At 66.9% G+C, this 55,729-nt stretch carries 58 protein-coding genes (1 of these 58 cut by a window edge); 25 read left to right on the top strand and 33 right to left on the bottom strand.

Features of this window, described 5'->3' with window-relative positions:
* The 5 genes from MKW15_RS09390 to MKW15_RS09410 form a co-directional block, all read right to left on the bottom strand.
* The coding region (locus MKW15_RS09390) for a hypothetical protein (RefSeq protein WP_240857344.1) at positions 1-345 on the bottom strand (345 nt) is incomplete at its 3' end.
* 132 nt (positions 346-477) lie between these two features.
* The gene (locus MKW15_RS09395; protein WP_240857345.1) at positions 478-1,311 is read right to left on the bottom strand and encodes an HAD family hydrolase; all 834 of its coding nucleotides are present in this window, start codon (positions 1,309-1,311) and stop codon (positions 478-480) included.
* Positions 1,311-2,117, bottom strand: coding sequence for a lysophospholipid acyltransferase family protein (locus MKW15_RS09400; protein WP_240857346.1), 807 nt, complete (start codon positions 2,115-2,117; stop codon positions 1,311-1,313). Before MKW15_RS09400 ends, MKW15_RS09395 begins: the two co-directional genes overlap by 1 nt.
* Positions 2,118-2,126: 9 nt before the next feature.
* On the bottom strand, positions 2,127-2,894 hold the full coding sequence (locus MKW15_RS09405) for a lysophospholipid acyltransferase family protein (protein WP_240857347.1): 768 nt from the start codon (positions 2,892-2,894) through the stop codon (positions 2,127-2,129).
* A 133-nt stretch (positions 2,895-3,027) separates the two neighbouring features.
* On the bottom strand, positions 3,028-3,627 hold the full coding sequence (locus MKW15_RS09410) for a TetR/AcrR family transcriptional regulator (protein WP_240857348.1): 600 nt from the start codon (positions 3,625-3,627) through the stop codon (positions 3,028-3,030).
* Positions 3,628-3,690: 63 nt separating this feature from the next.
* Here MKW15_RS09410 and MKW15_RS09415 point away from each other — a divergent pair, with 63 nt between their 5' ends.
* The 5 genes from MKW15_RS09415 (at position 3,691) to MKW15_RS09435 (ending at position 8,940) form a co-directional block, all read left to right on the top strand.
* On the top strand, positions 3,691-4,434 hold the full coding sequence (locus tag MKW15_RS09415; protein WP_240857349.1) for a nuclear transport factor 2 family protein: 744 nt from the start codon (positions 3,691-3,693) through the stop codon (positions 4,432-4,434).
* Positions 4,435-4,455: 21 nt separating this feature from the next.
* Positions 4,456-5,010, top strand: coding sequence for an AAA family ATPase (locus MKW15_RS09420; protein ID WP_240857350.1), 555 nt, complete (start codon positions 4,456-4,458; stop codon positions 5,008-5,010).
* A gap of 122 nt (positions 5,011-5,132) precedes the next feature.
* Positions 5,133-6,764 (top strand): Rieske 2Fe-2S domain-containing protein, encoded by a 1,632-nt coding sequence (locus tag MKW15_RS09425; protein ID WP_240857351.1) that lies wholly within the window; start codon positions 5,133-5,135, stop codon positions 6,762-6,764.
* Between the two features lie 10 nt (positions 6,765-6,774).
* Positions 6,775-7,392 carry a TetR/AcrR family transcriptional regulator gene (locus MKW15_RS09430; RefSeq protein ID WP_240857352.1) on the top strand — a complete coding sequence of 206 codons (618 nt, stop codon included), beginning with the start codon at positions 6,775-6,777 and terminating at the stop codon, positions 7,390-7,392.
* A gap of 120 nt (positions 7,393-7,512) precedes the next feature.
* Complete coding sequence (locus tag MKW15_RS09435; RefSeq protein WP_240857353.1) at positions 7,513-8,940, top strand: lipase family protein; 1,428 nt, start codon at positions 7,513-7,515, stop codon at positions 8,938-8,940.
* Positions 8,941-9,323: 383 nt separating this feature from the next.
* Here the strand turns inward: MKW15_RS09435 and MKW15_RS09440 are convergent, their stop codons facing one another.
* Positions 9,324-10,559, bottom strand: a complete 1,236-nt coding sequence (locus MKW15_RS09440; protein WP_374246807.1) for a lipase family protein — start codon at positions 10,557-10,559, stop codon at positions 9,324-9,326.
* 121 nt (positions 10,560-10,680) lie between these two features.
* Complete coding sequence (locus MKW15_RS09445; protein WP_240857354.1) at positions 10,681-11,565, bottom strand: hypothetical protein; 885 nt, start codon at positions 11,563-11,565, stop codon at positions 10,681-10,683.
* Positions 11,566-11,577: 12 nt separating this feature from the next.
* Here MKW15_RS09445 and MKW15_RS09450 point away from each other — a divergent pair, with 12 nt between their 5' ends.
* On the top strand, positions 11,578-12,063 hold the full coding sequence (locus tag MKW15_RS09450; RefSeq protein WP_240857355.1) for a DUF1801 domain-containing protein: 486 nt from the start codon (positions 11,578-11,580) through the stop codon (positions 12,061-12,063).
* On the opposite strand, the gene MKW15_RS09455 is transcribed toward MKW15_RS09450, so the two are convergent.
* The 3 genes from MKW15_RS09455 to MKW15_RS09465 form a co-directional block, all read right to left on the bottom strand.
* A complete protein-coding gene (locus MKW15_RS09455) occupies positions 12,047-13,006 on the bottom strand; it encodes an EamA/RhaT family transporter (protein WP_240857356.1) in 960 nt (319 codons plus the stop codon). The genes MKW15_RS09450 and MKW15_RS09455 overlap by 17 nt on opposite strands.
* 189 nt (positions 13,007-13,195) lie before the next feature.
* On the bottom strand, positions 13,196-14,464 hold the full coding sequence (gene serS / locus MKW15_RS09460; protein ID WP_240857357.1) for a serine--tRNA ligase: 1,269 nt from the start codon (positions 14,462-14,464) through the stop codon (positions 13,196-13,198).
* Positions 14,465-14,475: 11 nt separating this feature from the next.
* On the bottom strand, positions 14,476-14,901 hold the full coding sequence (locus MKW15_RS09465) for an ankyrin repeat domain-containing protein (RefSeq protein ID WP_240857358.1): 426 nt from the start codon (positions 14,899-14,901) through the stop codon (positions 14,476-14,478).
* Between the two features lie 49 nt (positions 14,902-14,950).
* Here MKW15_RS09465 and MKW15_RS09470 point away from each other — a divergent pair, with 49 nt between their 5' ends.
* Positions 14,951-16,312 carry a septum formation family protein gene (locus MKW15_RS09470; protein ID WP_240857359.1) on the top strand — a complete coding sequence of 454 codons (1,362 nt, stop codon included), beginning with the start codon at positions 14,951-14,953 and terminating at the stop codon, positions 16,310-16,312.
* Between the two features lie 4 nt (positions 16,313-16,316).
* On the top strand, positions 16,317-16,667 hold the full coding sequence (locus MKW15_RS09475; protein ID WP_240857360.1) for a metallopeptidase family protein: 351 nt from the start codon (positions 16,317-16,319) through the stop codon (positions 16,665-16,667).
* A gap of 479 nt (positions 16,668-17,146) precedes the next feature.
* Here MKW15_RS09475 and MKW15_RS09480 read toward each other — a convergent pair whose 3' ends face one another.
* Positions 17,147-17,806 (bottom strand): histidine phosphatase family protein, encoded by a 660-nt coding sequence (locus MKW15_RS09480; protein ID WP_240857361.1) that lies wholly within the window; start codon positions 17,804-17,806, stop codon positions 17,147-17,149.
* The gene (gene pheA / locus MKW15_RS09485; RefSeq protein ID WP_240857362.1) at positions 17,806-18,783 is read right to left on the bottom strand and encodes a prephenate dehydratase; all 978 of its coding nucleotides are present in this window, start codon (positions 18,781-18,783) and stop codon (positions 17,806-17,808) included. Before pheA ends, MKW15_RS09480 begins: the two co-directional genes overlap by 1 nt.
* A gap of 165 nt (positions 18,784-18,948) precedes the next feature.
* Here pheA and MKW15_RS09490 point away from each other — a divergent pair, with 165 nt between their 5' ends.
* The 4 genes from MKW15_RS09490 to MKW15_RS09505 all read left to right on the top strand — a co-directional run bounded on the left by MKW15_RS09490 (position 18,949) and on the right by MKW15_RS09505 (position 22,683).
* Positions 18,949-19,734 carry a DUF2470 domain-containing protein gene (locus MKW15_RS09490; RefSeq protein ID WP_240857363.1) on the top strand — a complete coding sequence of 262 codons (786 nt, stop codon included), beginning with the start codon at positions 18,949-18,951 and terminating at the stop codon, positions 19,732-19,734.
* A gap of 42 nt (positions 19,735-19,776) precedes the next feature.
* On the top strand, positions 19,777-20,583 hold the full coding sequence (locus tag MKW15_RS09495) for a CPBP family intramembrane glutamic endopeptidase (protein WP_240857364.1): 807 nt from the start codon (positions 19,777-19,779) through the stop codon (positions 20,581-20,583).
* A gap of 113 nt (positions 20,584-20,696) precedes the next feature.
* Positions 20,697-22,052, top strand: a complete 1,356-nt coding sequence (locus tag MKW15_RS09500; RefSeq protein ID WP_308221032.1) for an LCP family protein — start codon at positions 20,697-20,699, stop codon at positions 22,050-22,052.
* Between the two features lie 91 nt (positions 22,053-22,143).
* A complete protein-coding gene (locus MKW15_RS09505) occupies positions 22,144-22,683 on the top strand; it encodes a ferritin (RefSeq protein ID WP_240857365.1) in 540 nt (179 codons plus the stop codon).
* A gap of 9 nt (positions 22,684-22,692) precedes the next feature.
* Here the strand turns inward: MKW15_RS09505 and MKW15_RS09510 are convergent, their stop codons facing one another.
* The 5 genes from MKW15_RS09510 to MKW15_RS09530 form a co-directional block, all read right to left on the bottom strand.
* Positions 22,693-23,673: a DUF5926 family protein gene (locus MKW15_RS09510; RefSeq protein ID WP_240857366.1), complete on the bottom strand. Its 981-nt coding sequence runs from the start codon at positions 23,671-23,673 to the stop codon at positions 22,693-22,695.
* A 15-nt stretch (positions 23,674-23,688) separates the two neighbouring features.
* Entirely contained in the window at positions 23,689-24,498 is an 810-nt protein-coding gene (locus tag MKW15_RS09515; protein ID WP_240857367.1) for a glycerophosphodiester phosphodiesterase family protein, read from the bottom strand.
* A complete protein-coding gene (locus MKW15_RS09520; protein ID WP_240857368.1) occupies positions 24,495-25,277 on the bottom strand; it encodes a DUF4328 domain-containing protein in 783 nt (260 codons plus the stop codon). Before MKW15_RS09520 ends, MKW15_RS09515 begins: the two co-directional genes overlap by 4 nt.
* 344 nt (positions 25,278-25,621) lie before the next feature.
* The gene (locus MKW15_RS09525; protein WP_240857467.1) at positions 25,622-25,969 is read right to left on the bottom strand and encodes a rhodanese-like domain-containing protein; all 348 of its coding nucleotides are present in this window, start codon (positions 25,967-25,969) and stop codon (positions 25,622-25,624) included.
* Positions 25,970-26,288: 319 nt separating this feature from the next.
* Positions 26,289-27,182, bottom strand: coding sequence for a S49 family peptidase (locus MKW15_RS09530; RefSeq protein ID WP_240857369.1), 894 nt, complete (start codon positions 27,180-27,182; stop codon positions 26,289-26,291).
* A 60-nt stretch (positions 27,183-27,242) separates the two neighbouring features.
* Here MKW15_RS09530 and MKW15_RS09535 point away from each other — a divergent pair, with 60 nt between their 5' ends.
* Positions 27,243-28,004, top strand: a complete 762-nt coding sequence (locus tag MKW15_RS09535; protein WP_240857370.1) for a VOC family protein — start codon at positions 27,243-27,245, stop codon at positions 28,002-28,004.
* Here the strand turns inward: MKW15_RS09535 and MKW15_RS09540 are convergent.
* Positions 28,001-29,065, bottom strand: a complete 1,065-nt coding sequence (locus tag MKW15_RS09540; RefSeq protein WP_240857371.1) for a winged helix DNA-binding domain-containing protein — start codon at positions 29,063-29,065, stop codon at positions 28,001-28,003. The genes MKW15_RS09535 and MKW15_RS09540 overlap by 4 nt on opposite strands.
* Before the next feature lie 6 nt (positions 29,066-29,071).
* Positions 29,072-29,770: a peptide-methionine (S)-S-oxide reductase MsrA gene (gene msrA / locus MKW15_RS09545; RefSeq protein WP_240857372.1), complete on the bottom strand. Its 699-nt coding sequence runs from the start codon at positions 29,768-29,770 to the stop codon at positions 29,072-29,074.
* 131 nt (positions 29,771-29,901) lie between these two features.
* On the opposite strand from msrA, the gene MKW15_RS09550 reads away from it, so the two are divergent.
* Positions 29,902-30,057 carry a hypothetical protein gene (locus MKW15_RS09550; RefSeq protein WP_240857373.1) on the top strand — a complete coding sequence of 52 codons (156 nt, stop codon included), beginning with the start codon at positions 29,902-29,904 and terminating at the stop codon, positions 30,055-30,057.
* 224 nt (positions 30,058-30,281) lie between these two features.
* A complete protein-coding gene (locus MKW15_RS09555; protein ID WP_240857374.1) occupies positions 30,282-30,911 on the top strand; it encodes a superoxide dismutase in 630 nt (209 codons plus the stop codon).
* Positions 30,912-30,950: 39 nt separating this feature from the next.
* Here the strand turns inward: MKW15_RS09555 and MKW15_RS09560 are convergent, their stop codons facing one another.
* The 3 genes from MKW15_RS09560 to MKW15_RS09570 all read right to left on the bottom strand — a co-directional run bounded on the left by MKW15_RS09560 (position 30,951) and on the right by MKW15_RS09570 (position 35,099).
* Complete coding sequence (locus tag MKW15_RS09560) at positions 30,951-32,162, bottom strand: low temperature requirement protein A (protein WP_240857375.1); 1,212 nt, start codon at positions 32,160-32,162, stop codon at positions 30,951-30,953.
* 123 nt (positions 32,163-32,285) lie between these two features.
* Positions 32,286-33,038 carry an energy-coupling factor transporter transmembrane component T family protein gene (locus tag MKW15_RS09565; protein WP_240857376.1) on the bottom strand — a complete coding sequence of 251 codons (753 nt, stop codon included), beginning with the start codon at positions 33,036-33,038 and terminating at the stop codon, positions 32,286-32,288.
* Positions 33,039-33,080: 42 nt separating this feature from the next.
* A complete protein-coding gene (locus tag MKW15_RS09570; protein ID WP_240857468.1) occupies positions 33,081-35,099 on the bottom strand; it encodes an ABC transporter ATP-binding protein in 2,019 nt (672 codons plus the stop codon).
* Positions 35,100-35,363: 264 nt separating this feature from the next.
* On the opposite strand from MKW15_RS09570, the gene MKW15_RS09575 reads away from it, so the two are divergent.
* The 3 genes from MKW15_RS09575 (at position 35,364) to MKW15_RS09585 (ending at position 37,569) form a co-directional block, all read left to right on the top strand.
* Complete coding sequence (locus MKW15_RS09575; protein ID WP_240857377.1) at positions 35,364-35,885, top strand: peptidase; 522 nt, start codon at positions 35,364-35,366, stop codon at positions 35,883-35,885.
* A 118-nt stretch (positions 35,886-36,003) separates the two neighbouring features.
* Complete coding sequence (locus MKW15_RS09580) at positions 36,004-36,708, top strand: TMEM165/GDT1 family protein (RefSeq protein ID WP_240857378.1); 705 nt, start codon at positions 36,004-36,006, stop codon at positions 36,706-36,708.
* A gap of 99 nt (positions 36,709-36,807) precedes the next feature.
* Positions 36,808-37,569: an SDR family NAD(P)-dependent oxidoreductase gene (locus MKW15_RS09585; RefSeq protein ID WP_240857379.1), complete on the top strand. Its 762-nt coding sequence runs from the start codon at positions 36,808-36,810 to the stop codon at positions 37,567-37,569.
* 120 nt (positions 37,570-37,689) lie between these two features.
* Here MKW15_RS09585 and MKW15_RS09590 read toward each other — a convergent pair whose 3' ends face one another.
* The 3 genes from MKW15_RS09590 to MKW15_RS09600 are packed head-to-tail and all read right to left on the bottom strand — an operon-like array spanning position 37,690 to position 39,916.
* Positions 37,690-38,808, bottom strand: coding sequence for an MAB_1171c family putative transporter (locus MKW15_RS09590; protein WP_240857380.1), 1,119 nt, complete (start codon positions 38,806-38,808; stop codon positions 37,690-37,692).
* Positions 38,799-39,311 carry a hypothetical protein gene (locus MKW15_RS09595; protein ID WP_240857381.1) on the bottom strand — a complete coding sequence of 171 codons (513 nt, stop codon included), beginning with the start codon at positions 39,309-39,311 and terminating at the stop codon, positions 38,799-38,801. The genes MKW15_RS09590 and MKW15_RS09595 overlap by 10 nt, the downstream gene beginning before the upstream one ends.
* Positions 39,312-39,337: 26 nt before the next feature.
* Positions 39,338-39,916 (bottom strand): XRE family transcriptional regulator, encoded by a 579-nt coding sequence (locus tag MKW15_RS09600; RefSeq protein WP_374246818.1) that lies wholly within the window; start codon positions 39,914-39,916, stop codon positions 39,338-39,340.
* Positions 39,917-40,184: 268 nt separating this feature from the next.
* Between MKW15_RS09600 and MKW15_RS09605 the strand changes: the two genes are divergently transcribed.
* On the top strand, positions 40,185-41,162 hold the full coding sequence (locus MKW15_RS09605; protein WP_240857382.1) for a hypothetical protein: 978 nt from the start codon (positions 40,185-40,187) through the stop codon (positions 41,160-41,162).
* Here the strand turns inward: MKW15_RS09605 and MKW15_RS09610 are convergent.
* A complete protein-coding gene (locus tag MKW15_RS09610; RefSeq protein ID WP_240857383.1) occupies positions 41,094-42,821 on the bottom strand; it encodes a TM0106 family RecB-like putative nuclease in 1,728 nt (575 codons plus the stop codon). The genes MKW15_RS09605 and MKW15_RS09610 overlap by 69 nt on opposite strands.
* Positions 42,822-42,909: 88 nt before the next feature.
* Here MKW15_RS09610 and MKW15_RS09615 point away from each other — a divergent pair, with 88 nt between their 5' ends.
* Positions 42,910-43,602 carry a DUF6474 family protein gene (locus MKW15_RS09615; RefSeq protein ID WP_240857384.1) on the top strand — a complete coding sequence of 231 codons (693 nt, stop codon included), beginning with the start codon at positions 42,910-42,912 and terminating at the stop codon, positions 43,600-43,602.
* A gap of 57 nt (positions 43,603-43,659) precedes the next feature.
* Positions 43,660-44,223, top strand: a complete 564-nt coding sequence (locus MKW15_RS09620; protein WP_240857385.1) for a histone H1-like repetitive region-containing protein — start codon at positions 43,660-43,662, stop codon at positions 44,221-44,223.
* Here MKW15_RS09620 and MKW15_RS09625 read toward each other — a convergent pair.
* Complete coding sequence (locus tag MKW15_RS09625; protein WP_240857386.1) at positions 44,155-45,075, bottom strand: alpha/beta fold hydrolase; 921 nt, start codon at positions 45,073-45,075, stop codon at positions 44,155-44,157. The genes MKW15_RS09620 and MKW15_RS09625 overlap by 69 nt on opposite strands.
* A complete protein-coding gene (locus MKW15_RS09630; RefSeq protein ID WP_240857387.1) occupies positions 45,072-46,007 on the bottom strand; it encodes a helix-turn-helix domain-containing protein in 936 nt (311 codons plus the stop codon). Before MKW15_RS09630 ends, MKW15_RS09625 begins: the two co-directional genes overlap by 4 nt.
* 77 nt (positions 46,008-46,084) lie before the next feature.
* On the opposite strand from MKW15_RS09630, the gene MKW15_RS09635 reads away from it, so the two are divergent.
* The gene (locus MKW15_RS09635; RefSeq protein WP_240857388.1) at positions 46,085-46,522 is read left to right on the top strand and encodes a DUF3224 domain-containing protein; all 438 of its coding nucleotides are present in this window, start codon (positions 46,085-46,087) and stop codon (positions 46,520-46,522) included.
* Between the two features lie 350 nt (positions 46,523-46,872).
* Here the strand turns inward: MKW15_RS09635 and MKW15_RS09640 are convergent, their stop codons facing one another.
* The gene (locus MKW15_RS09640; RefSeq protein ID WP_240857389.1) at positions 46,873-48,885 is read right to left on the bottom strand and encodes an ArnT family glycosyltransferase; all 2,013 of its coding nucleotides are present in this window, start codon (positions 48,883-48,885) and stop codon (positions 46,873-46,875) included.
* A 263-nt stretch (positions 48,886-49,148) separates the two neighbouring features.
* Here MKW15_RS09640 and MKW15_RS09645 point away from each other — a divergent pair, with 263 nt between their 5' ends.
* The 3 genes from MKW15_RS09645 to MKW15_RS09655 are packed head-to-tail and all read left to right on the top strand — an operon-like array spanning position 49,149 to position 50,626.
* Entirely contained in the window at positions 49,149-49,691 is a 543-nt protein-coding gene (locus MKW15_RS09645; protein ID WP_240857390.1) for a hypothetical protein, read from the top strand.
* On the top strand, positions 49,688-50,137 hold the full coding sequence (locus MKW15_RS09650) for a GGDEF domain-containing protein (RefSeq protein WP_240857391.1): 450 nt from the start codon (positions 49,688-49,690) through the stop codon (positions 50,135-50,137). Before MKW15_RS09645 ends, MKW15_RS09650 begins: the two co-directional genes overlap by 4 nt.
* A 3-nt stretch (positions 50,138-50,140) precedes the next feature.
* Positions 50,141-50,626, top strand: a complete 486-nt coding sequence (locus tag MKW15_RS09655) for a hypothetical protein (protein WP_240857392.1) — start codon at positions 50,141-50,143, stop codon at positions 50,624-50,626.
* Between the two features lie 555 nt (positions 50,627-51,181).
* Here the strand turns inward: MKW15_RS09655 and MKW15_RS09660 are convergent.
* The 4 genes in view from MKW15_RS09660 to MKW15_RS09675 are tightly spaced (at most 52 nt apart) and all read right to left on the bottom strand, a layout consistent with a single transcriptional unit that may run on beyond the window.
* Positions 51,182-51,985, bottom strand: a complete 804-nt coding sequence (locus tag MKW15_RS09660) for a cyclase family protein (RefSeq protein WP_240857393.1) — start codon at positions 51,983-51,985, stop codon at positions 51,182-51,184.
* A 5-nt stretch (positions 51,986-51,990) separates the two neighbouring features.
* Positions 51,991-53,190, bottom strand: coding sequence for a PQQ-dependent sugar dehydrogenase (locus MKW15_RS09665; RefSeq protein ID WP_374246823.1), 1,200 nt, complete (start codon positions 53,188-53,190; stop codon positions 51,991-51,993).
* A 52-nt stretch (positions 53,191-53,242) separates the two neighbouring features.
* Entirely contained in the window at positions 53,243-54,439 is a 1,197-nt protein-coding gene (locus MKW15_RS09670) for a CapA family protein (RefSeq protein WP_276614802.1), read from the bottom strand.
* 38 nt (positions 54,440-54,477) lie between these two features.
* Positions 54,478-55,729 carry the 3' portion of a succinic semialdehyde dehydrogenase gene (locus tag MKW15_RS09675; protein WP_240857395.1) on the bottom strand. Its footprint extends 302 nt past the window's final position, so 1,252 of the gene's 1,554 nt are visible here — the last part of the coding sequence; its start codon lies off the right edge, out of view — the gene reads right to left on this strand; it ends in the stop codon at positions 54,478-54,480.

The following is a 55,729-nucleotide window of genomic DNA, read 5'->3' on the forward strand; positions in this document are numbered from 1 at the left end:
CGCTTTTCCCAGCACCTCCTGGGCAGCTTCAGCCTGAGCGACTTTCTTCTTCAACCGTTCATTCTCGGTCCGCAGCCGCGCCAACTCGGCACGATCTCGGCTATCCACCCGCTTCGCCTTCCCTTTCTTCGTTGCCTCGGCCACCATCGCCGCCTCAAAATCGCCGCGTGCCCGCGCGCCCAACCAGTCGCGTACCGTGCGGTCGGACACCCCACGCTCACGCAACATCCGCGCCTTCGACCCGTACTCGACACAGCGGTCCCAGTCCTGCAAAAACTGCACCTTGAACGCCAGCGTGTAACAGTTCCGCCCGCCCGGCGTCGTCCATGACTGCGGTTCACTCATCACTACTCCATCCCCCGCACTCACCACCAGCACCTGTCTCACAACCATGCTGACAGCGGGCGAGTTTCGCGGGGACGACACCAAGAGTAGGGGAGGAGTTTCTTCCCCTAGTTTCTTGCGGCCGTTCGAACCTCAGCCGAACCACCGCTCCAACACAACCGCCACGCCGTCCTCGTTGTTGCCGATGGTCACCTCGTCGGCGGCGGCGAGGGCGGCGTGATGTCCGTGTCCCATCGCCACCCCGTGGTGGGCCCACGAGAGCATCTCCACGTCATTCGGCATGTCGCCGAACGCAATCACCGCATCCGACGGTAGATCGGCTTGTGCGGCAAGGCGTTCCAGACCCGACGCCTTGTGGGTTCCCGGCACCGACAGTTCGACGAGCCCGTTGTCGGTGGAGAAGGTTATCTGCGCGAGATCGCCGACGTACCCCGAAAGGCGCTGCGCCATCTCGCCACTTGCCATGCCGGGCGATCGGACGAGCAGTTTGACGGCGGGCTCGGCATAGATGTCGTCGTCGCCGACCTCGACGTGGTCGGGATTGAGCCACGCGTGCTGGTAACCCGCACTGGCCACGAAGGGCGCGGTCGCGGCGTCGTGCGCGGACTCGCCTGCGCGCTCCGCAGCGATTCCGCATCCCGGAATCCGTTGCTTGGCAATCTCTCCCAGCTTCACCAAGACTGGTGGCGGCAGCGTCGCCGACCAGATCACCCGATCGTGCAGCACGTCGTAGAGGATAGCGCCGTTGGCGCACACCGCGTATCGGACCTGTGCCTGCGTGCCGTCGAACTGGTCGGTGATCTCGGCGATCCACCGCGGCGGGCGACCAGTCGCCAGCACGAATTCGGCACCGGCGCCGCGCGCTGCCCCGAGAACGTCGAGAGTGCGTGCGGATACCCGGTTTTCGTCGTCGATGAGGGTGCCATCGACATCGCTCGCGATCAGCGTCGGCGGTCCGAATGCCATCAGGACGTCCCGCGCCGCGACTTCTCGGCGGCCTTACGAGCGCGTGCCTCCGCCTTGCGCTCTGCTTCTTCGGCTTCGATGGTCGCCGCCTCCTCGATCGTCGGTGCCGAACCGCCGAGCCGTTCCGGCACCCAGAATTCGCCCGCGGGATGGGTGCCGTAGCCGTCCTGCACCTCGAGCAACATCGTCTTCATCACCTCACGCAGCCGGGCGGTCTCGGCAGACGGGTCGGCGGCCGAATCGACAGCGATCGGAAGGCCGTAGCGCACGGCGACCGGCAGCTTGCTGCGCCCCATGTTCCGTTTACCGCCCTTGGTCCACTGGCGGTGCGCACCCCACACGATGGCCGGCACGATCGGCACCCGCGCCTCGGCCGCCATCCTGGCCGCGCCCGTCTTGAAACCCTTCAGCTCGAAACTCCGGCTGATGGTCGCCTCCGGATACACGACGACGATCTCCCCCGATCGCAACGAGTCCACGGCCGCGCGATAGGCCTCGGCTCCCTCCGACCGGTCCACCGGCACCGTCTTCGTGTGGTTGACGAGGAAGCGCATGATCGCCACGTCCATCACCTCGGACTTGATCATGAACCGCGCCCGACGTCCGGCCCGGTAGAGGCCGATCGCGGCGGGCAGGAAGTCGACGTAGCCGGTGTGGTTGACGGCGAGGACGGCGCCACCGGTCTCCGGGATGTTCTGGATACCGGTGAACCGAAGGTCGAGACCCTGCGCGCGGACGAGCCCGTTGGCGATCAGTTCGAGAGTCCGGAAGACCGGTTCGCGACTCTGCGGACGGCTCTGACTCATGCGACCAGCCTATCCGTCCTCACCTTGCTCGCGGGCTGCCCGCTTGGCCGCACGCGCGGCCTGCTCCTCGGCATCCATCCGGTTCGCCTCCTCCAACGTCGGAGCAGACCCGCCGAGTCGCGCCGGGACCCAGAATTCGCCCTTGGGGTGCTCGCCGTAAGCGTCCTGCAGCTCCAGCAGTTTCTCGCTCATCACCTTGTGCAGCTTCGCGGTCAGGGCGTCGGCGTCGCCGGTCGGTTCCAGCGGTTCGGCCACCCCGACCATGATCTTGTAGTTCGAGCGGCCCAGCTTCTTGGGATGACCCTTGGTCCACACTCGCTGCGCACCCCAGATGACGGTCGGGATGATCGGTGCGTTGGCCTCGAGCGCCATGCGGGCGGCGCCGGACTTGAATCCTTTGATCTCAAAGCTGCGGCTGATCGTCGCCTCTGGGTACACCCCCACCAGTTCCCCTTGCTTGAGGTACTCCACGGCTGTGCGGTAGCTCTCGCCCCCCTGCTCACGGTCGACGGGAATGTGCTTGAGCGACCGCATGATCGGGCCGCCGTACTTGTTGTCGAAGACCTCTTTCTTCGCCATGAACCGCACGTACCGATGGCCCTGCAGATAGGCGGGAATGCCGGCGTAGGTGAAGTCGAGGTAGCCGGTGTGATTGAAGGCGACGACGCCGGCACCGGTCTTGGGAACGTTCTCGACGCCCGAGATCGTGAACTTGAGGCCCTCGGCCAGCCACAGCAGTCGCGCGGCGGTGATCACAGTGCCATAGACGGGTTCCATGGGTTTGAGCTTACTGTGGCGCAATCTATCGACTGACGGAGCAATGCAGGTCTGCATGGATGACACCGGTGAGGTTCATCGACTGGATTATCCCGGCGAAGGCCTTCAGCGGTGTCATCCGTGCGAGCCGGTTCTACTGCTCCCCCGCGATGGCAAAGATGAGCTCCACCGCCGCGTCGACGAGCTGGTCCGGTTCCACGTCGAGCCGTCCGTCGGAGTAGTCGAGGTAGAGCGCAACGAGTGCCCCCGAGAGCGCGGTCGAGACGATCGCGAGGTCGCGGCCCGCACCGATTCGACCACCGGCCATCGCGACCGCCGCGCCGACGAACTGCGGGGTGGCCGCGGCACGGTGATCGCGCAGCGTGTCGTCGGCGAGCGGTTCGCGCAGCAGGATGCGCGCACGACGCGGGTCCCGCTCGAAGAAGTCGCGGATGGCGTCGACGAACGCCCGCACATCTCCCCGCGGGTCACCCACCACCTGAACCGTCGTCAGTCGTCCGAGGAGCTCCGCGGAGACCTCGTCGTACACCGCGGTCAGCAACTCCTCGCGCGAGGCGAAGCTCTCGTAGAAGTAGCGCGGACTGAGCTTGGCCTCGCGGATCACCGCACGCATCGTCACCGCTGCGGCGCCGCCCTCGCCCAGCAGTGCGCGGCCGGCGTCCAGCAACACCGCCCGACGGTCCGTCGAGCGATCCGCCAGCGTCTGACCTCGCCACAGCTTTCCCGAACTCACCCACTCATCCTTGCATCATCGGGCATATTGACATCACCCGATTCAAGATGAATCATGTGATTCATGTTCACCGAAGAAGCCTTCCAGGAAGCGCTCGCCCGGCCGCGGCTCGCCAAGCCGGCACCGGAATACCTGAAGTCGAACCGGGGTGTCCCGATCCGAGCCATCTCCGAACCGGAGTTGCAGGAACAGACCCGCGAATGGTTCGACATGTTCGCCAAGAAGCTCGACTTCCTCGAACGCCAGGGCAACGACGTTGCCTGGCTGATGACCTGGGCCAAGAAGTACTGGTGGAGCTTCCTGGTCCGCGACATGAGCATCAACGACGAGCTCTACGCAGCCGACCTCCGCTACACCGACGTGACCACGTTCGGCCGCACCATCGCCGGCATCGACGACTTCGTGACCTACAACTTCGCCTTCTTCGACGCGATCCCCGACTGGCGCTACGACCCCCTGCCCGACCAGGTGTACGTCGATATCACGCCAGAAGGCAAGGTACGCATCATGATCCGCTACATCGGCAGCGGCCACTTCTCCGGTGCACTGCGTCTCTACCCGTACGACGGTTCGGCGCCGACGCTGTATGGCGACGGCAGGTTCATCCAGTGCACGGCCGTCGACCGCTACCACTTCAACACCGACCGCCTGATGGAAGAGGGCGAAACCCTCTACGACTTCATCGACGCCACCCAGCGCGCCGGCATCCTCCCGCGCGACGACAGCCGCGTGCTGCGCGCCGCCTTCGCCGCGTCGAAGATCCCCGTGTCGGTCCAGCGGCTGACGCAGCGGTTCACGTCGCGCTGAGCACCCCGGCATACTGTCGCGGTGGATGATCCGCCGCGCCGTATCCACATCGTCGGGGTGTCGGGAACGGGCAAGTCGACCCTGGCGCGCCAGGTTGCCGCAATCCTCGACGTTCCGCGTCTCGAGCTCGACGAGGTCTTCTGGGACGCGAACTGGACCTACCGCGACCTCCACGAGGCCCGCGCGATCATCCGCACCTTCCTTGACGAGAACCGCTCCGGCTGGGTGGTCGAAGGCGGGTGGACCAATCGACTCGGTGGCCTCCTCGACACCGACCGTCCAGACGGCCCGGACCTTGTGGTGTGGCCCGACCACCGCCGACGCACGGTGATGTGTCGCATCGTCACCCGCACGCTCCGACGAGCGATCTGCCGCGAAGAGCTCTGGCATGGCAACCGCGAAGAACCACGTTCCTGGCTTCGCCGCGATCCCGACGACAACATCATCCGCTGGGCCTGGGTGATGTATCCGGAGACCCGAAATCGGATGCAGGCACGCATCGACGCCGGTGAACCGGTTCTGCGACTGGACGGTCAGCGGGCCGTCGACGGCTGGCTCGGGTCGCTGAAGGCGTGACCGCAGTCACCGAAGATGCGCAGGGCACAACGGCCCACGACAGGCACGGCGGCGACTCGTTAGATTGGTATGTCGAATGCCCGCACGCGCCAGCCCGCGCAGCCCAGGAAAGGTCGCCACACGTGCAGATCACCAGCATCGGACATGCCGGCTTCCACATTCAGACCGCGGCCGGCTCGATCCTCTGCGACCCGTGGGTCAACCCCACCTATTTCGCCTCCTGGATCCCGTTCCCGGACAATTCCGAGCTGGATTGGAAGACGCTCGGCCAGTGCGACTACCTCTACGTCTCGCATCTGCACCGCGACCACTTCGACGAGCGCAACCTGCGGGAGAACGTCAACAAGGACGCCACCGTCCTGCTGCCCGACTACCCCGTGCCGGACCTCAAGCGTGAACTCGAGAGGCTCGGCTTCCACACCTTTGTGGAGACCACCGACTCGGTGAAGACCACGGTGACGAACGACAAGGGCTCGCTCGACGTCATGATCATCGCGCTGCGGGCCCCCGCCGACGGCCCGATCGGCGACTCCGGCCTCATCGTCTCCGACGGCGAGACCGTGTGCTTCAACATGAACGACGCCCGGCCCATCGACCTCGACGTCATCGACGAGGCGTTCGGTGGCGTCGACGTCCACCTGCTGCAGTATTCGGGAGCCATCTGGTACCCGATGGTCTACGACATCCCGCGCAAGTCGAAGGCGAACTTCGCGTCGCAGAAGCGTCAGCGCGGCATGGATCGCGCCCGCTCCTACATCGAGCAGGTCGGCGCGACGTGGGTGGTCCCGTCGGCCGGTCCGCCGATGTTCCTCGACGAGGAGTTGTTCGGGCTCAACGACTTTGGCTCCGGCATCGACGACCCGGAGAATGCTCGGCCGGCCGACGTCACGTCGATCTTCCCCGACCAAGAGACGTTCCTGGAGCAGATGCGCATCCACGGCACAGACGACGGCGAGCGTCATCGTGGCCTGATGATGGTGTCGGGGTCGGTCGCCGACTTCACCGGATCGACGCTCAACGAGGTCAGCCATCCCTACGCTCCGCACGACGTGTTCGGCGAGAACAAGCAGGCCTACCTCGAGCGGATGAAGGAGAAGTTCGCCCCGATCATCGCCGCCGACAAGGCAACCTGGGCCCCGGCCGAGGGCGAGCCGCTGATCGGGCAGCTCCGCGAGTTGTTCGAGCCGATCATGGCGCAATCGGACCTCATCTGCGACGGCATCGGCTATCCCGTCGGTCTCGTGATGACGCCGCACAGTTCGTCGAAGGAGACCACCGACGAGACCGAGATCGTCGTCATCGACTTCCCCAACCGCATCGTGCGCGAGCCGAAGGAGGGAGAAGGCAAGTACCGCTACGGATTCCGCATCGCCACCGAGCTGGTGCGGACCGTCCTTCGCGACAACGAGCCCGACTGGGTCAACACGATCTTCCTCTCCACCCGCTTCACCACGTGGCGGATCGGCGGGTACAACGAGTTCCTCTACACCTTCTTCAAATGCCTCACCGACGAGCGAATTGCCTACGCCGACGGCTGGTTTGCCGAGGCACACGACGATTCGGCGTCGATCACCAAGGACGGCTGGGAGATGCAGCGTCGCTGCCCGCACCTCAAGGCCGACCTCGGCAAGTTCGGTGTCATCGAGGGCGACAAGCTGACCTGCAATCTGCACGGCTGGCAATGGGACCTGCCCACCGGTCGGTGCCTGACCTCCAAGGGGCACGACCTTCGGGCGCAGCGACTCGGGACCTGATGAGCTCATCATGACCGCCGCAGAACGAACCTACGGCGGGCGCGCTGTGAGCGACCGGCTGGCCGATCGCCGCCGTCGGTTCCTCGACGCGGCGCTCGATGAGTTCTCGACGAAGGGCTACGCGGCGTCGTCGGTGACCTCGCTGTGTAAGGCCGCCGGACTGTCGCGACGGCAGTTCTATGAGCTCTTCGCCGATCGTGAGGACCTCCTCATCGCGATCTACGACGAGATCCAGGGAGGCGCCCGTCTCGCGGTCTCGGAGGCGTTGTCCGACAATCCTTCTCGCGATCTCCGTGACCTGGCCACCACAGCGATGCGCGCCTACATGTCCTCGGTGGGCACCGATCCGCGGCGCGCGGAAGTCTCGTTCGTCCAGGTGGTCGGCGTGAGCAGTCGCGTCGAGCAGCACCGCATCGACGGACGCGAGGAGTGGGTCGATTTCTTCGTCGCAACGATGGCCGACGTCGCCGCGCGCCCACCCTCGGATCGACAGCGCCACCTCGCCATCGGCTTCGTCGGCGCCCTCACCGGACTCGTCCACCGATGGAGTTCGTCCGACGACCCGGCGCCACTCGGCGACATCGTGGACGTACTCGCCGACATCCTGCTCGCCTTCACCACCCTCTGACTCGAGAGTCGAGGCCCGCTGGCCCTCCTCATCGCCACCCTTGTGGCGCAGACCACATCTGTGTATCTTCACTAGGAATGTGAGACGCAGGTGTCTCACAACTGGACAAGGGGTGGTTGTATGTGTCGGGGGTCGACGACGTTGCGCGCTCAGGCAATTGGTCTCATCATCGGATTGCTTGTCACGACCTTCGTCGGAAGTTCCGTTCTGGCCACGGGGCACGCGTCGGCAGTGCCGGTGCAGCCTGCACTGCCCTTTCCGGTCCCGCCGGCGATCCCCGAGTTCGACCGCGCCTTCTATCTCCCGCCGCAGCGGGTGGTCGAGTCGAAGAAGCCCGGTGAGTTGATCGCGGCCCGGCGCGTCAATCTTGCTGCGTTCTCGGCGATTCCGATCAACGTGGACGCATGGCAGATCTCCTACCGCTCGACGAACACCCGCGGGGAAGCGATCCCGGCGGTGGCGACACTACTCAAACCGCGCGGTCCGCAGCGTCCGGGTCCGTCGAAGCTGGTGTCTTGGCAGTCTGCCGAGGACTCGACCGCCATGTACTGCGCCCCTTCGTATGTGATGCAGTTGGCATCGATTCCCGGGCAGATTTCCGGCTCGGTCGACTCGCAGTACGAAGTCTTGCAGATCACGTCGTTGGTCGGTGCAGGGTATTCCGTGGTGATTCCCGACCATCAGGGACCACAGTCCGCCTTCGCTGCCGGCCCTCTCGCGGGCCGCATCACGCTCGACGGAATCCGCGGTGCCCGAAACTTCCGACCACTGGGACTGAAAGATGATCTGCGCGTGGGCATGATGGGTTACTCCGGTGGGTCGATCGCGACCGGGTGGGCGGCTGAGCTCGCGGCGTCATACGCGCCAGAACTGCCCATCGTCGGAGCCGCCGAAGGCGGTGTCCCCGCCGACATCGGGGCGCTGGTCAACCTGGCGAACGGCAATGCGGCGTCGGGCCTGATCATGGCCGGCATCATCGGAGTGAGTCGCGAGTACCCGGAACTCGATCGCTTCCTGCAGCGCCATGTGAACCCTCTCGGCCGGGCGCTGCTGACGGTGAAGAGTCCACTCTGCCTGACCTATCAGGCAGCACTCGCCCCGTTCGTCAACATCAAGGGTCTGATCAACCTGCCGGGCGATCCACTGAGCTATCCCACTCCACGAAAAGTGCTGGGCCAGATGAGAATGGGCAAGTCCGTACCCACGTTTCCGATGTTCATCTACCAGTCGAACCCCGATTGGATCGCGCCTGTCGGACCGGTCAACACCCTTGTGCGCACCTACTGCGCCGATCCGGGCGCACGCGTGCAGTACACCCGCGACCATTTCAGCGAGCACATCACCCTGGCGGTCGAAGGATTTGCCCCCGGTGTGGTGTGGATGGCTGACCGCTTGGCCCGCAAGCCAGTTCGACGCGGCTGCACCACCAGCGACCAGGGATCGATGGCGTTGAACCCCGCAACCTGGCGGGCGTTCGTCAACCTGGTCGGCAACAACCTCGCCATTCTCATCGGAGAACAACTCGGGCGGGTTCCGCGCCACCCCTGAGCCTGATCAATGGAGGGCATCGACCGCACAAGCGTTGCCTTCGAGTCAGCGACCCACCCGCCGCCTGCGGCGGCGATCGTGGAGGCGGGAAGAGGGCCGTGGAGCGCGACGCGGCGACGATGATCCACGAAAAATAGGGGAAGAAACTCGTCCCCTACCCCTGGAGTCCTCCCCGCGAACTTTCTCGCGGACGACTCAACAAGCAGGGGCAGAAAGTAGGGGAAAAACCTTCCCCTACTTTCAGTGGTCCGGCGCCTCGCTGACGTGGCCCGTTCGCCTGCCCTTCGAGGCATCCCTCGCCTGGCGCCTCGGGTACCTCAGAGAGCGGTGGGGTGGTGGACGCTTATGCGCAGGCCAGAGCACTAGTCACAGAACTCTTCGGATCAGCGGCCGCAACCACCCGCCGGCGCCCCGGCGAACCGCTGGTTGAGGAATCGCTGGGCGTCCACGCTCCACGGGAACAACGCGTCGCTGTGCTTGAGGCCGCGGTATTCCTGAAACGTCGTCGGGAGGCCGCGTCGGCAGTAGGTCGACGCAAGGGCTCGGACGTCCCCGGTGATCATGATCCCGTCACCGGTGGCGTCGGATTTGCCGACGCCCAAGAACATCGGAGCACGCGGAGTGCCGCGCGAACCCATGATGTTCTGTTCCGCGGCCGCGCGCATTCCTGGCACGTTGAGCAGGCTGCCGACCTGCGGGCGCAGCAACGACTCGTCGGTCAGGCCCGGATACTTGCTCGCGAAGTTGATGATGCACTCCCCGCGCACTTGGCTGAGCACCCGAACGCCCTTGGGTGACAGGTACTTCGAGATACCGAGACGGTAGGTCTCGTTGTAGACGGTCATCAGCGCCGGTATGACGCCCGCCCATTTCTGGCTGCCGTCGACATAGGCGAGATTGTGGATCGGGTTGACCACCACCCCACCCGCGGCGGCACCGACAATGTTGAGCTCCGGGGCATAACGTGGCGCGATCTCGGCTCCCCAGCCGGTGGGGACGGAACCGCCCGAATAGCCGTACAGCCCAATCGGAGTGCGGACGGGAGCGCGCAGATACCGCAGCGCCGCGCGCACGCTGTCGAGGGCCGCGTGCCCCGACTCCAGACCCATCGTCCAGCGCAGATTCCGGCCCTCGTAGTCGGGCACCACCACGGTGTACCCGGCGGCGAGCATCCCGGAGATCACCACGGCGTCGAGCGGCGAGTTCGACGTCGCACCACCACGCAGGGAGTACGACGGATCGCATTCGGAGCCGAGTGCGTCGTAGAAGGCGTGATAGGAGATCACCCGGCGCGGTGTACCCGGTCGCGCGCCGGGCGGCGAGATGATGGTGGTCACCGTCGCCGACGGCTTCCCGAACTGGTCGTTGGTGCGATACAGCAACTGCGTTGCCGTGGCCGGCAGCTGGCGCCCACTCAGGCCCAGCTGCACGACGCGGGTCTTCAGGATGGCGCCGGGCGCGCGTCCGGCGATCGGGCCATCCGGCGTGTAGAACGGGTCGGCGGACGGCGGGACCGGTGGCGCTGCACTCGCTGGCGAGGCGACAAGACCGCTGCCGACGAGAAGCGCCACGAAGACCGCGAGAACCGCACTGCGGAGAACCACTCTGGGGAGAACCACTCTGGGGAGAACCACACTGGGGAAAACCACACTGCGGCAACTACGCCGCGAACCATGAGCCATGGGAAAGATCATTGCGCATCGCCGACGACCGCGTCCGACGAACCTGCCACGCCCGGCCTCACCCGGCCGATTCGACCACCTCGACCACCGGCGACATCGCCACCACCACCGCGCCGATGACCGCGGCGATGAACGCCACGAGCGCCACCGGACCCCAGCCCGCTCGGGTGGTGTCACCGAGCAGCACGATGCCGATCACCCCCGGCACCACCGTCTCACCGACGACGAGTGACGCCGACGCGGCACTCACCGACCCGGTCTGCAGCGCGACCGTGAACATGTAGAAGCCGGCCGGTCCACACAGGACGACCGCGTAGGCGGCCGGGTCGGTCAGGATCGTCGCGAGATTGAATGGATCGACACCGTCTACGATCCGGATCGCCACCGCCATCAGCCCGAACAGCACGCCCCCGGTCAAGCCGGCGAGAACCGCGACGCGAGACGTCATCAGGCGCAACCCGAGCAGCGCGAGCGCAATCAGGCCGAGCGCAACCGCCGGCAACGCCCAGTGCAGCCACCACTCGTTGTTCCGGCCTTCGTCGCCCGCGGCGAACCCGAGCGCCACGAGGGATACCACAACGACACCGATCGCCGTCCAATCCCGGCGGCTCAGCCGCGCACCGAGCAGGATGGTGGCCAGTACCACGGTGACCACGAGGTTCGCGCTCACGATCGGCTGCGCCAGGAACAGCGGGATCAGCCTGGCCGCCACCAGGTTTCCGACGAATCCCAGTCCGTCGAGAGCCAGTCCTGCGAGGAAGGACAACGTGAGCATCGCGGTGATCGTCGAACGCAACGACGGGGCGGCACCACCGCCATGACCTGCCCCGTCGCTGCGCTCGCCCCTATCGTCAGCAACGCTCTGCGCGCCCCTGGCCTGCAACACCGACGCGGTCCCGTAGGCGAGTGCCGCCACGATGGCCGCGACGATCCCGATCACCATGCGCCGATCACCATGGGAGTCAGTATTCACGCCACGCGGTCGTCGGGTGCGGGAGAATCGGGAATTGTGGAACCCTCCGATGCCGACGTCGACCAGTTCATCGCCGACCTGACGCCCGCGTCGCGCCGCGACAATGCGACCAAGCTCTGTTCGCTGCTTCGCGTGATCACCGGCGCGCAGCCACGGATGTGGGGGACGATCATCGGCTTTGGCAGCTGCCACTACACGTACCCGACCGGTACGCAAGGAGATTCACCGATCATCGGCTTCGCGCCCCGTAAGGGCCAGACCACCGTGTACCTGCTCGACGGGGTGGACTCGCACGCAGAGGCGCTGTCGGCGCTCGGGCCGCACTCCACCGGAAAGGGATGCCTCTACCTGAAGAACGTCGACCTCGTTAACCGAACGGTGCTCACCGGAATCATCACCGAGTCCATCCGAAAGGTCACCGACGACGACGTTCCCGGAGTGAGGCTGACCGTCACCGACCCGCTGTGATGTCCTTGCCTGTGATGTCGGTGTCCCGCGGCGCGTGCCCGTAGCCGGTCGGCATGTTGGTCACGTCGGCCCGCTCGACCGCGGTGACCGCACTCGACGACGCCAGCACAACCCCACCGACCACGGCCGCGACGAACGCGACGATCGCCACCGGTCCCCAGCCGGCCCGCGTCGTGTCGCCGAGGAAGATGATGCCGACCGCGCCCGGCACCACCGTCTGCCCGACCACCAGTGCTGCCGCGGCTCCGTTCACTGACCCGGTCTGCAGCGCGACGGTGAACAGATAGAACCCGCCGATTCCGCTGATGATCAGGGCGTAGAGGGCGGGATCGGTGAAGAGCGCCGACACCGACAGTGGATCGACGCCGTCGAGAATCCGTGACGACACCGCCATCACGCCGAACACCACGCCGGCGATCAACCCGGTCGCCGACGCGATGTGGCTGTGCAGAAGTCGCATGCACAGCAACCCGAGCCCGATCAGCAGCGGCCCGCTCACCAGCACCACCCAGTGCATCCACCGCTCGTTGTCGGTGCCCTCGCTGCCGGCGGCCACCGCGAGCAGCACCAGCGCCACGACCACCACCGCGCCCGCGATCCAGTCGCGGAGGATCAGCACGATCTTCAGGACCACCATCGCGAGGAATGCCGTCGCGACCAGGCGGGACGAGATGATGGTCTGTGACAGGAACAGTGGAATCATCCGCGCCGACGCCAGCGTCGCGACGAACCCGATGATGTCGAAGATGAACCCGATCAGGAATGGCAGGGTGAGCATCGTCGCGACCGTCGACCGCAACGACGGGTGCGCCTTCGCCGATTGGCGTCGTTCCTCACGGATGGCGGCGCGCTGCGACACCTGCTCGGCGCCGAGTGCCTGAAGCACTGCGGCAGCCGCGAAGGCGAATGCGCCGACGACGGCGACGACGATTCCTTCGGTCATCTACTGGCCGGGGCTTCCATGTTCGGCGATCACATCAAAACCGTACCGACCTCGCCGCTCCCGCGTACGCGCTCGTCGGTGTTGCGTGATGACCTTCTCAGCATCGTCGGGCCGGCGCAGGCGCGAAGCCCCGCTCACCTCCGATGGCCGAGTCTCACCACGACCCTTGAGGCTCGCTTCGCTCGCGCCTCAGGGAGCGGTAGGGGCGGTCAGCACGTCGGTGCCCACGAACTTCGCGAGTTCCTCCGGTAGCCGCACCGAACCGTCGGGCTGCTGGTGGTTCTCCAGGATCGCGACGAGCCAGCGCGTGGTCGCGAGCGTGCCGTTGAGGGTGGCCGCGATCTGCGGTTTGCCCGACTCGTCGCGGTAGCGCACCGAGAGGCGTCGGGCCTGGAAGGTGGTGCAGTTGGAGGTCGACGTCAGCTCGCGGTAGGTGTTCTGCGTCGGAACCCATGCCTCGCAATCGAATTTGCGCGCGGCCGACGACCCGAGATCGCCGCCCGCGACGTCGATGACGCGGTAGGGCACGTCGATCGCGGCGAGCATGTCCTTCTCCCAGCCCAGGAGTCGCTGATGTTCGGCCTCGGCGTCCTCGGGTTTGCAGTAGACGAAGCCCTCGACCTTGTCGAACTGGTGGACGCGGATGATGCCGCGCGTGTCCTTGCCGTAGCTGCCCGCCTCACGACGGAAACAGCTCGACCACCCCGCGTAGCGCTTGGGTCCATCGGACAGGTCGATGATCTCGTTCATGTGATACCCGGCGAGCGGCACCTCCGAGGTGCCGACCAGGTAGAGGTCGTCGTCCTTGTCGAGGTGATAGACCTCGTCGGCGTGGGCGCCCAGGAAGCCGGTGCCCTCCATGACCTCCGGTCGCACCAGCACGGGCGGGATCATCAGCGAGAAGCCGTTCGCCACCGCCTTCTGAGCCGCCATGTTCAGCAGGCCGAGTTGCAGCAGCGCACCCTGGCCGGTGAGGAAGTAGAAACGCGAGCCCGACACCTTGGCGCCGCGCTCCATGTCGATCAGTCCCAGCGACTCACCGAGTTCGAGATGATCCTTGGGGCTCTCGATGGGTCGGGGTTCGCCGACATGCTCGAGGACCACATAGTCGTCCTCACCACCGGCGGGCGCGCCGTCGCCGACGATGTTGGAGATGGCTCGATGTGCCGCCGCCGCTTTCTCGTCGGCCGCGGTCTGCCGGGCGACGGCGGCCTTCACCTGTTCGGCCAGCGTCTTGCCCTTGGCCAGCAAGGCCGCTTTCTCCTCGCCCTGCGCCTTGCCGACCTGTTTGCCGAGGGTCTTCTGCTCGGAGCGCAGAGCGTCTGCCTCGACGATCGCCGCCCGACGGGTGCCGTCGGCGTCCAGCAGGGCGTCCACCAGGCCTGGGTCCTCGCCACGAGTTCGCTGCGACGCCCGCACGAGGTCTGGGTTCTCACGCAGAATCTTCAGGTCGATCACGACTTCAAACCCTACTGGAGTGGCCGGTCACCGCCATCGGGGTGCCACAGCGAGGAATAGTCGTCGCGGCCGAACATCACGGCGGCGTCCGCCGCCGACGGGTGTCCGCCAAAGGGGTCGGCCCCGGCGGCGACCAGGGCGCGCACCACGTCGTCGTGCCCCTTGAACACGGCACCGGCCAGCGGTGTCTGCCCCTTGTCGTTGCCCAACCCGACGTCGGCGCCACGTGCGATCAGCGCCGCGACCGTGTCGACGTGCCCGTGATAGGCGGCCAGCATCACCAGTGTGTCGCCGGACTGATTTCGCAGGTCGACGGGTACGCCGGCATCCAGATAGGCACTCAGCGCGTCGGTGTCACCGGCGCGCGCCATGTCGAAAAGCCGCCCGGCCAGTTCCGCGACGTCGGGGTCGATGTCGTTGTCTTCGGCACTCACCATGGCGAGTGTAGGTGTGGCAACACCGGGCCAACAGGCATGATGGAGTGCGATGAACGACGACGACGAGCGTCGCGACACCGATGACGCACCATCACAGCGGCTCCCAGACGAGCCGACCGAGTCGACTGCCGACGAGCCGGCGAGCGTTGATTCCGAGAATGCGACCGAGCAACTCGGCGACCTCCACACCGACCCACCCGCCGACGATCTGTCTTCCGACGAGCAGACCACCGCGTACGACCTCGGGGACACCACACAGCACAGCGTCGAACCTGGGTACGCCGAACCCGAGTACACGGACCAGCCCGCGGCAACGCCGCCTCCACATGTGTCCGGCTGGCGAGGCGCAGTGGCGCGCAATCCGGTGCGGGTGGTGTTGTCGGCGATCATCATCGGTGCCGTGGTCGCTGCCGTCGTCGCGGTCGCCGCAGGTCTCTTCGACGACAGCGGCAGCGTCGGCCAGAGCGACATCGGCGAAAGTGAACGCATCGAGGACAACGCGTTCGCGAAGTCGGTTCCCGGGGACTGCCTGGATTGGCCGCCCGGAAACCCGGGTCAGCCGGCAAAGGTGGACTGCGCGCAGAAGCACCGCTTCGAGGTGGCCGGGGCGCTCGACACCTCGGTGTTCCCGGGCGCCGAGTTCGGCGAGGACGGTCCGTGGCCGGGCGACGCCCGGTTCGCCACCATCCGCGACGAGCAGTGCCCGGTGATCGTCAACGAGTACATGGCCGGTCGTCTCGATCCGCACGGAAAATTCTCCGTCGGCATGATGTACCCGTCGCAGTACGAATGGGAGCGGGGAGCACGGGCGCTGCGCTGCGGCCTGCAGCAATCCGGACCCGACGGCCAGCCCATGCAGTACTCCGGGCGGGTCGCCGACCAGGATCAGTCGCTGGTGTGGCCGGAGGGCACCTGCATCGGGATCGACCGCGCCACCCGCAAGCCAACCGGCTATCCGGTGAACTGCGCTGAGCCGCACGCATTCCAGACCACCGGCATCGTCGACTTGTCGGTCCGGTTCGGCGACCGCCTGTCGGGCAAACCGTGGCCCAACATCCGCACCCAGAACGACTACCTCGCCAACATCTGTCCCGTCCAGGCCGAACGGTTTGTCGGTGGCAAGGCCAAGTTCGAGGCCACCACCCTCAACGTGAACTCGTCGGTGATCCAGGAGGCGAGCTGGCTGGCCGGTAGCCGCAAGGTGGTCTGCTTCCTGGCGCTCCCCGACAAACGCGGCGGCTTTGCCACCCTCGTCGGCGACGCCAAGGGCGGCGGAGAACTATTGCTCATCAACGGCAAGCGGCCGGTCGCACCACCGCAAGCGCCTCCTGGCCGCGCACTCCCGACCCCGGTTCCGCTGCCGCCGGGCGTGCAGCCGAATCCGCAAGAAGTTCCGGCACCGGCGGGCTGATCGGGTGGCCGTACACATGTCCGACGACGACTTCGACGGGCTGGTCTCCGACGCGCTCGACACCATCCCGTCGGAGCTGACCGACGCCATCGACAACGTGGTGATCCTGGTCGAACCGCATCACCCGGAAGCACCCGACATCCTCGGGCTCTACCAGGGCGTCGCCCTGACCAGCCGTGACCACGACTACGGCGGCTTCCTCCCGGACACCATCACGATCTACCGGGAACCGATCCTCGCGATGTGCAACACGCGCCATCAGGTGGTGCACGAGGTCGCGGTGACGGTCATCCACGAGATCGCCCACCACTTCGGCATCGACGACGAGTGGCTGCACGCCAACGGGTGGGGCTGATCCGGCGGGTTCGGTGATCGGCTCACTGGCCACACCTCCCCGTCAAACGACGACAGGGTTGCATTTATCAGCTCACCGGGGCGGTCGCCGAACTCTTCGGATCAGCGATCTACCCCGCCGACGTCGTCGTCGATCGTGGAGGCGGGAAGGGTTGGAGGTCGGGGCCACTGGCCAGGATCGGGCCCCTGACGGTGGTCCTCCGGGCATGTGTCCCGGAAGCGAACACTGACGGGCCCGATCTCAGTCACCGTCGTCGGTCGTCGCGTTCCGCCGAACGCGACGCCAGGAACGCGCGCCCACAAAAGTAGGGGAAGAAACTTCTTCCCCTACCCTTGGAGTCCTCCCCCAGAAAATTCTCGCGGATGACTACGAACCTCGGGGAAGAAGTTCGTCCCCTAGATTTTGCGGGCCGCACGTTGACGCATTTCCCCAGGTCAGCGGCGTTGACACCGAACTTCGAGTCAGTCGACCGGAGAGACTCAGCCCATCGGCTCGTCGACCAGTGGTTCGTCGACGCGCCCGAACGGCGCCTGCTCGGCACCCCAGCGATGGACGACCCAGAGTCCGTCGACATATTCGAGTTCGATGCTGCCGGTGTTGCGTAGGTGGGTTGCCGCCGCGAACCGGGAGTCGATGCCGGACAGTCGGGCGGCGACCAGCCGGATCGCCGCACCGTGACTCACCACGTAGACGTCTTGCTGCTGCGGCCCGGTCAGGAATCGTCCGGCGAGATCCTCGACGACGGGCAGGTACCGGTCGTAGACCATGGCCAGCGACTCACCGCCGGGGATGCGCGCGTCCAGATCTCCGTGGTGCCAACGGTCCATCACGTCGCGGAACACGTCGTGCGCGTCGGCGTCCGTCCGGTCTTCGAGGTCGCCGGCCTGAACCTCGTGCAGGCCCTCGACGACCTCGGTGTCGACCTCCCACACCGAGCCGATCAGTCCGGCGGTCTGCTCCGCGCGGCGGGCCACCGAACTCACCAGCACGGCATTCTCGGTCCGCGCGTTCTCGAGCGCGAAGCGAACCCCTTGGCGCACACCGAAATCGGTGAGAGCCGCGCCGGGCAGCGCGGTGTCGAGGCGACGCATCACGTTCGACGTGGTCTCGCCGTGACGCACGAGATGAAGACGAGCCATCAGGACCCGTCTCCGGCGTTGTCACCACGACGCATGGCGTCGAGCCAGGCGCGGGAACCCGAGTGGTCGGGCGGTGGTGACCCGGCGCCGCGATCGGCAGGCCACGAGCCCAGGAACACCACGCGGTCACAGCGTCGTTGCAGGGCGGCGAGCGCCTCGGCAACAGCGTCGTCGTCGATGTGCCCGACGGCGTCGAGGAAGAATCGGTAGTGTCCCGCCAACGTCCTGCCGTAGTCCAGATCGCGTTGCGGTCGCGATTCGATACGCGTCAAATCGACTCCGCGCGAAGCAAATTCGTTCATCGCGGCCATCAGGCTGCCCGGCTCGTTGGGCAGGTCGAGAATGACCGCGGTGCGGTCGGCGCCGGTGCGGGCCGGGGGTGGCGCGGGATGCCCGACGATCACGAATCTGGTGGCTGCGCCCTGCGCGTCGGCGATGCCGTCGGCCAGGACGGTCAGGTCCGACAGCGCCGCCGCCAGACCGGTCGTGACCGCGGCATCGGCTTTGCCCGCGGCCACGTCCTGAGCGGCCGCGGCATTCGACACCGACGTCACGAACTCCGCCCCGGGATAGAGCCCTGCCACCGAACTGCGCACCTGAGCGGCCGCCACCGGGTAGGCGGCGACCGTCCGCACCTCTTCCGGTGCGAGCGCGGTGCGAGCGGCGATCGTGAAGGCGATGTCGAGCGTCGTCTCACCGAAGACCTGAACCCGACCCTTGTCGCCGGCGCCGGGCGGGATGAGTGCGTCGGCGGTCGCCGAGACATTTCCTTCCAGCGTGCTCTCGATCGGGACACATCCATAGTCGGCGGCACCGCTGCGCACCATCTCGATGGTGGCGCCCGGACTGGCAGCGGCAACCCGCTCGATACCGCCACCTAGCCTCAGCGATTCGGCGATGCGCGGGGTCGCAAGGGCCTGATCGAGCGCCATCTCGGTGAAGGTGCCGGCAGGGCCGAAGTACGCGAACACGGACACTCCACGACAGTAGTCGACACCTGCGACCGCTCGCCGCGAGGAGAAGATGAACTCCTTCGGGTGCTTTTGTTCATCCTGGCGTTGACTCCACTCACAGTCTCGAATTAGGTTAGGGTTACCTTGCAAGCCCGGCACGGGCGTTTCCGATCCGAGAGAGACACCGACATGACCCGAACCGTCACCGACCGTCCGACGGATGCCGAGATGATCCAGACGGCATGTCGTCGGGTCAGCGACGCGATCCTCGCCGTCGAGGGTGCCGAATCGACCGGGACCGACACCGGTGCCATCGACCCCATCGCGGTCAACGTGGTGCATCTCTTCGAGTCGCAGGCGTTTGTGCTGGTACCGACCGGTGGCGACGCGATGGCGGCGGTGGTCGACGCTCCCGACGGGGTCGCGGCGATGCTGGAGATCACCGATTGCGCACCGATCGACCTGCGCGAACGGGTGCGGTCGCTGATCTGGCTGAAGGGCGTCCTGCACCCGGTTCCGGCCGACCTCGAGCGTGACCTCGCGATCGAGATCGCTGCCGAGCATCCCGACGGCGGCCTGCTCGACATCGGGCACGGCAGTTCGATGCTGCGGCTGCAGATCGACTCCGCGGTGATCGCGAGCGGTTCCGGCGCGGCATCGGTGAGCGCTGCCGAGCTGGCCGACGCCACCCCCGACCCGTTCTGGGAGTACGAGAACGGGTGGATCGCCCACCTCGACGCCGACCACGCCGACATCATCGACCAACTGGTCCGACGCCTCCCGCGGCACCTCCGCAAGGGGCGCATCCGCCCGCTGGGTCTCGACCGCTTCGGCATCCGCTTCCGCATCGAGACCGTCGACGGCGACTCCGACGTGCGGCTCCCCTTCCCCCGACCGGTCACCGACGTCTACGAACTCTCGCACGCACTGCGTTCGCTGGCGGGTTGCCCGTTCATGAACAGCCTCCCCGACTGACCGGCACCCCTGCGGGGACCGCCGCACCGTAATCTGGCCGCCATGGCCCTCTCGCCGCGTGCCCTGTGGAACCCGTCGGGTTCGCACGGCATCGAGGTGATCACCGACCCCACCCAGCGTCGGGCGCTGTGGATCGAACTGGCCATCGTCGGGGTCCTGAGTTTCGGCTTCTCCGCGATCTACGCCGTCCTGTCGCTCATCGAGAGTCAGATGGCCGGCGGTATCGGCGGCACCACGGTTGCCCTCAACCCGAGCCGCTCGGAGTTCGACGTCATCGACGCGATCCGGCAGGTGATGAGCGGGCTTCGACTGTTCGCGATCGCCGCGCTGGGCGTCTACCTGCTGTGGCGCAGCGGCGTCGGGTTCGCCCAGGCCGGTCTGCGTCGTGTCTCGCCCCGCCGCGACGTGCCGCCCGGTCTGGCGTTGGCCGCGGTGATCGGCCTGCCCGGGCTGGCCCTGGTGGCCGTCGCCCGCGCGCTGGGCGTCAACGCTCACCTGGTGCCCGCGACGGCGGACACGTGGTGGCAGTGGCCGGTGCTGATCCTGGTCGCGGTCGGTAATGCCGCGGCCGAGGAGATCATCGTGGTGGCCTACTTCATCACCCGGCTGCGCCAGCTCGGTGTCGGCGAGAATCGCGCGCTCGCCGCGAGTGCGGTGTTGCGCGGTACCTACCACCTGTATCAGGGGCTCGGCGCCGGCCTCGGGAACGTGGTCATGGGCCTCGTGTACGGCCGCTACTTCCAGATCTGCGGACGCACCTGGCCGCTCGTGATCGCCCACGCCGTCATCGACGTCGTGGCATTCGTCGGATATGCCCTGCTCAGCGACCACCTGTCGTGGGTGGGCTGAAGCCTTCTGCCGCTCCCTGAGGTGCGAGCTTGCGAGCCTCGAAGGGCTCGCGAGCCGACAATGTCCGGCTATCTCGGGAACTCTGCGGGGCTCTCGTCAGTACATTGGATGTGATGAACCAGCCGGACCCGCCGATGATGCGTAGGCAGGGTCCGCCGAACCCGCCGCCGCGAGGCCCTCAGCCGCCACCTCGCCCGTACCAGGATCCGCGTGGTCCGCAGCGACCCCGATCACCCCAGCCCGACGCCGCGACCGTCCGCTCGGCCGGCCGACCGGGTGAGATCTATCACCCTCCGCAGGCGTGGTCGGCCGTTCCCGGCACTCACCGGCCGGACGACCGACGGTCGGGCAACCGCCCACCCGGGGCACGCGAGTACGCGCCGACGCAGGAGCCGGAGCCCATTCCGGCGGAGGCGCCGCGGCCCGCCAGGCCGTCCCATCGGGACCCCGACCACCGACGCTCCCAGCCGCCGCCGCCCGCCGCACCCCGCGACGTCAAACGCCCGCGTCGTCGGCGCCGCTGGCCGATCCTGCGCATTCTGCTGGTGCTGTTGCTGGTGATCGTGGTCGGCATGGTCGCGATGGTCTTCTACTACGACAGCAAGCTGCACCGGGTCGACGCCCTGGTCTCTTACGCCGGACGCCCCGGTGACACGCCCGGCACCAACTGGCTCATCGTCGGAACAGATTCGCGCGCAGACCTTTCCGACGAACAGCGCACCGACCTGTCCACCGGCGACGCGGAAGGCGCCCGCACGGACACCATCATGCTGGTGCACAATCCGCCGGACGGGAAGCCGCTCATCGTCAGTTTGCCGCGTGACCTGTACGTCGACATCCCCGGCGTCGGCACGGCAAAGATCAACGCGGCCTTCAACTCCGGTGGCGCCCAACTGCTGGTGCGCACGGTGGAGAACCTCACCGGCCTGCGTATCGACCACTACGCGGAGGTCGGATTCGGCGGATTCGACACCCTCGTCGACGCTGTGGGCGGCGTCGACATCTGTCTCGACCAACCCATCAACGACCCCAAGGCCGGACCACCGCTGAAGAAGGGGTGCCACCGGCTCAACGGCCGTCAGGCCCTGACCCTGGTCCGCTCGCGCGACTTCCCGCAGGCCGACCTCGTGCGCGTGGTCAACCAACGGAAGTTCCTCTCCGCGCTGGTATCTCGGGCCACCAGCCCCGGGGTGTTGCTGAATCCGTTCCGGTTCTTCGGCTTTGTCAACGGGGCGGTCGACGCCCTCGTCGTCGACCGTCACGATCACATCTGGAACCTCGCCGCCCTCGCCTTCGCCCTGCGCGACGATCCGATCACGACGACAACACCAACGGGCCCAGCGGAATTCGACGGCGGCGAATCGGTGCTCCCGGTGTCGGAGAACACCAAGCAGTTCTTCGAGTACCTCAAGGCCGGCAAACCGGTGCCCGAGCAACTGCTCGACACCACCGGTGGAGTCGTCAACTGATCATCGATGACAGCATATTCGCAGGTCAGACTAACCTTAGTTAGGGAGAACTTCATCGTCGTGCATCTGCGATCCACGTAGAATGGATCTCATGAGCACCGAACGAACGAAATTCCACCAGCTCCTGCACGACCAGATCAGCAACGAATTCTTCTCGTCGCAGCAGTACATCGCGGTCGCGCTCTACTACGACAATCACGACATGCCGCAGTTGGCCAGGCACTTCTACCAACAGTCCGTGGAAGAGCGCAATCACGCGATGATGATCGTGCAGTACTTCCTCGACCGGGACATGGCCGTCCAGGTTCCCGGGATCGACGCCCCGCGAACGGACTTCGACGACTACAAGGCGCCGATCGAGCTCGCGCTGACCCAGGAGCAGGCGGTCACCCAGCAGATCGTCGACCTCGCGAAGTCGGCCCGCGACACCGGCGACTACCTCGGTGAGCAGTTCATGCAGTGGTTCCTCAAGGAGCAGGTCGAGGAGGTCGCCACGATGACCACCCTGCGCACCATTGCCGAACGCGCCCAAGGCAATCTGTTCGACCTGGAGAACTTCGTGGAACGCGAACTCAACACCGCAGACACGAAGGACGCCACCGCCCCGCCGGCGGCCGGCGGAAACCTCTGACGCCGAGGTTTAGCGCAGCGTGACCTGACGTCCGCGGATGCCGTCCCGTGAACTCCGTTCGTCCGGGGTGAGCGGGGCGGTTTGTGCGAGTGCGTCACCGAGCCACGTCTCGAACTGGTCGACGCCGGGATACCACTCCTCGTGGTGCATCTCGTTGTCGAGGTCGAAGACCGGAACCAACAGCCCGTGGGTGCGGAACGACCCGGCGAAGCGCGACCCCTCACCCAGCGTGAGCCGCCCCGCGGCGTGAAGTCGGGCCAACGCGGTCATGAGGTCATCCTCGGGTTCCGGGCGGATCCACCGGAGATGGGCTCGCTCACCGGCATCCACCCACCACGGCGCCCCGACCCCGGCTGCCGTCTGCAGGCGCGCCGTCGGCAGCACCGAATCGTTTGCGCGCTCGAACATCTCGGCAATCTCCGGTGGCACGTCGGTGCCGGGCGGGAACCACCACGAGAAGTCCTCGTACACCGTGATATCAAGCGGTGCATCGGCTTTCACGATGTCGAGAAGATCGGGAGACGACGTCGGCCCGAATTGCTCGCCGGGTTTGGCGTGAGCCGCCCACTCGATCGCGGCAGCCAGCTCCGCGCCCAGCTCGACGCGGTCCGGCTCGGTCTGCAACCCGACGAATCCCTCTGGGATATCCCGCGTTTCACGCACGAGGGCAGGGATGGCCCCGGGCAGGACGGTGGCCAGGGTCACTTCGTTGCGTACACCGGGCACCACCTCGCGCAGCGGCGCGTCGTCGTCGGCGAGCACCGAGGTCAGTTCGGGTGCGGGCGGCCCGGGTTCCACCAGATCCACCCGAGCGGTCGCCGAAGCGACAAAAGTGCGCAGCGCGACCAGATCGCATTCGGCGGCGAGCCCGCCGAACGGGCGCGGTGGCGGCGCGAGAGCCGCTATCTGCCTTGCTTTTCGCGCTGCGACCCGCTCGGCGCGATTGCTGCCGGGGCGCGGTCCGCTGCCCCGCTTGCTCTTCTTACCCATGGTCTCCCAGTTTCGTCAGTCGACGGTGACGAGCCAGTCCCGCACCTGTGCCGGATGATTGGTGGCCACCCACCGGACGCCGAGATCCGCGCACAACTGGACGTCGACGAGTTCGTCCACCGTCCAGCAGTAGGTCACCCGACCGGCCGCTGCCGCGCGATCCACCAGGTCCGGATACTGGCGCAACGTGGCCACCGAGGGGCCGATTCCGGTGGCCCCCACCGCCGTCGCGGCGCTGCCGCCGAGTACGCGCGCAGTGTCGCCGAGCAGGATCGTCGGCAGCATCGGTGCGTGCCGCCGGATACGCCAGACGCCGGCCGATGAGAACGAGATCACCACGGCCCGACTGTGGTCGGCCGACGGCGGTGCCGCAACGCCGAATTCGTGCAACGTCTCCAGCAGGGTCTGCTCGACCAGACTGCCGTAGCGCACCGGATGTTTGGTCTCGATGAACAAGCGGACCGGTCGGCGCCAATCCAGCGTGAGGGTCAGCAGTTCGCGCAGAGTGAGAACCGACGCGGGCTTGCCTGGGTCGTGCCAACTACCGAAGTCCAACTCGCGCAGTTGCGCCAGCGACATCTCACTCACCGCCCCGGTGCCGTCGGAGGTGCGATCGACGGTGCGGTCGTGGATGCAGACGAGTTGGTGGTCGCTGGTCAGCCGAACATCGCACTCGAGGCCGTCGGCTCCCTGGGCGAGGGCGAGTTCGTAGGCGCCCAGCGTGTGCTCGGCCACGTGCCCGGAGGCTCCTCGGTGAGCGACCACTGCGGGCTTTCCCGAACGGGAAACCTGTTCGGCGACATAGGCAGGGCCCTGGGCGCTCACGCGAGCACTACCCAGCGTTTGTCGGGCACCGGGTCGGGCGCGGGTGCGGCAAACAGGCGAGGAACGCGGTCGGCCATCCAGAATGCGAACACCGACGACACCACCGCGCTGATGATCACCATCGTCAGGGCGTTGGCGCCGGATTGGATCGAACCGGACTGCCACGCGTACAGGCGGAAGACGATCGCCGCGATCGCCGCCGCGTTGACGATGCCCCACGCCACCCAGAGGCGGATGAGACGGCGACGGATGAGGTCCCGGTCGAGATCGGGCCGTACGTCGGCCGCCTCGGCGATGAGGAGCCCGCCACCCACGATGTTCACGAGGGGTATGCCGCCGAGCACGATGAGCCACCGTCGGCGCCGCGGGTCCAGCCGGTCTGCCAGACCATACGACTGCTTGCGCACCTCGATCACCCAGGCCACGAACGCAGCGGTGGCCACGATGAACGACAGGACAGCCAGTACGCCGCACCCGAGGACCAGGACGGTCGAGGTGTCGATGAGCCACTTCGGGATCGGCGTCGTCCGGTTCACTGTCAACAGGATGTAGCGCAACAGGTGCACGACCGCCGAGGCCGCAAGGATGCCACCGGTCACCAGGAGCGCCAGACGCAGTTGCGACTGGGCGTTCTCGACCGGATCGACGGCGTGTTCCTCGGAGACGGGCCGGTCCCGAAGGCCCCACGTCGGCAGGTATGCGTAGCGCGGGATCGACCGCGGTCCCCGGGGTCGGTGCGGGCGCTGCGGGGGAATCGATTCCGGTGGGCGGCGGGCCACCCAACGCATGTTTGCCGCTCGGTACAGCCGCGGGCGGCCACCGGGCCCCCAGGCCGGCCCCGGCCGGCCGTATCCCGCGGGAGCCGGACCCTGGTTGGGGTACCGCCCCGGGTAGGCAGGCGGCTGCTGGGGTCGAGCGGGCGGGGCTTGGGCGGGTGGGGCTTGGGCGGGTGCGACATGACCGGGTGGGACATGACCGGATGGGGCTTGGCCGGGTCGAGCACCGGCCACGGCCAGCGCCTGATGCGCGTCTTCGACGACGGACAGTGGGCCACCGCATCGGGGGCACCGTACACGGCCCGGGCGGTGCGGCGCCTGAATGCGGCACCGCGGGCAGAGATCGATCATCCGCGATCGTCGTTCCCGGCCGGGCCACCCACCTCGACCGGACGTCCCTGCTGCACCCAGGCGAGCATGCCGCCTTCCACGCAGGACCCTTCGTAGCCGACCTGAGCCAGGTACTGCAGCACCCGCATCGACCGGCCGCTGGAATGGCAGACCACGAAGAGTTCCGCGTCGAGGTCGATCTCTTCGAGTCGGGAGGGGACATCGCCCATCGGGATGTGCACCGCGCCACGGATGTGTCCGTTTGCCCACTCATCGTCCTCGCGGACGTCGAGCATCACCACGTCGGCAACTCCGCTGAAGTCGTCCGGGAGTTCGTTGACCGCAACCGATGCAATGTCGCCCATGCTCACGCATTCCATGGTGGCACAGCGAGCTCCCGACGCGGACCACACCGTCCGAACAGCCGACTATGTGGACCATCATACTTCTATCCACATGTGAACGATCGACGCCGCTCAGAACAATCAACCCTGACGGTCAACCTGTGGATGAGACTGTGGAAACTGTGGAAACATGCTGGCCAACGCCATCTGCTATGTGACGGGCGTCACTACAAAAGTGCAGCCTGCGCACACAAAATTCACATGAGTGCATGGATCTGTCGGGTCTCGCAGAATCTTCCCGTTGAGAAAGCCTGTGGATAAACCTGGGGAAAATTGCGCTTCAGAGCCGAGTCGAGTATGTGGTTCGCAGCGTCTGGGCCCGGTCCACGGCGGCCAGTACACCGGTCGTGATGCTTTCTGCCAGCACCGTGAGCACGCTGTCCACCGACCCGCCTCCGCTCATCGACATCTGCCCGCCGATCACTCGGGCGAGCAACGGCTTGGGCGCCTCGACGACGGTGATCTCGGCATCCGGGTAACGCTCGGCGATCACCGACCGCATCACACCGATGCCGTCCACGAGGCCCACCTCGGCCGCGTTGGCGCCCACCCAGACATCTCCACTGAACAGCTCGTCGTCGGGCCCGTTGAGCTTCTTGCCGCGGCGCTGCCGTACCCAGGTGATGAACGACTCGTGGAGCTGTCGCTGCAGTCCCTTGAGCCACTCCACATCCTCGGCCGTCTCCGGCGAGAAGGTGTCGAGCCGGGCCTTGTTGTCGCCCGAGGTGTAGAGCCGACGCTCCACACCGAACCGCGACAACACGTCCGCGAGTCCGAATCCCGAGGACACGACACCGATCGATCCGACGATGGAGGTGTGGGCGGCGATGATCTCGTCGGCGGCGCAGGCGATCCAGTACCCGCCCGAGGCCGCGATGTCCTCGCGGAACGCCAGGACCGGCACACCCTTCTCCGAGGCGAGCTGCCGGATCCGCTCGGCGATGTACTCCGACTGTGCCGGTGAGCCACCCGGCGAGTTGATCACCACGACGACGGCCTTGAGCCGTTCGGTCGCGAATGCGCGCTTGAGGATCGGTTCCACCGTGTCGGTGGTGAGGCCGGGTCGTCCGACCGGCGACGCGCCGATCGGGCCGTCGAGGCGCACCACCGCGACCTGCTCGGTGTGCGACTTCGAGAGCTTTTTGCCCAGCTTGCCCAGGACTCCTGCGTTCATTGCGTCGAGTCTAGGGCGTGCACAGCCGGGTCCGCGTATCCGCCGACCTACACTTTGCGCATGCAGGTGCGGTGGCTGAGCGCATTCCTCGATTTCCCGGCCGAACAGTTCGGTCCGGAGGTCACGTTCTGGCGGGCCATCGCGGGCAGCACCGTGTCGCCGCCGCGGGGTGAGCACCGCGAGTTCGCCTCACTCGAACCGTTCTTCGGCGATCCCCACCTGCGCGTGCAACGCATCGACGACGGTCCGGGTGGCGTCCACCTCGACATCCACACCGACGATCCACGCACTGCCGCAACCGAAGCCCTTGCCCTCGGCGCCACGTCGGTGGCCGACCATGGCAAGTACCTCACCTTGGCCTCGCCCGGCGGGATGGTGTTCTGCCTCGTGCCGTGGGAGGGCGAAGCACGCAAGTCACGGCCGATCCGGTGGCCGGGTGACGCGATCAGCATCATCGACCAGGTGTGCATCGACTGCCCGCGGGATCTCTTCGACGCGGAGGTGCTGTTCTGGTCACAGATCACCGGTGCCGCCACCAAGGCGACCAGCAGACCCGAGCTCGTTGCGCTGCGCCGTGACCCCAAGCTCACGCTGGGCATCCTGCTTCAACGGCTCGACGAGCCGGCCCGCGACGCGCAGGGCGTGCCCACGCGCACTCGTGCCCACCTCGACGTCGCCACCAATTCGGTGGCCGATGAGGTGGCCCGCCACGAGGATTGGGGCGCCCGGGTGATCGTCGCCCACGACCGGTGGACCGTGATGGCCGACCCGGTGGGTCGCCGCTACTGCATCACCAGCCGGAACCCGCGGACCGGCAGTTAGCCGACGAAAGTCTCCACCCGATCGACCTCCGCATCGACATCCCGTCGTGCCTTCGCCGACACCTCGCGCAAGTACTCCACGCCCACCGTGCCGTCGTTCCGGACGCGCCAGGTGCCGGCCAGAAAACCGTCGACGAGAACGAAGCCCGGCGATGCGCCGTTGGCGGTGACCGTGCGCCGATAGACTTCCTCGTCGGCGATGCGTCGTCGATCTGCTTGTGCGACAAGGACATTGTCGAAGGGTGCGACCAGACGCGGCGGCACCGGGCCGTCGTCGACGATGTCGAGACCCTCGAGGTCGTAGAGGTCCTCGCCGTCGGGGCCGCTGAGCCGCGCGAGCTCCCAATCGGCCTCCATCGCCACCACGAGTGGTCGCAGCCCAGTGAGTCCGCACCACGTCTGGATGCCCTGCACGGTCGCCGGCCCGAAACCCCGCAGGTAGAGCCGGATCAGATCCTTACGGGCCTCGTCGCCCGCGATCGCGGGTTCGCCGGGTCCGACCCAGTCGTCGAAGCGCTGGTAGGTCACCGCCTGCTTCCCACGGAACAGCCCGCGCGGCGGCACCTGCACCAGCGGCAGCCCGCATCGTGCGATGGCGGTCAGCACCGTTGGCTGCTCGTCGGGGTGCCGAGTCGCGAGGGCTGCACCAAGTTCGGCACCGCGCAATTCCCGGCCGGCCAACAGCTCGTCGGCGTCGGCGAGGACCTGCTCGGCCGTCGCAGTGACCAGCTTCGACGCGTGGTTGCGGCGGAGTTCGGCGTCGAGCACCGGCTGGGCGAGGGGTCGGATCCACCGCGCGTCCTCGGCGTCGACGACGAACAGCGTCGACCTCAGCAAGGCGATGCGCACCACCTCGCGTTCGGTGAGCAGGTCGTCGAGTTCGCTCGAATCGAATCCCTCGATCCGCGACAGCAATCCGAAGAACGGCGCACTTGGATCCTGGGCCTGCAGTCCGACGCATCGGTCGAGGATCTCGATGGCGTCTTCCTCGACGCGTTCGAGCAGGTGCTGACGATGCAGCAGCGTGCGATTCCATTGCCGCCGCGAAATCTGTTCGGTCACCGGCACTTACGCGGGGTAGTGGATTCCGGTCGCCGCGTGGCAGCGATAGCCGTGCGGGTTCTTCGCCAGGTATTGCTGGTGGTAGTCCTCGGCGTAGTAGAAGTGCCCGTCACCGGCCTTGGCGAGCGGAGCGATCTCGGTCGCGATCTTGCCGAGGCCTGCCTCGGCAAGCGCTGTCGCGAATTTCTCCGCGGTGCCGCGCGCCAGCTCGGCGTCGGCCTCGGTGAGCGTGAAGATCGCCGACCGGTACTGCGTGCCGACGTCGTTGCCCTGTCGCATCACCTGGGTCGGGTCGTGGGTCTCCCAGAAGGTCTTGAGGATGCCCTCGAGGTCGATCTCAGCGGGATTGAAGACGACGAGCGCGGATTCGGTGTGTCCGGTGCGGGCCGAACAGACCTCTTCGTATGTGGGGTTGGGGGTGTACCCGCCCGCATAGCCGACCGCGGTCGTGTACACGCCGGGGACCTGCCAGAAGATCTCCTCGACGCCCCAGAAGCACCCGCCCGCGAGGATCACCGCTTGGTAGCCGTCGAAGCGACCGACACCGCCGCAGTTCTCATCCGGTGTTCCGCGCATCGGATGATGCAGGACGATGTTCTCCGAGGCGAGCGGTTGCGCGATCTCGCGTCCGGCCAGGGCGGCGTCGGCTGCGACGAGTTCCTGCTTGTGTGCGCGTCCGGATAACAGCTGGTCAAGCCACGACATGCGCCAAGTCTACGCGGAGCCCCGATCGCCGGGTTGAGTCGATTGACCGACTCTGTTTTAATGGCGTCCATCACATCTGTGACGGGGCTCACGCAGTTCGTCCCGCCCACAAGGCAGTGCGGAAGGTGACGATGGCGACTCACGCAAGCGGCGATCTCCGTGGCGCTCTCCGACCGTCGCGTCCGGCCGTTCCGCGTGCCGCCTACAACGTCGGTGCCCGTTGTCGCACCACGGCGCTGAGCATCGCCGCCCTTCTGGTTCTGTTCGTCGTGCTCGTCCTCATCTGAGTCCGATCACCGAGTCCAATCACCAAGGCCGACAACATATTTCCGTAGAATCTCGTCGGCCGATCGGGTTCGTGTAGTTCAACCCCACTTGAAGTCTTTTTCGCCCGTTTGTTGCAATCCCCCATGCTCTGCGGAAGGGTGGAAGTGCCCGCGCGGCCAGGGACGACACCGTCGAAGACCGCGCGTGAACAGTGAGAACGAGCGTCACCTCAGAGAGGAATACCGTGGCTGAATACACCTTGCCGGATCTCCCTTACGACTATGGAGCCCTCGAGCCCCACATCTCTGGCAAGATCATGGAGCTCCATCACGACAAGCACCACGCGACGTATGTGAAGGGCGCCAACGACACCCTCGAGAAGCTGGCCGTCGCGCGCGACGACGAGTCGATCGCCGGCAAGGTCTACGGCCTCTCGGCAACGTTGTCGTTCCACCTCGGTGGGCACACCAACCACTCCATTTTCTGGAAGAACCTGTCGCCCAACGGCGGCGGTGAGCCCGACGGTGCTCTCGCAACCGCGATCACCGAGCAGTTCGGTGGTTTCGACAAGTTCAAGGCCCACTTCACCGCGGCCGCGACCACCCTGCAGGGGTCGGGCTGGGCCATCCTGGGCTACGACACCATCGGCGGCAACCTGGTGATCCTGCAGCTCACCGACCAGAGCGGCAACATCCCGGCGGCGATCATCCCGGTCGTCATGCTGGACATGTGGGAGCACGCCTTCTACCTCGACTACCAGAACGTGAAGCCGGATTACGTCAAGGCCTGGTGGAACGTGGTCAACTGGGCCGACGCGGGCGAGCGCTACGCCACCGCGACGAGCCAGGGGCCGGGACTCGTCGTCTCCGCCTGACCTGGTCTACACCTGAAACTCCCACTTACACACGAGATCTCATGTGTAAGTGGGAGTTTTGTGTGTGCCCTCGTCGTCGGGCTCGGGATTCTGGGCGGCATGTAGCGCGGCCAGGCCGACCATCGCGTACATGGGGACCAGGACGAGCAGCGAGACGATCCAGAGTTGAAGGTCTGCGACGTCGGCGATCACCGCGATGGCCACCAGGACCGCCAGATTGATGGCTACGACGAGCCCTTCGAAACGGTCGATGCCGCCGGTCGAGTACACGAACAACGCGAGGCCCACCAGGAAGATCGCCGGGCCGCCCGCAATGGCCACGGCGGTTCCGGTGATGGCGTGCTCGTGCGGATGGGCGATCATCAACTCGGTGCCGACGGCAGCGACGATCACGCCGCCCACCAAGATCGCATGCGAGTAGGCGTAGGCACCTCGGGCGACGGCGGCGGGATTGCTCGAATCCGCGAGTCGCTCCTCGGCGATATCGGCGTGCCGGGCGAAGTACAGCCACCAGAACGAGACGGTGAGCGCGAAGCCGACGACGAACGACACGTAGGCGATCGTGGTGGCGGGCACCTCCGAGAACTCGCGTCCCACCGACAGCACCGTCTCGCCGAGCGCGATGATGAAGATCAGCCGATTGCGCTCCACCAGGTGGCCCGACGACAGCGTCCAGGATTCCATCGGCGTCGAACCCAAGCCGGGAACCCACAGATCGACCATGGGTCCGGCGACGTCGATCCCCAGTGCGACCGCCCAGATGAGTAGCCGGAGCTTCGCGTCGTCGACGAAGGCGCCGGTGATCCACACGGCGCCGGCCACCGTCGACCACACCCCGAGGTTGACGTAATTACGGCCAATGGGGTCCCCGCGCAACGAGATTGCCATGAACAGTGGGCGCAGGATCTGCATCGCCGCGACCGCCACCGCGAACTGCATGCCGCGCTCGTCGAAGGCCTCCGGGATGGCGCTCGACATGATGAGCCCCAGACCCATCAGGATCACCAGCAGCACCCGCACGGGCAGGCGGTCGGGGTCGATCCAGTTGGTCGCCCACGTGGTGTAGTTCCACACCCACCACACCGCGCCGAACAGCACCAGCGTCTGGAGCGCGCCCTCCCAGGTGAGGTGATGCGCGAGGAGCGCCGCGAGCTGGGTGATGGCGAAGACGTAGACGAGGTCGAAGAACAGTTCCATCGTCGTGACCTCGGGCGCTCGGTCCCGGGCCCGACGAACGTACTTCGTCAGCATGACGCACCTCGTCTCGATAGTGAACGACGTTCCTACCGTAGAGGACCGAGTGCAGGGACGGACATATCCGACCTGTCGGCCAGGCCGACGGTCGTGAGGCCCGCACTCAGGGCGCGGATGGGATCAGAGCAGGATCGTCGCCACGATCGCCACCCCACACGCGACCGCGACCACCGCCAGCGCAACAAAATCCGCACGCTTCGGCCCCGATGGATACGCCGTGAGCCGGCCGGTGCCGCCACGCGCGGTGATCGCCTCGGCCATCTCGGCGCTGCGTCGAAGGGCCGACGACATCGCTGCGGTGATCATGTCCATGATCCCCATCTCGGCCGACGGATGATCGGTGCGGCCCTTGGTGACCGGGCGCAGCTTGTGGGCGGCGCGCAGCATGCGCAGTTCCTCGATGAGCATCGGCAGACCACGCAGGCACAGCGCAATCGCGACCGCCCACTCGTCGACGGGGAGCCGGAACCAGCGCAGCGGCCGCATGAGCCGCGCGAGAGCAGGTGCGACCTCGGCCATCGGGGTGGTCCAGATGACGAGGATGGAGATCCCCACCAACACCAGGCCCAATGCCACGGCGCGCAGGAAGACCAGCACCGCAGGCAGACCGGCGAACGACGCGTTGACCGCGACCCCCACACCGATCAGACCCCAGAACCACCACGGCGGACGCGGCAACGCGCCCAACGGAATTCCCGCGGCCAAAGCGGTCAGCAACACGACCGCGGCCACCATCCCGAGGGCAGGCCACGACGGCAGCACCCAGGTCATGATCCCCAGGATCAGCACGATCAGGAGTTTCGTCCCGGCCCACAGCCGATGCACAAACGAGTTGCCCGGCACCTGCCGAAGCGGCACCATCCGCATTGTCATCGGGCACCTCCGGTGCGTGTCATCGGAGACCTCCGGTGCGTGTCATCGGGCACCTCCGGCAAGCGCGGCCCCTGCGTCGAGCCGACCGTCGACGAGTTCAACCCGCCTATCGCACACGCTGTCCAGCGCCTCGAAATCGTGCGAGATGATCACGATCGTCTGCCCGTCGCGTCGTAGCCGGGCCAGCAGGTCGACGATCTCTTGTCGCGCATAGGGATCGAGCCCGGCGAGCGGTTCGTCGAGAACCAGCACCTGCGGGGTCCGGGCGATCAGACCGGCCAGCACCACGCGGCGCATCTGTCCACCACTCAGCGCGTCGACGCCGGTGGTCGCCATCTCCCGGGGCAGGCCCACGAGTTCGAGCACCCGGGCCACCTCGGCCGTGCCCACCTTGTCGCCGCCGGCCGCCATGATCTCGTCGCCGACCGTCGCCTTCTGCAGTTGCAGCCGCGCATGCTGGAAGCCGAGTCCGACCTTGCCCACCTGACCGGTCACCGGAGCGCCGTCGAGCGTGGCCGTGCCCGATCCCGGCGCGATCAAACCTGCCATGATCCACGCGAGAGTTGTTTTCCCCGAACCGTTTCCGCCGACGATCAACACCCCGTCGCTACGATGCACGGTCAGCGAGACATCCTGCAGCGCAACCACTTCCCACGGCGAACCCGCCAGATGCGCGTGCCCCACGTGGTCGAGCACCAGCAGCGGTTCCGGGGGCGCGTGATGGGGCCGCACGTGCAGCGTCGAAGCTGCAACGGGTTCGTCCTCGGTCACGCCGGTCGGCACCCAATCCGGTGCGTGCGGCACCACCCGACCGTCGAAGAGGTGGATGACGCGGTCGGCCCGTGCGGCCTCGGTTCCACGATGCGTGATCAGCACGACCGTGATCCCGCGCCGCGCCGGCAACCCGGCCAGCAACTCCAGCAACTGTTCGCGCCCGAGCGGATCGACCATCGAGGTCACCTCGTCGGCGATGAGCAGAGCCGGATCGCGGGCGAGCGCGGCGGCGATCGCGAGACGCTGCTGCTGCCCGCCGGACAGATCGCTGGTCTCGCGTTGGCCGAGCCCGGCCAACCCCACTTCCGCGAGCAACGCCTCGACGTCGACGTCGGCATCCGCGGGAAGTCCCCAGACGAGGTCGTCGGCGACACGGGAACCCAGCATCTGGGTCTCCGGTCGCTGCAGCACCATCGCGGTACCCCCGCGCTGCCCGAGGCCCGCCAGTCCCGGCCGGGTGATCGAGCCGGTGGTGGGCGCCCGACCGGCCAGCACCTTGGCCAGCGTCGACTTGCCCGAACCGTTGGCGCCGACGATCGCGACGAACTCGCCCTTCTCGATCGTCAGGTCGACGTCGTGCAACACCTGGCGGGCACCCGCCCGGTAGGCGAAACCCACATCGGTGGCGCGCAAGGGCAGCGGCGCGATGTCGTGCTCGTCGTCGGACGTCAGGTCCGACGCCAGGGTGTCCTCGCTCGGCACATCCGCGAGACGCCGGATGACGGCGCCCAGAATCCACCACGCCACCAGCAACGACACCGCGGTTCCGACGGTGCCCGACACCCAGATCCACACCCACCAATGCGACGCGAGGCTCTGACTCACCGTCTCCAGCCAGTCCCCCAGCCACGACAGCGGGTCCCAGCGGTGCAGCCACTTGGCGACACCGTTGATCGAATTGGTCATGGCCTCGATCGCGAGGTTGCGCAGCGGCACCAGGATCAGGAGCGCGATCACCGAGAGCCCACCGATCAGCGGCGACGCGATCAGCGTGGCGAGCAGGATGCTGCCGAGCCCCCGGCCGCGCCGTTTGAGGTCACCGACGATTCCACCGACCAGCGCAGACCCGACGACGGTGGCCATCGCACCCGTCCCGGCCATCGCGAAGGCAACCAGCGTGGTCGCCACCGTTGCGGCGATGAGTGCGCGCGGGCGAGTGCGCGCCGCAACGAGCGCCAGCGGCACCGGAGCGAGCAGGCCGGCGGCCTGGGCCAGGGGGATGACCGCGGCAACCACCACCGCGGCAACCGTCAGACCACCGAAGATGGCGATGGACGCGATCTCCATCGGCCGCAGTGGTGGCGAGTTCTTCACCCGATCCAGTGTGCCTGGTCAAGCAGACTGCCCCGCGCCCTGTCCGTCTACTGATCGGTTTACCGCGTGTAAAAGAACCGTCACAACCCGGTGTTTCGAGTTGTCCACAGTCCCTGCCGGAGGCATATTCACGAGACCGGGTTCACACCCGGCGCCGGGAGCGAAGCGAGCGGGCCGCATCGAACCGGGAGCGAGCGGGCCGAATGAGCCCCGGCCGCGCTGTGGAGGGAGGATCTGATGCAGTCCATTCCGATCGGCCTCACCCCGTTTCATCAGGAGGGTCTGTTGAACGGGATTCTGATCTCCGGCCGCTGGCCCGAGTCGACTCTCGAGTGGACGCAGACGCTGGTCGCATCCGTCCGCATTGCCTGCCGCCCAGGCTTTCTGCCCACCACCACGATCTTCGGCGTGGTCGAGGAGCGGCCCGACGACGCGGAGGACGACGCCGTCGGCATGATGCTCGCCGTCGGCAACGTCGTCGACGACAGCTTCATCGAAGCCGGACGCTTCCTCACCAACCCGCCCGCGCTGTTCATGCTGCATCCGCCGTCGCGAACCCGTCCGTCGTTGCCCGAATGCGCGGACGTGGCGTCGGGGTGTGTCCTCCTGCCCGGCCTGCCGGAATTGGGTCTGGAGCATCGGGCCGGATGGGCCGAGGCGGAGGCCGACGGCACCGTGGTGAACCTGCGCAACCAGGTGGGCATCGACCCCAACGCCGACCCCGACACCGCTGTCCTGGCGATGCTGCTCGCGGCCTGAGAGCTTCCGAACCCGCGTTTCCGGGTCCCCGAACTTTGATTTATGTGCCTCCTACCTGCGGAAATGAGGCTGCGCGATGAGTTGCGCGTCGAAGTGAGGGTTATCTAACCTGGCGAACATGATTGCTGCCCTGCTACTGAGTTTCGGCGTGATCTTCGTCGCCGAACTGGGCGACAAGTCACAGCTGATGGCGATGACCTATGCCCTCCGCTATAAGTGGTGGGTGGTGCTGGCCGCGATCACCGTGGCCACCACCGCGGTGCATGCGGTGTCGGTGTTCTTCGGGCACTTCCTGGGATTGTCGATCCCCACCGATCTGATGTCGGTGCTGGCCGGTCTGGCCATGCTGATCTTTGGCTTGTGGACGCTGCGCGGCGATCACCTCGACGACGACGAATCGTCGAAGGCGAACCGGGTCGGCGCGTCGGTGTTCTTCGCGGTGATGTCGGCGTTCTTCCTGGCCGAACTCGGCGACAAGACGATGCTCGCCACCATCACCCTCTCGACCGGCCACGACTGGCTGGGCGTATGGATCGGCTCAACGCTGGGCATGGTCGCCGCCGACGCACTCGCCATCGGCATCGGGGCGGTACTCGGCAAGCACCTGCCCGAACGCACCATCGCGATCGGCGCCGCCGTCCTGTTCTTCGGTTTCGCCGCCTGGCTGATCGCCGAGGGCCTCATCGGTGCGTCGGCGCCGGCCATCGCTGCGACGGTCTCTGCCACTGTGGTGATCGTCGGACTCGGGGCGTTCTACATCCATCGCGTTCACCGCAGTGAGCACAGCACCGAGGACGCCGAAGCCCGACCGATCGCTCGGTAATTGCGGGGGTTGCTGCCGAACCGGACCCGACGACTGTTTAGGGTGAGGTGATCGCGACCGGAAATCCGGTCTCATCGTCTCGAAAGGACGCGTAGAAACATGGACGTTTCGGGTTCATCCGTCTTGGTGACCGGTGGCGCTTCCGGCCTCGGTGCCGCGACCGCACGACGATTCGCCGCTGCCGGCGCACAGGTCTTCGGCCTCGACCTGCAGGCCTCCATCGACAAGGCCGCCCCGGTTGGCGGTGTCACCTTGATCGCCGCCGACGTCACCAGCGAATCCGACGTCCAGGGCGCCATCGACACGATCGCCGAGTCGGGCGCACCACTGCGCGTCGCGGTCAACTGCGCGGGCGTCGGATGGGCGGCCCGCATCCTGGGCAAGCAGGGTCCGCATGAACTCGATCTCTTCCAGAAGATCATCAACATCAACCTGGTCGGCACCTTCAACGTCCTGCGCCTGGCGGCCAACCGCATGCAGGAGGAGTCCCCGATCGACGGTGACGGTCAGCGCGGCGTGATCATCAACACGGCATCGGTGGCCGCGTTCGAGGGCCAGATCGGGCAGATCGCCTACGCCGCATCGAAGGGTGGCGTGCACGCGATGACCATCTCCGCCGCCCGCGACCTGGCCCGGATCGGCGTGCGAGTGTGCACCATCGCTCCCGGCACCATCAGCACCCCCATGCTCGCCGGGGTGACGCCGGAGTTCCAGAAGACGCTGGCCGAGGCCATCCCCTTCCCGCAGCGTCTGGGCGAGCCCGACGAGTACGCGCAACTGGCGGAGTTCATCGTGACGCACAACTACCTCAACGGCGAGACCATCCGCATGGACGGCGCCATCCGGATGGCGCCGCGCTGATTTGGGGAGTTGGGTGACCACTGCAGCGACCTCCGGAAATCTGTACCTGGGAGGCTGGCCAAGTACATAGTGCACTTGGTCGGGTTGAGGCGTACAGATAACCGACGGGAGTGGCGGTGGCTATCTCGCCAGATCCATCGCGTCGTCGGCGAGTGCTTGCGAGAGTCGGACGAGGGGTGCGGCGTCGTCTTCCAGCCCCACACCCTCGTCGGGCACGACGTCACGCACCGCGCCGCTCACCGGCTCCGTGGTGTAGGTGGTGATCGCGCCCCGGAGCATCCGCGCCTGCACCGCCGGCTCCGCATACTCGAAAGCCCTTGGCAGACAGGGACTTATCTGGGTCAGCGCATCCCTGATCTCGACCACTCGACGATGCACGCGGGTGGTGGGGGTCATCTGTCCGGTGTCGGGTAGCACCACCTCGGGTACCGCGTCGGTCAGTAGTCGCCACAGCGGCAGGAGTTCGGTGTCGACGCGTCGCCGACGACGGTTGGCCAGAGTCGACTGCACTTTCGCATAGACCATCGGATAGCTGACGCCGACCAGGAACGCGACCACGCCGAGGACCGCGAGCACCCCGCTCGTACTCAGCAGCCAGGGCACGCGGAGGAATCCCGCGGCCGAGCCGATCACGAAGACGATCTGCACCAGCGAGCCCAGCGCCAGAAGACCCAGGCCGACGACGAGCAGGCCCAGCGACACCCGCAGATAACCGTCGGCCTCCAGAAAGAACTTCCGCACGTTGCGTACACAGGCGATGAAGCCATACGCGAGGTAGCCACTCGCGATGAGGAAGAATACCGCGAAACTCCAGCTCTTCGCCGTCCACTCGCTCATCGACGCGGTGCGGATCTCCACCGGGATCACCAGCATCGTGACCTGCAGCCCGATCAACGCCACCACGAGCGGCAGCGCCTCCATACCCGCGCGGCGTTCCCGCGACAGCTGCCCCGGGAAGAAGAACACCACAACGAGGGCGGCAACCCCGAGCGCGAGCAGAGCGTAGAAGACCACTCGAGAGGCACCCGTGAAGAGCGCCGCGTCGAGCGCTGCGGCAACCGACGACTCCGACACCACAAATGCCAGCGTGAGCGCGGTGATCGCGATCGTCATGGCCAGCGGCTGCAGCCCCCAACCCTGACGACGGATCTGGTCGAGTCGCCAGCAAAAAGCCACCGCGAAGACCACCAACGCGACGACGTTGACGACACCGATACTGACCGACACACCTACAACCATCCACGATGGCCGCCGAAGAGTTTCTGCAGCCCTCGTAAACCGTCGTGCGTTGCCGTTGTGCCCACCGCAGCACCGGCCTCTTCTGCCCAGCTCAGGATCATCGACGCCAGCATTTCCGCTTCCCACTCACGGTCGTCGGAGTAGCAGGTGTGACGCAGCGCGGCCTCGGATTCGTCGCGCGTCGGCCCGGCCTCGGTCAGCGCGGACAGGTCGCCGAGTACCTGGTGTCCGGCGATGAGATGCCCGAATTCGTGAATGACGATCTGGTCGCGATGCAGCCGGGAGGTGTTTGCCTGGTGAAAGAAGTAGTCGGCATCCGAGGCGACCATCCAGACGCCGTTGGGGGCGCCCACGGGGAGCGGATGCGCCACGAGATGGATCGGCCTGCCGCGTCGTTCGCCGTGGCGATCGCACAACTGGGTGACGTCGAGCGGCAGGTCGAGGTCGAGACCGCGCAGCGTGTTACGACACAGTGCGCGCAACTCACGAACGCTCCGACGCATGGGGTCCCCCGGGTCACCACATGAGGTCAGTCCTCGTGTGGTTGCCCGCCCACCACACGCAGCCGAGAATCGGCGGGTGCTTCGTCATCGGTCAGTCCCGCCGCGATCACGTCCGGCGGATCCTTGGGCAGACCCTGCTGCTCGCGCAGGACCTTGATCAGCTCGTTGACCACGGTCACCGAGTCGCTCGACAGGCCCGCAAGCCGGAAGGCGGCGAGTTGAACGTTGGTGTCGGCCTGCAGGCGCATCAGATCGATCTCGTCGCGAGTGCGCTGGGCGGCGCGATCCTCGAGGAAGTAGTGCACGTCGACGCCGAACGCGGCGGCGATGCCCTCGACCGTGCGGAACGAGGGCGACTTGGCCTTACCCGACCGCAGTTGGCTCAGATACGACTCGCCGAGCCGGAATCCGCGCTCGGTCGACCGCTGAGCGATCGCCTTCGCGCTGTACGCGCGGCCGTTTGGCCCCGGCACCGTCCGAAACAACTCTTCCAGACGTCGCGCAAACAGGCCCGGATCGAGTGCAGCCTTGTCGTTCGACACCGCGATATCGGCGTCGGTGCGGCCGGTGTCGACCATCGGCTTCTCCGTCCCTCCTGCAGTCATCACAGAAATCTCCAAAACCCAAAATTTGAACTTGCAAACATTAAAGCCCGCAATGCAGCCCGATTGCAACGCTCGTTACGATCAGAACGTACCTGAAGGGATGCCCCGATGCGTGTCACCTCTCGCAATGGTGTAACGATCCAAGGTGTGGCGTTGTTCACACTTTGGGCCGACGAACGGTTGCAAGATGGCCGCATTTTGGTGACACCGTGACAACGCTGAAGTGAACATAAGGTACATACAGACACCATTCTACGCCGGAGGACGCATGACACACCGCGCCGAGCCCTCGCGCTCGCCACGCGTGCGACAGCGGCTCATCGCTGCCCTGATCGCGGTGTTCGCGCTTCTGGCGCTCACGCTGGCAGCGGGCCTGGGTGCGTCGGCGCCAGGGCCCGGCGGTCCCGGACCGGCCGGGTCTGGGCATCACGATTCCGACTCGAACAGCGAGAACAGCAACAACAACAGCGACGACGACGGTAGCGACGGCAGTAACGACGACTCGGGCGCGCCTGGTGGCCCGCACGACCCCGGGGGAGCCGGCAACCACGGACCCGGTGGTCCCGGGCACCACAATCCCGGGTCCGGCAGCCACGGACACGGGCACGGCAGTGGCAATGGGCACGGCCACGGCAACCACGGACCAGGCGGTCATCACCCCACCGGTTCGACGCCCGATCCGTCGGACACCTCGGGTCCATCGGGAAGCGACACCGAAACGGCCGAGTCGCCGACGGCCACGAGCGGGCACGCCGGCGGCCACACGTACACCCCGCCAACCAAGACCCCGCCAACCAAGACAACGACCACCTCCACCCAGACCCGGGTCGACGGGCCGGGCGCCGACCGGACCCCGTCGAGATCACAACCGACGAAAACCCAGCAGTCGAAACCGCAGGAATCGAGACAGCCGGCCGGTCCGGTGATCGCCGTCGCACCTCCCGGTGGTCGGGGACCCGATGACACCGGCGGGGCAGGTCCGGCCGCCGCGGCGCCGCAGGCCCCCCCGAACGTGCCCGCGTCGGCCGTGCGGGCACCTGTCGCCAACGAGCAGCAACCCGCGGCACCGAATTACCCCGCCCACCCGGCCCAGGCCCTCGCGCCGACGTCCGACCAACCCGCCACCCTGGCCGGGATTCGACGGTTCATCATCGGCATCGCCCCCGGGGCGCTGTTGCTACTCGGCGCGCTCGCCCTCCTGGGCAGCGGTTCGTTCCTCGACGCTCTCCGCAACATGCGGGCCTGACGCCGCGTCCGGTCCGGCCCGGAAGGCCAGCAGCTCGCGTTCGTGGGGGACGTCGTTGGCCGCTCTGTCGGTGATCCACTCCCGCAACACCTTTGTGGCGCGCACGTCGTCCTCGTTGTACTCGAGCAGACGCGCGCGTTGGGTCAAGTCCACCGGACCGGGCCCGAGACCCACTGCCGCGCTGTACCACTCCATCGACGCTTCACCACCGGCGTCGTCGTCACGCCAGGCGAAGCCGGCCACCGGCGCGACGCGCTTGAGGCCTTTGCCATTCGGGCAGATGAAGTTGCGGCCGACGGCGGCATAGATGTCGACCCATTCGGGTGATGCGATGAAGGCTTCCACGTCGGCGCGCGACGGAATGCCCGGCGAACCGGCGAACCGGTCCGCCGAAGCCAACAGCCAGCGATTCTCCGCCTGCTCCGAATAGCAGTAGGCCGCAAAGGTTTTCCCTGCCCCGTGTGCTGCCTCTCGAACGCCGATCAACCAACTCCAGAACTCGGCGAACGAACGCGCCTCGTCTGTGGTGGGCAGCGGATCCCAGGTGACGAACGGCCGATACCGCACCATGACGTCCGGTTCGGTGTTGTCGGTGAGCAGCGTCCCCCACAGATACGCGCCGTGCTCGCCAAAGCTCTCCATGTCGACGTCGACCTCGACGTCGGCCCGCACGACGGTCGGTTCATCTACGCGTCGGACCAGCGCGGTGTCGGTCAACCAAGCGATCGCGTTGACGATCGCATCGTCGAAACGCACGTTGCCCGGCCACCTGTCCGGCGCATCGCCATGGTAGTGGGCCAGCTGGTCTATCGTCTGAATTCCGATGTCTTCCAGGGCATTCCACTGATTTCCCGATGCCACCAGGCTGACGTCGCGGCGCTCGACGAGTTCGGGTTCGCAACGACCCCACCAGGGACACGACCGGCATTCTCCGACTCGCCGCGCGACAGTTGGAACTGCTTGAGCAGCAATTCTTTTCCGACGTTCCAGGACGCGTCCGTAGTCATCGAGCGTGCGGCCGACCGCATGGACCACAATGCAGTCGGCATCCATGCCGATCACGCCTCCCACCGCGTCCTGAGGGTCGGCGGTCGAGCCCAAGCCGAGTTCGTCGAGCATCGCGACCAGATGCGCAAGACGCAGTGCATCACGCCGGTTGGGGCGACCCGTCCGGTACGGATCCGGGTTCGGCGCCCACACCCACAACGGACTCGTCACCAGCGATGGTGCGCGAACCTCTTCTGACAGTATAGTTTTGGCCGCTTGCGTGACTCGGTGATTCACCACGATCACCGGCACGTAGCCGTCGCCGTGAGCAATCAACAGTTCCGCGTGTCCGCGTCGGCCGGCCTCGAGGTCGACGGGCAGCGTGGCGTTCCAGATCCATCGCGCCCCGGCGGCGCAGGCGTCGAGCGTTGCCCGCGCACGCGCCGCCGCGTCGGCGTCGGGGCTGATCGCGACAAAGGTCTCGGGGTGGTCGCTGTGGATGCCGCGCAGCAGCTCGCCTACCGCGGATCGGAGGGACGCGGCCGCCTCCTTGCGACGCAGGACCCCGGGCGCATCGCGTCGGTCACCGACCAGCACCGGATGCTCGAAGTCGAGCGCCAGCCGGTGCTCGCATCCGGCGAGATCACGGGGCGCCAACACCACTGCAGGCACGGCACCTTCTTTCCGTTTGTCCGGGCGCGTTTCCACCCTATGTAATGCTTGTACCAGCAACGTGAGCCGGCAGTGAAAGGTCATTGGAATGGGTGTGTTCTCGTCCGACGGTAAGAGCCGCGCGCAACGCAAGGCGGAGGCAAAAGCACTCAAGGCCAAGGCGAAGCTCGAAGCGAAGCTCGAGGCCAAGGATCGGCGTCGCTCGGAGAAGGATCGACGCAAGGCCGAGCACAAGTACTTCAAGAAGGAGCTCAAGGCCCAGCGCAAGAACTCCGACCACATCAGCAAGAACCAGGCCAAGGTGGCCAAGGCCGAGGCGAAGAAGATCGAGGTCGAGGCCAAGGCCGCTGCCGACGCGAAGGCGCTGAGCCCGGCGAGTGTGCGCCGGTACCTGACCGTCGCGCGGATCGTGGCCCCGATCGCCGTCCCGATCGTGTATCGCGCCGCGGTGGCCGGCCGTGGTCGGATCACCGCGTTGCAGGCCGGTCGGGCCGGCGTGTCCCCGGAGGTGCTGCGGCAGTTCTCAGGACACGGCGCAACGTTGTCGGCCCGGATCGCCACCACCCGCACCGCATTGGACAAGGTCACCACGACCGACCGCAGCGCCGACTCCGACGACTTCGTCAAGGCGATGACGGCGCGGCTGGACAACCTGGCCGTCGCGGTCGACGCCGCCGAATCCATGCCGCCGAATCAGCGGCGGACCGCGCATCAATCCATCGACGACGAGCTGGCCGCCATCGACGCGGATATCCTGGCACGACTCGGTGTCCGGGCCTGAGGCATACCACTAGGATCGGCACCAACCGCGCAGCAACGACGCGAGGAGCGCATCGAGATGACCGAGCCGGACCCACCAGCCAACCCGGAACCCCGAGGGGAGGCGACCCCGGCGAAGAAGGCACCTGCGAAGAAGGCACCCGCGAAGAAAGCTGCGGCCAAGAAGGTGCCGGCCAAGAAGGCTCCGGCAAAGAACGCCACTGCCAAAAAGGTGCCGGCCAAGAAGGCCACTGCCAAAACGGTGCCGGGCAAGAAAGCACCCGCGAAGAAGGCTGCGGGCGGACCGTCAGGGCCGGCGTCGACGGCTCCCCCGAAGACCGCGCCGCCGGAAGTCCGGTCCGACAGCGTCCAACCAGAAGTCGCCCAACCAGAAGTCGACCAACTCGCAGCGAGCAATCCGCCGACCGAGGTGAGCAGCACGAACGTCTCGTCGCGTCCGGTCGACGTGGTTGCCGAGTCGGATGCCCAGCGCGCAACCTTCGCTCAACTGCGATCGGGCGCACCCACCGAGTTGCCGACGCCCAACCGCACGGCGCCGATCGTCGTCGCCGCCCTAATCGGCCTGCTCGGCGCGCTCCTCGTCGTCCTTCGTCGGCGTCATCGCCGGCAGATCGACGGCTGACTGCATCGCACGTTCGTCTGCCGTGGCCGCGCGGTCGATGATTGCCTTCGCCACCTCGGCCGGCCGGGTCTCGGGCAGCCAGTGCGAGGCACGACGCAGCGTGACGAACTCGTAGGGCGCATCCACCCAGGAGCCGCACAGCCGGGCACCCGTACGTCCGAGTGCGACGTCGCCGTCGCTCCACACATACGTCGTGGGAACGTGCACTCGTCGCATACGCAGGCGCTTGTCGGGGATCAGCATCGCGCGATACCAGTTCAGCGCCCCCGGCAACGCCCCGTAGGCGACGATGTCGGTTGCCAGGTGGTCGTCGTCGGATTCGGGCAGTCCAGCCTTCCGTGCGGCACCCGGTTGCCGGAGACCGAGGGAGAGCAGCTTCTCGGGCAGCCACGGGATCTGAAACAACAGCATGTACCAGGACTTGAGGATCTGACCGCGCGGCATCGCGGCGAGGAACGCACCCGGATGCGGCACCGACAATGTCGTCAGCGTGCGCACCCGATCGGGTTCCCGGATGGCCAGCGCCCACGCGACCATCGCTCCCCAGTCATGACCCACCACGTGCACATCGGGCGTTCCGATCTCGTCGATCAGCGCGAGAACGTCATCGACCAATTCGGACTGTCGATAGTCACGACGTCGCCGCGGCCGCGCCCGCGGCGAGTATCCACGCTGATCGGGGGCGTAGGTCCGAAAACCCTTCGCATGCAGCAGCGGTGCCACACGGCCCCAGGACGCCGCCCGCTGCGGAAACCCATGCAACAGCACAATGGGGATGCCGACGAGCGGACCCTCGTCGACGACGTCGAATGTCCATGAGCCCCTGCGATACTCGGTGATGCGTCCGGTCACGTCTGATCTCCTGTGTTTCGCTGGACCCGGTCACATTCCCCGTCGCTTCGCTCGCCCCGGTCACATTCCCCGTCGCTTCGCTCGCCCCGGTCACATTCCCCGTCGCTTCGCTCGCCCCGGTCACATTCCCCGTCGCTTCGCTCGCCCCGATGATAGGACGCCGGAGGTGTTCCGACTACCTCCGTGAACAACCGCGTGAGATGCGCCTGGTCGCTGAAGCCGAGGTCGGCTGCCACCGTCGCCCAGTCCACGTCGGCACCGCTGTTGGCGGCCGCCGCGGCATCGAGCAGACGGAACCGCCGGACGACCCATTTGGGCCCGATCCCGACATAGTCGCCGAACACTCGCTGCAGGGTCCGCAGGCTCATCCCGGCCTGCTCGGCGAGCTGGTCGGCTCGAGTGATGGTGTGGTCGTGCTCGGCGGCGGCCACCAGGCCGGCCACCGCGTCGACCATCGGATCCCGCTCCGGTCGCAGCCCGCGCAACCACTCCTCCGCGACGGCGACGATGTCCTCGTCGGTCGCATCACGGCGCAGCAGACGTCGGGCCAGCGGTCGGTCGTCGAACCCCAGGAGGTCGCCGATCGGGGTCACCGAACGGGTCACCGAGTTCACCGGACGCCCCAAGATCGGCCGAAATCCGCCCGGCCGCAACGCCACACCCAGGACATGACCGGTACCGGTGAGGGTGCGCGAGAAACGATTGTCGCCGACACCGTGCACCATTACGCGGCTGGTCTCTGCAGCCAGATGAATGACCGGCTGCGGGATTACCGCTTGCGTGTGGGGTTCCTCGGCCTGCCACCGCACGATCCAGAAGTAGTCGACCCAGTGGGCGAGGTCGGGAGGCGGCGTGAACCGTCGAACATCGATCGCCGCGGCCCGCGACGGATGCAGGATCGCCCGCTCACCCCGCCCGAGGCCGTTCGCCATTATCCCAGTGTCGCGTTTGTTCAATACCCGGCACAACTCGCCGTTTCACACTGGTCGAGTACCGAGAGGAGAACATCATGACGCACATCAGCACCGGCAAATTCACCGTGAGCTCGTGGAACGAGACAACTGTGCACCAGGCCGACGACGAGACCATCGACATGGGTGGTGTCGCCTATCCGGCACGTGGATTCACCCGCGCCGACGTCGAATACGACTACCACGGAGACGTGTCCGGACACGGCGTCGAGGCGTCGCTCATCGCCTACAACCGGGAGTCGAGCGCACCGACGATGGCGTTCCTGGCGTTCGACGGGTCGATCGACGGACACGAGGGCAGCCTCGTGCTGCGCAGTGTGGGTGAGCACGCGGGGATGGAGGTCAGCGGACGGCTCGACATCATTCCCGGACTGGGCACCGGTGGCCTCGCCAATGCGACCGGCTACGCCGAGATCGAGATCTTTGGGCACAGCGACGACGGGTACCCGATCACCTTCCACTACGACCTGAACTGATGTGAAGAGTACTGCGTTTAGCCTCTGAACTGGGGAAATGCATCGGTGTCGTGCTAGCAAAATCTAGGGGAAGAGTTTCTTCCGCGAGGTTCACAGTCGTCCCCGAGAAATTTCAAGGGGAGGACTCTGGGGGTAGGGGACGAAGCTTCTTCCCCCATTTTCAATGCGACCCCCCGACCGGACGACCACCCTCGTCCGAGTGCTCGTCGGCGTGTCGCGAACCCAGAAACCACACTCTTCCCGCCTCCACGATCGCCGACGACGTCGGCGGGTGGGTTGCTGAACCGTCGGTTCCGAACAGCAAGCGAGCCCAGACCATGCCGTGGTCTGGGCTCGCTGCGTGAGCGTGATCAGGTGAGTTTGTACACCGTCGTCCCGCCGACCGTGGTCGCCGTGAAGTTCTCGGCAACCCAGGTTGCGATCTCGGAATTGCCGCCGGGACCTCCCTGGCCGCCACCGATGTAGTAGCCGATCTTCCCGGCCTTCACGTAGGCGATGAACTCGTCGAGTGTCGGCGCGGGGTCTCCGCTCCACCCGCCGATCGCCATCACCGAAGTGCCGGTGGCGATCTCGATACCGGCCGCGGACTGCGAACCGTTGGTCGCTGCCGCCCACGTCGTGTCGGTGGCCTTGAGTAGGTTCACCAACTCGGTGTTCGACGACATGTCACCACCCGGACCGCCCATACCCCCACGGCGCTGACCTGCACCGTCGGCGCTCGGCTGGGTCTGACCGGTCTGGGTCTGACCCGTCTGGCCGGGAGGCATTGCGCCCTGGCCCCCGTCACGAGCGCCCCCGTCACGAGCGCCACCGGGACCACCCATGCCGCCCTCGATCGAGGTGTTCACCGCGTTCGGGATCGAGCCGCTGTGCGGGGTCGCGGCTGTCGCGATGGCGAAGCCGACCGTTCCGCCCGCACCGGCAAGCGATCCGACGATCAGGCTGGTCGCGAGCAGTTTGCGCATGCCGAGGGTGGCACCGACGAGGATTCCGATCACCGCCGCCGCAGCCGCGGTACCGATCAGCCACCGGCACCATTGCGGTCCGAAGTCGTTGCGGTTGAGGAGCACGATCGACCACCATGCGGCGAGCCCGATCATCCCGGCGAGCGTGATGCGACCGTCCCAATGGTCACGCCGACGCCACGCCATGACAGCGCCGATACCGATCAGTGCGCCGATCGCCGGAGCAAGCGCCACCGTGTAGTACGGGTGAATGGTGCCGCTCATGAAGCTGAAGATGAGTCCGGTGACCAGCAGCCAGCCGCCCCACGCGACCACCGCTCCCGACTCGACCCGCGATACCCGACCGGTGAATCGGAAGCCGGGGAAGCTGCGCATCATCGCGTAGACCGCAAAGGCGAGGGCCAGCAGTGCGACCGGGAGCAACCACGAGATCTCGTTGCCCATCTCGGAACTGAAGAGCCGGGACAGGCCGGTCTCGCCGCCGAACGATCCGCCGGCCTGACCACCGCCGCCGGGTCCGTTGCCGCCGCTGATGCGTCCGACTCCGTTGTAGCCCCACACCAGATCCATGAAGGTGTTGTCGGTCGAGCCGCCGATGTAGGGCCGCGACGACGCGGGGACCAGCATGGTCACCACCACGAACCAGCCCGCCGACACCACCAGTGCGACACCGGCCATGACCAGATGGCCGATGCGCTTGAGCCAGCCGTTGTTGGCGAACAGCAGGTAGGCCAGCGCGAAGGCGGGCAGCACCAGCAGGCCCTGCAGCATCTTGGTCAGGAAAGCGAAGCCCAGGGCAACGCCCACCAGCGCCAGCCAACGACCAGAGTTCGTCGCGATGGCCCGGGTGAGCGCGTAGCCCGCGGCGACCATCAGCAGGACGAGCAGAGCGTCGGGGTTGTTGAAGCGGAACATCAGCGCGGCAGCAGGCGTGAACGCCAGAATCACACCGGCGATGAGGCCCGCAGCGGTACCCAGCTTCGGATCGGCGAAGGTGCGTCGCATCGCGCAGTACACGAGTGCAACCGCTGCGACACCCATCAGAGCTTGCGGCACCAGCACGGCCCAGCTGTTCATGCCGAACAGGCGGACCGACAGGCCGGTCACCCACAGCGACGCCGGCGGTTTGTCGACCGTGATGAAGTTCGCGGGGTCCAGCGCACCGAACAGCCACGCCTTCCAACTCTCCGAACCCGCCCACGCGGCGGCGGCGTAGAAGGTGTTGGCATAGCCGCTCGCCGACAGGTTCCACAGATAGAGCACGGCGGTGCTGATCAGCAGGCCGGTCAAGGCGAATGGGCTCCAGCGCATCAGGCGCGAGCGGCCGTCCGGCCTGTCGTCGGCGGACGGCGGCGCCACCTCGGGTGGCGTCTGCGTCCGCTCCAATACTGCGGTCATCGTTGCTCCTTCTCTGGGATCGTTGCGTCCAGAGTGGAGCCGCGGTCTCCCCCGGCGCTGGAAGGAGGCTGGGAGGATTCTGTGAGCGAGGATTCTCTGAGTGCCTTCGTTATCCGCCAGACCGGGTTTTACGATGTTGGCCACGTCACGCGGCATTCGGGGACGCCCGACAAGGAGTGCCCCGAGAACGGACAGACGCCAGGGGGCGTAGCCGTGGTGTGCAGGAAGGTCGTGCACCACTCGTGCAACGGGAGGCGAGAAAGGTGCCGAGCCGACTCGAGACGTGGTGGTCGAGACCCGACCATTACGCGTGGCTGGAGTCGTATCTGGCCACCAGGGGACTGTCGCGTCCTGCCGCCATGCTCGTCGGTGGAGCCGTCGCGTTCCTGGGCGGGATCGAGGCCCTGATGATGCTCACCCCGGCCGGCCCGTCTGCGGGTCCTCCGCAACGAATCGCAGCGATCGCAGTGATCGTCGGCTGCGGTGTCACGGCCACCTTCTGGTTTCGCTTGAAATGGCCATCGCGGACGCAGTCGACGGTGTTTGTCATGGTGTCCGCACTGTTGATGGCGGTGTCGTGTCTGATCGAATCCGACCCGATGTCGTCCATCGCCGCGTGCGGACTGTTCGGGATCCTCGCCGGCTACGCCGTGATCTTCCATTCGGTCCGCGTGATCGTGTTCGTCATTGCGGTCGCTGTCCCGGTGGCGGCGGTATTGGCTGTGCGCATAGCCGAGGAAGCCGATCCGGTCTTGGCAGTATCGAAACTTCTCGCCGTCCTGGGGGGATCACGATCGTCCCGATGATCTGTCACCTGCTGATGAAGACGTTGGCGCCCGACGCCGTGAACTCCGACGTCGACGCACTCACCGGCCTGCTCAATCGTCGCGGCCTCGAAGTTCGTGCCAAGGAGCTCGCCGGCGATCACACCCACCGCCGCGTCGATGTGATGATGGCGGTCATCGATCTCGACAGGTTCAAGTTGATCAACGACACCCACGGTCACGAAGCAGGAGACCGAGTCCTGATCGCCGTCGCCGCCACATTGACCGGCGCCAGCGGCAATTCCGCGCTCGTGGCTCGGATCGGGGGCGAGGAGTTCGTGGTCGTCGAACTCGGCGGGCCAACCGACGCACAGCGGTTCGGGGATGCTCTTACCGAGTCGAGTCGGAGTGAACCATGCGGAGTGACGGCGAGGGTCGGCGTCGCAATCGGCCCGCCCGCATTCACACGTCAATCGCGCACCGGGTAGGCCGTGCAGTTCGGCCAACGCGGCGACCCGCCGACGTCCCAGGGTGCGCGGGTCGTGGCGGCACACCCGCACCTCGATCAGCTGGGCGAGACGTTGGCGCAGGAACTCGCCATGCTCGGCCGGCACCGTCGCATCAATACTGGCGTGGCCATGCGCATCGTCACGCACGATCACGTTCTGGTGGCGGTCGCCGAAATCCTCGCGCGCATCCGCGGCAGCATCGGGGTCGAGGGTGATGATCAACTCCGCCAACTGCGACCGCAACGTCGTATCCAGAGTGGGGCGCGCCGCCAACTCCAACGCCAGCGGCTCCACCTCCACACGCACCGACTCCGCGAGTACTTCCAGGACGCGGGTGATCACCAACGCCCGCGACGTCGCGAGATCCCCATCCAGGTAGGCCAACCGAACCCGATCCATTCCGGTCAGGGCGATGCCCAGCTCGATCCAGCGGTGCGCGGTCGAGCGCGACACCCCCACCCGCAGTGACGCTTCCCCGACGCGGCCTTCTCCGCTGCTACCGGGTCAGCGCGGTGGGGGTCGGGGTCACCCAGCATGTCGTTGTAGACGCTGTGACCGATCTTGTGGGCTAGCAGCACCGTGCGGGCTTCGGCGCGGCGGGTGTGGCGCAGTTCGCGCAGAGCGTGCTGTTCCAACCCCAACGTGGAGGCAGCGCGGATCGCCGCGTCATCGGCCACGGGATCGGTGAAGGTGAACACGCGCAGCGCCTTTCGAGCGACAAGGGTCAACAAACCGTCGTCATCAGCACTGTCATCAAAGAAGTTGCGCAGTCATTTCGTGAACTGAGAACAGACTATCGCGAGGGTCTGACAAGAATCGTTGTGCTGGTGTTGTGCCTGGTCAAAGGGGGTTGCCGACGTTGTTGGCTCACCAAGTGGTCTCGACACGACGCCTCGCCCAGGGGCTCGGAGTCGGCTCGACCAGCGAGGGTTGCTCGACCAGCGTGGGGTGCGACTCGACCAGCGTGGGTGGCTCCGCCCGATGGCGATCGACCAGCGGAGGGCGACACCGTATCGAGATCAATCAGCGCAGTGCAAGGACCCGCGCCGGTCCGCCGGTCCCGCCGGCGAACCGTGGTGCCCCGACCACGACCGTCGCCCCGACCGCCGGCACCGCGGTCAGGTTGGCGAGCGCCTCCACCGCGTACCGACCGGAACCGAGGATGGCGGTGTGCGCGGCGGTGGCGTCACGGATGTCGACGCTGAGGGTGTCGGTGCCGATCGCGACCACGGCTCGCTCGGCCACAAGCATTCGCACGGCCGCACCGGAGAAGCCCGCGGCGTCGGCCCCGCCGGTCCGCGGCTGCCAGCCGGTGTGCAGCGCGACGAGTGAGCCCCGCGGGATTCGACCATGCCGTTTCTCGAATGCCACCAGATCGGCCTCGGTGAGCACGGTCCGTGGATCTCGTCGTGCCCGACCGGCGATGCTCACCACCACCAGCGGCGCCACCAGGTCGGCCGGGTCGATCCGATCGACGGTGATCCCGGTTCCGATCTTGTGCGCCGGCGCATCCACATGCGTGCCGGAGTGCTCGGCGAACGACACCCAGTTGGTCGCGTACCCCGAATTGCTCGCGCCGACACGCGATGTCGGCACCGACGCGAACGGAGCATTGCCGGGCCACCTCGGGAATGACGGTGACAGCACATGCGTCAGGTCCACCACACGCCCGGCCGGCACACCCATCGCCGGTGACCCGACCGCGCTCCCCGCAACCGCTGCTGCCGACACGCCGGTCGCGACCCCGGCCGCCACACGGAGTGCTTGTCGGCGAGACAGTCGTCGGGCTTCGTCATGTGCGTGACGGACCACCGAGTCGTCGCACATCCGCGTCAGCCCACCCAACGCACGCGCAACAGTTTGTCGGCGCTGCCGCCGTTGCTGGTGGTCACCAGCAGCGACCCATCGCGGGCCACGGCCACCGCGCGCAGCCGACCGTATCGTTCCTGCAGGGCCTCGACCACCGACACCGTCCGACGACCATCCGCGGACAACCGCACGAACACGAGACGCTTACCCTTCAACGCCGAGATCACCAGGCCACCGCTGAACGGGCCCCACCCGGTCGACGGCAGGAACGTCGCATCGGGTGTGGCGATCGTCGACGACCCTGAACGCCACACCGCCCCGATCGCGCCCGGAACGCGGACGGGATCGGTCATCGGCACGGACTCGTCGTAGATGACGGGTGCGCGGTCGGGCCGGTAGCCGTAGTTGCCGCCGGAGCGCAGCAGATTCAGTTCGTCGTCGCGGTCGGTGCCCTGCTCGATCGCGTACACGCGTCCGGTGCCGGGCTGCACCGCGACGCCCTGCACGTTGCGGTGCCCCAAGCTGTAGATCGGGCTGCGCGGATTCGGATTCCCCGCTGCGGCAGTGCCATTCAGATTGACGTGTAACACCTTGCCGCCCAGTGAGTTCCAGCTCTGTGGGTTACCCGGGATGGCGTTGTCGCCGGTGCCGATCCACAGTGACCTGCCCGACGCGGTCAGTCCACAACCCGCGTGCCGCCCCGACGCGTTGACCGGGATTCCCGACAGCACCGTGCGCTCGCGATGGGCGCGAATCCAATCGCCGCTGATCCGCCAGGCCACCACGTTGATGACCTGACCCGTATTGGGCCACGGCAGAGGCAGATTCGCGACTTCACCCGGGATCGACGGCGCACCAGGCCGGGTCACCTCGGCCTGGCAGGTGTAGAACCGCCGGTTCTGCGCGAAGCCCGGATCGAGGGCGAGGCCCATGACGCCCGCCTCCTTGACGGCGAACACCCGCGACAGATCGGCGGCGACCGAGATCTCCCGACCGTCGGGCCGGATGGCCACGAATCCGCCCGCACGTTGGGTCAGTAGCGCGGTCCCGTCCGGGGCGGCCTCCACATCCCATGGGATGTTCAGGCTCGACGCCAATGTGGTCACCTGCAGGCGTGGCGCCGCGTCGGCGTGCGGTGCAGTCCAGGCCGTCATGGCGGTGGCCACGGCCGTGGCCACACAGGCGATGGTGATCCGGGCGCGTCCAATTCTGGTGGGGGTCATGGGGGCAACGTTAATGGTGGGGATAGCGCACCGGAAGGGTTTCGCTCGACCCTCAGCCCGCGGGCCGGGCTTGCACAGTCGCCTTCGGCAGGCGCGGTCGCGGCGGCACGACGGGCACGAACGCATCTGCGGCACGTCCGGCCAAGGTCGGCGACAAGCCGTTGATGAAGGCGAGGACCTGCTGTTTCTCGTCGCCACGGTAGGGGGTGGGAACGTAGTCGTTGTAGCTCTCGGTCCGCGACACCCGCGTCGGGATCACCCGATAGTCGACGGATCGCACCTCGCCGTCGACGGTGTGCAGGCGCGCTTGCAGGATGAAGGTGCGCTTGTCGGTCGGGTTGGAATTGCCACCGAAGGCGAAGTTGCCGAACGAGTAGGCGATGAGCTTGCCGCGGTAGATCTCCATCGACTGGATCACGTGCGGGTGCGTGCCCACCACCAGGGCAGCGCCGGCGTCGATCGCGATGTGCGCCAGTCGGGTCTGCACCTCATACGGCGTGTGCTGGGATTCGATGCCCCAGTGGAAGAACGGGATCACCACGTCGGCCCCCGCGGCCCGCAGCCGCGCGAAGTCGCGTCGGATCTTCGCGACGATCGCGTCGGAATCGGTCCACGTCTGATATCCGACGAGGCCGATCGTGACGCCCTTGACCGTCCGCAGCAGCGACATGTCGTAATCCGACCCCTCGCTCTCCTCGCCGGCACCGAAGTACCCGATCCCGGCGGCGCGCAGCGCGGCGAGCGTGTCGTCGAATCCGCGCTGCCCGTAGTCGAAGGTGTGGTTGTTGGCGACGGTGACGACGTCGATCCCACCGGCGGGCAACGTCTTCGCGAGCGCGGCCTCACCGTGGAAGTGGTACACCTCGCCCTCGCCCTTGTACCGCTTCTCCGGCCACTTCGTCAGCGCCACTTCGAAGTTGGCGACGGTGAGATCGTCGGCCTCGAAGTACGGGCGGACGTTGCGGAAGAAGTAGTCCGGCTTGCGGCCGCTCTCCTGCCAGAGGGTCGGCAGGCTCGACGCGGTGGAGAACTTGTCGTCGGTGCCGAGGATGTTGTCGCCGGTGAAGCTCAGCACCAGGTCGGCAACCCCGGGAGCAGGCGGCGGCGCCTTCTCAGCGGCCACCACCGCAGCGGGCGACACCTCGAGCGGAGCGATTGACGACGACGCAGCGAGCCCGACGACGGCAACCACCGTCAGGGCGCAACCACCCACGAGACCCCACGACCGACGCGACACCCTTGCATCCAACACGATGCACCCGGAACGCGCTGATCGGGCGGCCGATCTCAGCGACCGGGCAGGTACTTCAATCCACGTACGAAGGCCGGGGTGATGGCCCGATAGATGCTCTGCGGCACCACCGGCATCCGGTCGATACCGAGGAACCGTTGCTCGGCGATGGTCTGCGGCTCGGTGTACTTGAGCAGACCTTCCTCGCCGTGGCGTCGGCCCATGCCGGAGATACCCATGCCACCCATCGGCGCGGCGGTCGACGCCCACGCCGCGGCGTAGCCCTCGTTGATGTTGACCGTCCCGGCCCGCAGTTGGTCGGCGATGGCGTTGGCCTCGGCGCTGCTACCGGCGAAGACGCTGGCGTTGAGGCCGTAGCGGGTCGCGTTGGCGAGTTTGATCGCCTCGTCGGTGGAGTCGACCGGATAGATCGACACCACCGGCCCGAAGGTCTCCTCGCCGTAGCAGGTCATCTCGTCGGTGACGTCGGCGAGCACGGTCGGCTCGTAGAAGAACGGACCGAGGTCGGCGCGGCGCTTGCCGCCGGCGAGCAGCTTGGCGCCCTTGGCGACGGCGTCGGCGACATGCGCCTCCGCGGTCTCGACCTGCGCGGCCGACGCCAGCGATCCCATGTCGGCGGTGAAGTCGTAGCTGGCCGACAGCTTCATGGCCGACACGTACGCCGCGAACCGGTCGGTGAATTCGTCGGCGATCGCCTTGTCGACGTAGATCCGCTCGATGGAGATGCACAACTGACCCGAGTTCGAGTAGCACGCGCGCGCCGCGCCCTGCACGGCGTCGGCGATCTTGGCGCCGGCGGTGATGATCATCGGATTCTTGCCGCCGAGTTCCGCGGAGAAGCCGATGAGCCGAGCGCCCGCCTGCTGCGCCAGCGTTGCCCCGGTCGCCGACGATCCGGTGAACATCACATAGTCGGTCTGCGCGACAATCGCTTGTCCCACAACACTTCCCGGACCCGGAACAACGGCGAAGAGTTCCTGTGGCAGGCCGGCTCGATAGAGCAGTTCGGCCACCGCGAGCGCGCAGTACGGGGTCTGGCTGTCGGGCTTGATCACCACGGCGTTGCCTGCGAGGAGCGCGGCCACCGCGTCGGAGGCGGCCAGCGTCAGCGGGTAATTCCACGGGGAGATCACCCCGACCACGCCCTTGGGCTGGTAGCGCACCCGGACGCTGGTGGCGCCGGGAAGCATGCCCTTGACCTTGCGGTCGGCCAGCAGCTTGGGCCCTGCGGTCGCGTAGTGCCGCGCGGTCAGCGCGACGTCGAGCACCTCTTCCTGGGCGTAGGTC

Origin of the sequence: Gordonia gummivorans, from assembly GCF_022513585.1 — a bacterium.
Taxonomy (GTDB): Bacteria; Actinomycetota; Actinomycetes; order Mycobacteriales; family Mycobacteriaceae; genus Gordonia.

Excerpts from the sequence above, each read along its gene's own strand:
- MKW15_RS09395 (WP_240857345.1), bottom strand. The coding sequence starts at position 1,311 with ATGGCATTCGGACCGCCGACGCTGATCGCGAGCGATGTCGATGGCACC.
- MKW15_RS09400 (WP_240857346.1), bottom strand. The coding sequence starts at position 2,117 with ATGAGTCAGAGCCGTCCGCAGAGTCGCGAACCGGTCTTCCGGACTCTC.
- MKW15_RS09405 (WP_240857347.1), bottom strand. The coding sequence starts at position 2,894 with ATGGAACCCGTCTATGGCACTGTGATCACCGCCGCGCGACTGCTGTGG.
- MKW15_RS09415 (WP_240857349.1), top strand. The coding sequence starts at position 3,691 with ATGTTCACCGAAGAAGCCTTCCAGGAAGCGCTCGCCCGGCCGCGGCTC.
- MKW15_RS09430 (WP_240857352.1), top strand. The coding sequence starts at position 6,775 with ATGACCGCCGCAGAACGAACCTACGGCGGGCGCGCTGTGAGCGACCGG.
- MKW15_RS09435 (WP_240857353.1), top strand. The coding sequence starts at position 7,513 with ATGTGTCGGGGGTCGACGACGTTGCGCGCTCAGGCAATTGGTCTCATC.
- MKW15_RS09445 (WP_240857354.1), bottom strand. The coding sequence starts at position 11,565 with ATGGTGATCGGGATCGTCGCGGCCATCGTGGCGGCACTCGCCTACGGG.
- MKW15_RS09450 (WP_240857355.1), top strand. The coding sequence starts at position 11,578 with ATGGGAGTCAGTATTCACGCCACGCGGTCGTCGGGTGCGGGAGAATCG.
- MKW15_RS09455 (WP_240857356.1), bottom strand. The coding sequence starts at position 13,006 with ATGACCGAAGGAATCGTCGTCGCCGTCGTCGGCGCATTCGCCTTCGCG.
- MKW15_RS09465 (WP_240857358.1), bottom strand. The coding sequence starts at position 14,901 with ATGGTGAGTGCCGAAGACAACGACATCGACCCCGACGTCGCGGAACTG.
- MKW15_RS09470 (WP_240857359.1), top strand. The coding sequence starts at position 14,951 with ATGAACGACGACGACGAGCGTCGCGACACCGATGACGCACCATCACAG.
- MKW15_RS09480 (WP_240857361.1), bottom strand. The coding sequence starts at position 17,806 with ATGGCTCGTCTTCATCTCGTGCGTCACGGCGAGACCACGTCGAACGTG.
- MKW15_RS09490 (WP_240857363.1), top strand. The coding sequence starts at position 18,949 with ATGACCCGAACCGTCACCGACCGTCCGACGGATGCCGAGATGATCCAG.
- MKW15_RS09495 (WP_240857364.1), top strand. The coding sequence starts at position 19,777 with ATGGCCCTCTCGCCGCGTGCCCTGTGGAACCCGTCGGGTTCGCACGGC.
- MKW15_RS09500 (WP_308221032.1), top strand. The coding sequence starts at position 20,697 with ATGAACCAGCCGGACCCGCCGATGATGCGTAGGCAGGGTCCGCCGAAC.
- MKW15_RS09505 (WP_240857365.1), top strand. The coding sequence starts at position 22,144 with ATGAGCACCGAACGAACGAAATTCCACCAGCTCCTGCACGACCAGATC.
- MKW15_RS09510 (WP_240857366.1), bottom strand. The coding sequence starts at position 23,673 with ATGGGTAAGAAGAGCAAGCGGGGCAGCGGACCGCGCCCCGGCAGCAAT.
- MKW15_RS09525 (WP_240857467.1), bottom strand. The coding sequence starts at position 25,969 with ATGGGCGACATTGCATCGGTTGCGGTCAACGAACTCCCGGACGACTTC.
- MKW15_RS09530 (WP_240857369.1), bottom strand. The coding sequence starts at position 27,182 with ATGAACGCAGGAGTCCTGGGCAAGCTGGGCAAAAAGCTCTCGAAGTCG.
- MKW15_RS09535 (WP_240857370.1), top strand. The coding sequence starts at position 27,243 with ATGCAGGTGCGGTGGCTGAGCGCATTCCTCGATTTCCCGGCCGAACAG.
- msrA (WP_240857372.1), bottom strand. The coding sequence starts at position 29,770 with ATGTCGTGGCTTGACCAGCTGTTATCCGGACGCGCACACAAGCAGGAA.
- MKW15_RS09550 (WP_240857373.1), top strand. The coding sequence starts at position 29,902 with ATGGCGACTCACGCAAGCGGCGATCTCCGTGGCGCTCTCCGACCGTCG.
- MKW15_RS09560 (WP_240857375.1), bottom strand. The coding sequence starts at position 32,162 with ATGCTGACGAAGTACGTTCGTCGGGCCCGGGACCGAGCGCCCGAGGTC.
- MKW15_RS09565 (WP_240857376.1), bottom strand. The coding sequence starts at position 33,038 with ATGACAATGCGGATGGTGCCGCTTCGGCAGGTGCCGGGCAACTCGTTT.
- MKW15_RS09570 (WP_240857468.1), bottom strand. The coding sequence starts at position 35,099 with ATGGAGATCGCGTCCATCGCCATCTTCGGTGGTCTGACGGTTGCCGCG.
- MKW15_RS09575 (WP_240857377.1), top strand. The coding sequence starts at position 35,364 with ATGCAGTCCATTCCGATCGGCCTCACCCCGTTTCATCAGGAGGGTCTG.
- MKW15_RS09580 (WP_240857378.1), top strand. The coding sequence starts at position 36,004 with ATGATTGCTGCCCTGCTACTGAGTTTCGGCGTGATCTTCGTCGCCGAA.
- MKW15_RS09585 (WP_240857379.1), top strand. The coding sequence starts at position 36,808 with ATGGACGTTTCGGGTTCATCCGTCTTGGTGACCGGTGGCGCTTCCGGC.
- MKW15_RS09590 (WP_240857380.1), bottom strand. The coding sequence starts at position 38,808 with ATGGTTGTAGGTGTGTCGGTCAGTATCGGTGTCGTCAACGTCGTCGCG.
- MKW15_RS09595 (WP_240857381.1), bottom strand. The coding sequence starts at position 39,311 with ATGCGTCGGAGCGTTCGTGAGTTGCGCGCACTGTGTCGTAACACGCTG.
- MKW15_RS09600 (WP_374246818.1), bottom strand. The coding sequence starts at position 39,916 with ATGACTGCAGGAGGGACGGAGAAGCCGATGGTCGACACCGGCCGCACC.
- MKW15_RS09605 (WP_240857382.1), top strand. The coding sequence starts at position 40,185 with ATGACACACCGCGCCGAGCCCTCGCGCTCGCCACGCGTGCGACAGCGG.
- MKW15_RS09615 (WP_240857384.1), top strand. The coding sequence starts at position 42,910 with ATGGGTGTGTTCTCGTCCGACGGTAAGAGCCGCGCGCAACGCAAGGCG.
- MKW15_RS09620 (WP_240857385.1), top strand. The coding sequence starts at position 43,660 with ATGACCGAGCCGGACCCACCAGCCAACCCGGAACCCCGAGGGGAGGCG.
- MKW15_RS09630 (WP_240857387.1), bottom strand. The coding sequence starts at position 46,007 with ATGGCGAACGGCCTCGGGCGGGGTGAGCGGGCGATCCTGCATCCGTCG.
- MKW15_RS09635 (WP_240857388.1), top strand. The coding sequence starts at position 46,085 with ATGACGCACATCAGCACCGGCAAATTCACCGTGAGCTCGTGGAACGAG.
- MKW15_RS09640 (WP_240857389.1), bottom strand. The coding sequence starts at position 48,885 with ATGACCGCAGTATTGGAGCGGACGCAGACGCCACCCGAGGTGGCGCCG.
- MKW15_RS09650 (WP_240857391.1), top strand. The coding sequence starts at position 49,688 with ATGATCTGTCACCTGCTGATGAAGACGTTGGCGCCCGACGCCGTGAAC.
- MKW15_RS09660 (WP_240857393.1), bottom strand. The coding sequence starts at position 51,985 with ATGTGCGACGACTCGGTGGTCCGTCACGCACATGACGAAGCCCGACGA.
- MKW15_RS09665 (WP_374246823.1), bottom strand. The coding sequence starts at position 53,190 with ATGACCCCCACCAGAATTGGACGCGCCCGGATCACCATCGCCTGTGTG.